The 51,231-nt window shown below is 66.7% G+C and carries 55 protein-coding genes, 1 tRNA gene and 1 pseudogene (1 of these 57 cut by a window edge); 32 read left to right on the top strand and 25 right to left on the bottom strand.

Going from position 1 to position 51,231, the window contains the following annotated elements:
- The 3 genes from ACZ7KI_RS27415 to ACZ7KI_RS27425 form a co-directional block, all read left to right on the top strand.
- Positions 1-588: the 3' portion of a basic amino acid ABC transporter substrate-binding protein gene (locus ACZ7KI_RS27415; RefSeq protein ID WP_470275932.1), read on the top strand. It extends 228 nt beyond the left edge of the window; only the last 588 of its 816 coding nucleotides appear in the window; its start codon lies off the left edge, out of view; its stop codon occupies positions 586-588.
- Between the two features lie 70 nt (positions 589-658).
- Complete coding sequence (locus ACZ7KI_RS27420) at positions 659-1,462, top strand: amino acid ABC transporter permease (protein WP_465500099.1); 804 nt, start codon at positions 659-661, stop codon at positions 1,460-1,462.
- Positions 1,459-2,214: an amino acid ABC transporter ATP-binding protein gene (locus ACZ7KI_RS27425; RefSeq protein ID WP_470275933.1), complete on the top strand. Its 756-nt coding sequence runs from the start codon at positions 1,459-1,461 to the stop codon at positions 2,212-2,214. Before ACZ7KI_RS27420 ends, ACZ7KI_RS27425 begins: the two co-directional genes overlap by 4 nt.
- Here the strand turns inward: ACZ7KI_RS27425 and ACZ7KI_RS27430 are convergent.
- From ACZ7KI_RS27430 to ACZ7KI_RS27445, 4 genes are read right to left on the bottom strand one after another with little or no spacing between them, the layout of a single operon-like run.
- Positions 2,211-2,954, bottom strand: coding sequence for an ESX secretion-associated protein EspG (locus ACZ7KI_RS27430; protein WP_470275934.1), 744 nt, complete (start codon positions 2,952-2,954; stop codon positions 2,211-2,213). The two genes, ACZ7KI_RS27425 and ACZ7KI_RS27430, sit on opposite strands and share 4 nt — an antisense overlap.
- A 2-nt stretch (positions 2,955-2,956) precedes the next feature.
- Positions 2,957-4,165, bottom strand: a complete 1,209-nt coding sequence (locus tag ACZ7KI_RS27435) for a hypothetical protein (protein WP_470275935.1) — start codon at positions 4,163-4,165, stop codon at positions 2,957-2,959.
- Positions 4,162-4,770 (bottom strand): DUF3558 domain-containing protein, encoded by a 609-nt coding sequence (locus tag ACZ7KI_RS27440; RefSeq protein ID WP_470275936.1) that lies wholly within the window; start codon positions 4,768-4,770, stop codon positions 4,162-4,164. The genes ACZ7KI_RS27435 and ACZ7KI_RS27440 overlap by 4 nt, the downstream gene beginning before the upstream one ends.
- Positions 4,770-5,228, bottom strand: coding sequence for a PE domain-containing protein (locus ACZ7KI_RS27445; RefSeq protein ID WP_470275937.1), 459 nt, complete (start codon positions 5,226-5,228; stop codon positions 4,770-4,772). The genes ACZ7KI_RS27440 and ACZ7KI_RS27445 overlap by 1 nt, the downstream gene beginning before the upstream one ends.
- A 766-nt stretch (positions 5,229-5,994) precedes the next feature.
- On the opposite strand from ACZ7KI_RS27445, the gene ACZ7KI_RS27450 reads away from it, so the two are divergent.
- Positions 5,995-8,340 carry an oxidoreductase gene (locus ACZ7KI_RS27450; RefSeq protein ID WP_470275938.1) on the top strand — a complete coding sequence of 782 codons (2,346 nt, stop codon included), beginning with the start codon at positions 5,995-5,997 and terminating at the stop codon, positions 8,338-8,340.
- Between the two features lie 35 nt (positions 8,341-8,375).
- A complete protein-coding gene (locus ACZ7KI_RS27455) occupies positions 8,376-8,846 on the top strand; it encodes an SRPBCC family protein (RefSeq protein ID WP_470275939.1) in 471 nt (156 codons plus the stop codon).
- Between the two features lie 27 nt (positions 8,847-8,873).
- On the opposite strand, the gene ACZ7KI_RS27460 is transcribed toward ACZ7KI_RS27455, so the two are convergent.
- The gene (locus ACZ7KI_RS27460; protein WP_470275940.1) at positions 8,874-9,443 is read right to left on the bottom strand and encodes a hypothetical protein; all 570 of its coding nucleotides are present in this window, start codon (positions 9,441-9,443) and stop codon (positions 8,874-8,876) included.
- A 189-nt stretch (positions 9,444-9,632) separates the two neighbouring features.
- Here ACZ7KI_RS27460 and ACZ7KI_RS27465 point away from each other — a divergent pair, with 189 nt between their 5' ends.
- The 3 genes from ACZ7KI_RS27465 to ACZ7KI_RS27475 are packed head-to-tail and all read left to right on the top strand — an operon-like array spanning position 9,633 to position 13,663.
- Entirely contained in the window at positions 9,633-11,441 is a 1,809-nt protein-coding gene (locus ACZ7KI_RS27465) for an NHL domain-containing thioredoxin family protein (protein WP_470275984.1), read from the top strand.
- 40 nt (positions 11,442-11,481) lie between these two features.
- Positions 11,482-11,775, top strand: coding sequence for a GroES family chaperonin (locus ACZ7KI_RS27470; RefSeq protein ID WP_061981779.1), 294 nt, complete (start codon positions 11,482-11,484; stop codon positions 11,773-11,775).
- A 28-nt stretch (positions 11,776-11,803) separates the two neighbouring features.
- On the top strand, positions 11,804-13,663 hold the full coding sequence (locus ACZ7KI_RS27475; protein ID WP_470275941.1) for a VanW family protein: 1,860 nt from the start codon (positions 11,804-11,806) through the stop codon (positions 13,661-13,663).
- Between the two features lie 4 nt (positions 13,664-13,667).
- On the opposite strand, the gene ACZ7KI_RS27480 is transcribed toward ACZ7KI_RS27475, so the two are convergent.
- From ACZ7KI_RS27480 to mug, 6 genes are all read right to left on the bottom strand, one after another.
- Positions 13,668-14,384: a leucine-rich repeat domain-containing protein gene (locus tag ACZ7KI_RS27480; protein WP_470275942.1), complete on the bottom strand. Its 717-nt coding sequence runs from the start codon at positions 14,382-14,384 to the stop codon at positions 13,668-13,670.
- Positions 14,385-14,419: 35 nt separating this feature from the next.
- Complete coding sequence (locus ACZ7KI_RS27485) at positions 14,420-14,716, bottom strand: GlsB/YeaQ/YmgE family stress response membrane protein (protein WP_181775301.1); 297 nt, start codon at positions 14,714-14,716, stop codon at positions 14,420-14,422.
- Between the two features lie 72 nt (positions 14,717-14,788).
- On the bottom strand, positions 14,789-15,064 hold the full coding sequence (locus ACZ7KI_RS27490) for a GlsB/YeaQ/YmgE family stress response membrane protein (RefSeq protein WP_470275943.1): 276 nt from the start codon (positions 15,062-15,064) through the stop codon (positions 14,789-14,791).
- Positions 15,065-15,201: 137 nt separating this feature from the next.
- On the bottom strand, positions 15,202-17,046 hold the full coding sequence (locus tag ACZ7KI_RS27495; RefSeq protein WP_470275944.1) for an acyl-CoA dehydrogenase: 1,845 nt from the start codon (positions 17,044-17,046) through the stop codon (positions 15,202-15,204).
- A gap of 137 nt (positions 17,047-17,183) precedes the next feature.
- Positions 17,184-17,984 (bottom strand): response regulator transcription factor, encoded by an 801-nt coding sequence (locus tag ACZ7KI_RS27500; protein WP_470275985.1) that lies wholly within the window; start codon positions 17,982-17,984, stop codon positions 17,184-17,186.
- A gap of 281 nt (positions 17,985-18,265) precedes the next feature.
- The gene (gene mug, locus ACZ7KI_RS27505) at positions 18,266-18,817 is read right to left on the bottom strand and encodes a G/U mismatch-specific DNA glycosylase (RefSeq protein WP_470275945.1); all 552 of its coding nucleotides are present in this window, start codon (positions 18,815-18,817) and stop codon (positions 18,266-18,268) included.
- Positions 18,818-18,973: 156 nt separating this feature from the next.
- On the opposite strand from mug, the gene ACZ7KI_RS27510 reads away from it, so the two are divergent.
- Entirely contained in the window at positions 18,974-19,150 is a 177-nt protein-coding gene (locus ACZ7KI_RS27510; protein WP_470275946.1) for a hypothetical protein, read from the top strand.
- Here ACZ7KI_RS27510 and ACZ7KI_RS27515 read toward each other — a convergent pair.
- Positions 19,091-19,738: a VanZ family protein gene (locus tag ACZ7KI_RS27515; RefSeq protein ID WP_470275947.1), complete on the bottom strand. Its 648-nt coding sequence runs from the start codon at positions 19,736-19,738 to the stop codon at positions 19,091-19,093. The two genes, ACZ7KI_RS27510 and ACZ7KI_RS27515, sit on opposite strands and share 60 nt — an antisense overlap.
- Before the next feature lie 150 nt (positions 19,739-19,888).
- On the opposite strand from ACZ7KI_RS27515, the gene ACZ7KI_RS27520 reads away from it, so the two are divergent.
- The 3 genes from ACZ7KI_RS27520 to ACZ7KI_RS27530 all read left to right on the top strand — a co-directional run bounded on the left by ACZ7KI_RS27520 (position 19,889) and on the right by ACZ7KI_RS27530 (position 22,997).
- Positions 19,889-20,377 carry a GNAT family N-acetyltransferase gene (locus ACZ7KI_RS27520; RefSeq protein WP_470275948.1) on the top strand — a complete coding sequence of 163 codons (489 nt, stop codon included), beginning with the start codon at positions 19,889-19,891 and terminating at the stop codon, positions 20,375-20,377.
- Between the two features lie 14 nt (positions 20,378-20,391).
- Entirely contained in the window at positions 20,392-21,180 is a 789-nt protein-coding gene (locus tag ACZ7KI_RS27525; protein WP_470275949.1) for an alpha/beta fold hydrolase, read from the top strand.
- Positions 21,181-21,323: 143 nt separating this feature from the next.
- Entirely contained in the window at positions 21,324-22,997 is a 1,674-nt protein-coding gene (locus ACZ7KI_RS27530) for a bifunctional metallophosphatase/5'-nucleotidase (RefSeq protein ID WP_470275950.1), read from the top strand.
- 17 nt (positions 22,998-23,014) lie between these two features.
- On the opposite strand, the gene ACZ7KI_RS27535 is transcribed toward ACZ7KI_RS27530, so the two are convergent.
- Positions 23,015-23,611: a TetR/AcrR family transcriptional regulator gene (locus tag ACZ7KI_RS27535; protein ID WP_470275951.1), complete on the bottom strand. Its 597-nt coding sequence runs from the start codon at positions 23,609-23,611 to the stop codon at positions 23,015-23,017.
- Positions 23,612-23,719: 108 nt separating this feature from the next.
- Between ACZ7KI_RS27535 and ACZ7KI_RS27540 the strand changes: the two genes are divergently transcribed.
- Positions 23,720-24,637, top strand: coding sequence for a nuclear transport factor 2 family protein (locus ACZ7KI_RS27540; protein ID WP_470275952.1), 918 nt, complete (start codon positions 23,720-23,722; stop codon positions 24,635-24,637).
- A 48-nt stretch (positions 24,638-24,685) separates the two neighbouring features.
- A complete protein-coding gene (locus ACZ7KI_RS27545) occupies positions 24,686-25,024 on the top strand; it encodes an MmcQ/YjbR family DNA-binding protein (RefSeq protein WP_470275953.1) in 339 nt (112 codons plus the stop codon).
- On the opposite strand, the gene ACZ7KI_RS27550 is transcribed toward ACZ7KI_RS27545, so the two are convergent.
- Positions 25,021-25,548, bottom strand: a complete 528-nt coding sequence (locus ACZ7KI_RS27550; RefSeq protein WP_470275954.1) for a GNAT family N-acetyltransferase — start codon at positions 25,546-25,548, stop codon at positions 25,021-25,023. The two genes, ACZ7KI_RS27545 and ACZ7KI_RS27550, sit on opposite strands and share 4 nt — an antisense overlap.
- Positions 25,549-25,700: 152 nt before the next feature.
- On the opposite strand from ACZ7KI_RS27550, the gene ACZ7KI_RS27555 reads away from it, so the two are divergent.
- The 3 genes from ACZ7KI_RS27555 to ACZ7KI_RS27565 all read left to right on the top strand — a co-directional run bounded on the left by ACZ7KI_RS27555 (position 25,701) and on the right by ACZ7KI_RS27565 (position 27,261).
- Positions 25,701-26,102 (top strand): DUF4279 domain-containing protein, encoded by a 402-nt coding sequence (locus ACZ7KI_RS27555; RefSeq protein ID WP_470275955.1) that lies wholly within the window; start codon positions 25,701-25,703, stop codon positions 26,100-26,102.
- Entirely contained in the window at positions 26,099-26,533 is a 435-nt protein-coding gene (locus ACZ7KI_RS27560; RefSeq protein WP_470275956.1) for a GNAT family N-acetyltransferase, read from the top strand. The genes ACZ7KI_RS27555 and ACZ7KI_RS27560 overlap by 4 nt, the downstream gene beginning before the upstream one ends.
- Positions 26,534-26,607: 74 nt before the next feature.
- Positions 26,608-27,261, top strand: a complete 654-nt coding sequence (locus ACZ7KI_RS27565; RefSeq protein ID WP_470275957.1) for a hypothetical protein — start codon at positions 26,608-26,610, stop codon at positions 27,259-27,261.
- A gap of 3 nt (positions 27,262-27,264) precedes the next feature.
- Here the strand turns inward: ACZ7KI_RS27565 and ACZ7KI_RS27570 are convergent, their stop codons facing one another.
- Positions 27,265-27,753: a GNAT family N-acetyltransferase gene (locus ACZ7KI_RS27570; protein WP_470275958.1), complete on the bottom strand. Its 489-nt coding sequence runs from the start codon at positions 27,751-27,753 to the stop codon at positions 27,265-27,267.
- A 14-nt stretch (positions 27,754-27,767) separates the two neighbouring features.
- Positions 27,768-28,292 carry a hypothetical protein gene (locus ACZ7KI_RS27575; RefSeq protein ID WP_470275959.1) on the bottom strand — a complete coding sequence of 175 codons (525 nt, stop codon included), beginning with the start codon at positions 28,290-28,292 and terminating at the stop codon, positions 27,768-27,770.
- A gap of 101 nt (positions 28,293-28,393) precedes the next feature.
- Between ACZ7KI_RS27575 and ACZ7KI_RS27580 the strand changes: the two genes are divergently transcribed.
- Positions 28,394-28,651 (top strand): hypothetical protein, encoded by a 258-nt coding sequence (locus tag ACZ7KI_RS27580; protein WP_470275960.1) that lies wholly within the window; start codon positions 28,394-28,396, stop codon positions 28,649-28,651.
- Between the two features lie 990 nt (positions 28,652-29,641).
- Here ACZ7KI_RS27580 and ACZ7KI_RS27585 read toward each other — a convergent pair.
- The 4 genes and pseudogenes from ACZ7KI_RS27585 to ACZ7KI_RS27600 form a co-directional block, all read right to left on the bottom strand.
- A complete protein-coding gene (locus tag ACZ7KI_RS27585; protein ID WP_470275961.1) occupies positions 29,642-29,917 on the bottom strand; it encodes a DUF1883 domain-containing protein in 276 nt (91 codons plus the stop codon).
- A gap of 118 nt (positions 29,918-30,035) precedes the next feature.
- Positions 30,036-30,383: pseudogene (locus ACZ7KI_RS27590) on the bottom strand (hypothetical protein); the annotation flags it as partial.
- Between the two features lie 361 nt (positions 30,384-30,744).
- Positions 30,745-31,407 (bottom strand): YdcF family protein, encoded by a 663-nt coding sequence (locus tag ACZ7KI_RS27595; protein WP_470275962.1) that lies wholly within the window; start codon positions 31,405-31,407, stop codon positions 30,745-30,747.
- Between the two features lie 180 nt (positions 31,408-31,587).
- Positions 31,588-31,658: transfer RNA gene (locus ACZ7KI_RS27600), tRNA-Gly, on the bottom strand.
- Between the two features lie 111 nt (positions 31,659-31,769).
- Here ACZ7KI_RS27600 and ACZ7KI_RS27605 point away from each other — a divergent pair.
- The gene (locus ACZ7KI_RS27605) at positions 31,770-32,975 is read left to right on the top strand and encodes an oxygenase MpaB family protein (RefSeq protein ID WP_470275963.1); all 1,206 of its coding nucleotides are present in this window, start codon (positions 31,770-31,772) and stop codon (positions 32,973-32,975) included.
- A 13-nt stretch (positions 32,976-32,988) separates the two neighbouring features.
- The gene (dcd, locus tag ACZ7KI_RS27610) at positions 32,989-33,570 is read left to right on the top strand and encodes a dCTP deaminase (RefSeq protein WP_125679521.1); all 582 of its coding nucleotides are present in this window, start codon (positions 32,989-32,991) and stop codon (positions 33,568-33,570) included.
- A 4-nt stretch (positions 33,571-33,574) separates the two neighbouring features.
- On the opposite strand, the gene ACZ7KI_RS27615 is transcribed toward dcd, so the two are convergent.
- Entirely contained in the window at positions 33,575-34,765 is a 1,191-nt protein-coding gene (locus ACZ7KI_RS27615) for an FAD-dependent oxidoreductase (protein WP_470275964.1), read from the bottom strand.
- A 73-nt stretch (positions 34,766-34,838) separates the two neighbouring features.
- Between ACZ7KI_RS27615 and ACZ7KI_RS27620 the strand changes: the two genes are divergently transcribed.
- Both ACZ7KI_RS27620 and ACZ7KI_RS27625 read left to right on the top strand, forming a co-directional pair.
- Positions 34,839-35,321: a MarR family winged helix-turn-helix transcriptional regulator gene (locus ACZ7KI_RS27620; protein ID WP_470275965.1), complete on the top strand. Its 483-nt coding sequence runs from the start codon at positions 34,839-34,841 to the stop codon at positions 35,319-35,321.
- Between the two features lie 121 nt (positions 35,322-35,442).
- Entirely contained in the window at positions 35,443-36,138 is a 696-nt protein-coding gene (locus ACZ7KI_RS27625; protein ID WP_470275986.1) for a CAP domain-containing protein, read from the top strand.
- On the opposite strand, the gene ACZ7KI_RS27630 is transcribed toward ACZ7KI_RS27625, so the two are convergent.
- From ACZ7KI_RS27630 to ACZ7KI_RS27640, 3 genes are all read right to left on the bottom strand, one after another.
- Complete coding sequence (locus ACZ7KI_RS27630) at positions 36,132-37,127, bottom strand: cation diffusion facilitator family transporter (protein ID WP_470275966.1); 996 nt, start codon at positions 37,125-37,127, stop codon at positions 36,132-36,134. The two genes, ACZ7KI_RS27625 and ACZ7KI_RS27630, sit on opposite strands and share 7 nt — an antisense overlap.
- A 30-nt stretch (positions 37,128-37,157) precedes the next feature.
- Positions 37,158-37,658 carry a DUF742 domain-containing protein gene (locus tag ACZ7KI_RS27635; RefSeq protein ID WP_061981795.1) on the bottom strand — a complete coding sequence of 167 codons (501 nt, stop codon included), beginning with the start codon at positions 37,656-37,658 and terminating at the stop codon, positions 37,158-37,160.
- 192 nt (positions 37,659-37,850) lie between these two features.
- Positions 37,851-40,145 (bottom strand): (Fe-S)-binding protein, encoded by a 2,295-nt coding sequence (locus ACZ7KI_RS27640; RefSeq protein WP_470275967.1) that lies wholly within the window; start codon positions 40,143-40,145, stop codon positions 37,851-37,853.
- Between the two features lie 169 nt (positions 40,146-40,314).
- On the opposite strand from ACZ7KI_RS27640, the gene ACZ7KI_RS27645 reads away from it, so the two are divergent.
- From ACZ7KI_RS27645 to ACZ7KI_RS27655, 3 genes are read left to right on the top strand one after another with little or no spacing between them, the layout of a single operon-like run.
- Positions 40,315-40,641, top strand: a complete 327-nt coding sequence (locus tag ACZ7KI_RS27645; RefSeq protein WP_470275968.1) for a DMT family transporter — start codon at positions 40,315-40,317, stop codon at positions 40,639-40,641.
- The gene (locus ACZ7KI_RS27650; RefSeq protein ID WP_181775333.1) at positions 40,642-41,202 is read left to right on the top strand and encodes a TetR/AcrR family transcriptional regulator; all 561 of its coding nucleotides are present in this window, start codon (positions 40,642-40,644) and stop codon (positions 41,200-41,202) included.
- Positions 41,203-41,224: 22 nt separating this feature from the next.
- Positions 41,225-41,659 carry a GNAT family N-acetyltransferase gene (locus tag ACZ7KI_RS27655; RefSeq protein ID WP_470275969.1) on the top strand — a complete coding sequence of 145 codons (435 nt, stop codon included), beginning with the start codon at positions 41,225-41,227 and terminating at the stop codon, positions 41,657-41,659.
- A gap of 620 nt (positions 41,660-42,279) precedes the next feature.
- Here ACZ7KI_RS27655 and ACZ7KI_RS27660 read toward each other — a convergent pair.
- Positions 42,280-42,819: a YbhB/YbcL family Raf kinase inhibitor-like protein gene (locus ACZ7KI_RS27660; protein WP_470275970.1), complete on the bottom strand. Its 540-nt coding sequence runs from the start codon at positions 42,817-42,819 to the stop codon at positions 42,280-42,282.
- A gap of 161 nt (positions 42,820-42,980) precedes the next feature.
- On the opposite strand from ACZ7KI_RS27660, the gene ACZ7KI_RS27665 reads away from it, so the two are divergent.
- The 7 genes from ACZ7KI_RS27665 to ACZ7KI_RS27695 all read left to right on the top strand — a co-directional run bounded on the left by ACZ7KI_RS27665 (position 42,981) and on the right by ACZ7KI_RS27695 (position 50,302).
- Positions 42,981-43,748 carry a DUF4097 family beta strand repeat-containing protein gene (locus ACZ7KI_RS27665; protein ID WP_470275971.1) on the top strand — a complete coding sequence of 256 codons (768 nt, stop codon included), beginning with the start codon at positions 42,981-42,983 and terminating at the stop codon, positions 43,746-43,748.
- Between the two features lie 28 nt (positions 43,749-43,776).
- Positions 43,777-44,448 carry a DUF4097 family beta strand repeat-containing protein gene (locus ACZ7KI_RS27670; RefSeq protein WP_470275972.1) on the top strand — a complete coding sequence of 224 codons (672 nt, stop codon included), beginning with the start codon at positions 43,777-43,779 and terminating at the stop codon, positions 44,446-44,448.
- On the top strand, positions 44,445-45,854 hold the full coding sequence (locus ACZ7KI_RS27675; protein WP_470275973.1) for an alpha/beta hydrolase: 1,410 nt from the start codon (positions 44,445-44,447) through the stop codon (positions 45,852-45,854). The genes ACZ7KI_RS27670 and ACZ7KI_RS27675 overlap by 4 nt, the downstream gene beginning before the upstream one ends.
- Before the next feature lie 166 nt (positions 45,855-46,020).
- Positions 46,021-47,898 (top strand): molecular chaperone DnaK, encoded by a 1,878-nt coding sequence (gene dnaK, locus ACZ7KI_RS27680; protein ID WP_465459832.1) that lies wholly within the window; start codon positions 46,021-46,023, stop codon positions 47,896-47,898.
- The gene (gene grpE / locus ACZ7KI_RS27685; RefSeq protein WP_470275974.1) at positions 47,895-48,662 is read left to right on the top strand and encodes a nucleotide exchange factor GrpE; all 768 of its coding nucleotides are present in this window, start codon (positions 47,895-47,897) and stop codon (positions 48,660-48,662) included. Before dnaK ends, grpE begins: the two co-directional genes overlap by 4 nt.
- Before the next feature lie 33 nt (positions 48,663-48,695).
- The gene (gene dnaJ, locus ACZ7KI_RS27690; RefSeq protein ID WP_470275975.1) at positions 48,696-49,868 is read left to right on the top strand and encodes a molecular chaperone DnaJ; all 1,173 of its coding nucleotides are present in this window, start codon (positions 48,696-48,698) and stop codon (positions 49,866-49,868) included.
- Positions 49,869-49,873: 5 nt separating this feature from the next.
- Positions 49,874-50,302, top strand: a complete 429-nt coding sequence (locus ACZ7KI_RS27695) for a heat shock protein transcriptional repressor HspR (protein ID WP_470275987.1) — start codon at positions 49,874-49,876, stop codon at positions 50,300-50,302.
- Positions 50,303-51,231 lie beyond the last annotated feature (929 nt).

Consider the following 51,231-nt stretch of genomic DNA (forward strand, 5'->3'; position numbering starts at 1 on the left):
GGTGTCGAGCAGAGCATCGTCGACATCGCCTTCGAGAACATCGAGTCCGGCGAAGCGATGAACAGCGGCCAGTGCGACCTCGCCGCAGCCGGCATGACGATCACCGACAAGCGCAAGGAGAAGTTCGACTTCTCCGACCCGTACTTCGAGGCGACCCAGGCGCTGCTGGTCAAGGCCGGTTCGCCGATCAAGGACCTGTCGAACGTCGCAGGCAAGAAGATCGGTGTCCAGTCGGCCACCACCGGCGCGGACTATGCCAAGGAAAAGGCAGCCGGCGCCGAGATCGTCACCTACGACGACCTCGCGCTGCTTGAGCAGGCCGTCAAGAACGGCACGATCGACGCGGGCGTCAACGACAACGGCGTGCTCTACGACTTCGTGAAGACGAACCCGGACACGACGGTCGTCACCGAGTTCAAGACGAACGAGTTCTACGGAATCGGCGTGAAGAAGGGCAACACCGCCCTGCTCGGCAAGGTCAACGAGGTCCTCAAGGCGTCCGTGGCGGACGGTACCTACGCGCAGATCTACCAGAAGTGGTTCGGCAAGGCGCCGACCTGGCAGCCGGGCGGCCCGACCGCCAGTTGATAATCCGTCCCCGGTGGCCGGTGCCCAGCGCACCGGCCACAGGTTTGTCGCCACCTGCTTGAGGAGAGAAATGGCTTTGAGCCGCCGCCAGCGACGTTCGGCGTTCCGAACCGGGCAATACGTCCTGCTGCTGGTGATCGTCATCGTTCTCGCGCTGCTCGCCGACTGGAGCAAGATCGGCAAGGCGTTCTTCGATCTCGACGTCGCCGCGAAGCAGTTCCCCGACGTGATCACGGTCGCGCTGAAGAACACCGTCATCTTCACCGCGCTCGGTTTCGTGCTCGGCCTCGGTCTGGGTCTCCTGCTCGCGCTGATGAGACTGTCCTCGGTCGGCCCGTACCGCTGGTTCGCGCGCGGGTACATCGAGTTCTTCCGCGGCCTGCCCGCGCTGCTGATCTTCCTCGCCGTCGGCATCGGCGTGCCCACGGCGTTCAGCACCCAGCTGCCGCGCAACGTCGCGATCATGCTGGCGCTGGGCATCGTGTCCTCGGCCTACATGGCGGAGACCATCCGCGCCGGTATCCAGGCGGTCCCGCGCGGACAGGTCGAAGCCGCGCGTTCGCTCGGCATGTCGCCTGCCCGCACGATGATCACCGTCGTGATCCCGCAGGCGTTCCGGATCATCCTGCCCCCGCTGGCCAACGAGCTGATCATGCTGACGAAGGACTCGTCGCTGGCCTTCCTGCTCGGCACCACGCCGGCACAGCAGGAACTCGCGCAGTTCAGCCGCCAGGCGCTGCTCGAGGCCAAGGGGCTGACCCCGATCGTCGTCGCCGGGCTCTGCTACCTGGTCATCACCATCCCGCTGTCGATCCTTCAGCAGCGGCTAGAGAAGAAATACGGGGCCGGAGTGCCCGGCGGAGGGACGGTATGAGCACCCAGACGATCGTCGAGGTTTCGGGGCTGCACAAGGCGTTCGGCGACCTCGAAGTGCTCAAGGGCATCGACCTGCACGTCGAACGGGGCCAGGTCGTCTGCATCATCGGCCCGTCCGGTTCCGGCAAGTCCACGTTGCTGCGTTGCGTGAACCTCCTCGAGGAACCGCAACAGGGCAAGATCGTGGTCAACGGCAGCGAGATCACCGATCCGGACGTCGACATCGACGGCGCCCGCACGAAGATCGGCATGGTCTTCCAGGCGTTCAACCTCTTCTCGCACCTGAGCGTGCTCGACAACCTCACGGTCGCGCAGCGCAAGGTGTTGAAGCGCGGCAAGGAGGAGTCGGAGCGCATCGCGCGCGAGAACCTCGCGAAGGTCGGCTTGGCGGAGAAGGAGACTTCACTGCCGACGCAGCTGTCCGGTGGACAGCAGCAACGTGTCGCGATCGCCAGGGCGCTGTCGATGAACCCCGACGTCATGCTGTTCGACGAGCCGACATCGGCGCTCGACCCCGAACTGGTCGGCGACGTCCTCGCGGTCATGCGGCAACTGGCGCAGGAGGGCATGACGATGCTCGTCGTCACGCACGAAATGCAGTTCGCGCGTGAAGTGGCCGACATCGTGCTGTTCATGGACGGCGGCGTGGTCGTCGAACAGGGCTCGCCGGACCAGGTCATCGGCGACCCGCAGGAGGAACGCACGAAGTCGTTCCTCTCGCGGGTGTTGAACCCGAACCACCAGGGCTAACGTCCTCGGAGCTGCGACTCCAGCTGGATCACCTTGGCGGCGACTTCGTGCGGCCCGGCGCCCATAAGGCTCACCCAGCCCTTGGCGTCCGGGCCGAACACGACACGGCCCTGCTCGGTGTCCATCCAGCCCGGTGGCCGCTCCACGCGTTTCCGGTTGCCGCCGCCGTCACGGATGGCGACGTACAGCCTGCCGAAGAAGGTGTGCGGCGACCGGATCCACTGCAGGATCTTCTTGGCGTCGCGGATACTCGGGCCGGTGCCGGTCAGCATCTCGCCCTTCATGAGGACCTGCAGATCGGCTTCCGCGCAGTTCAGCGAAGGCGTTCGCGCAGGGGATGCCTCCGGGAGCAGCCCGGTGAAATCCTGCGCGAGCGTGTCCGGCCGGGTCGGCGTCAGATAGACGACCTTGTCGACCAAAACGACAGTGACCGCTTCCCGGCCGCTGCCGGCGGCGCGAACCGTCCGTTCACGCCCCTCGGACTTCACCCACGAGTAGTACTCGACCGCAGGCCGCTGCAGGAAACGCAGCGTGTCGAGGAACTCGTCGTCGATGCGGCCGCGCCGGAGCAGTCCTTGTCTGTCCAATTCGGACTGTGCGGTGGCGGCGAGCTCACGGCGTTCCTCTGGCAGGTACCACTGCGCGCCACGAACGAGCGTCGGGTGGATGTCGCCGAGATTGTGTTGGTCCAGCAGGTTTTCGTAGGTCTGGAGCGTCAGTTCGACGGGCTTCTGCAGCATGGCTATGCGCCGATCACCGGCGGGACCGGCTTGTCACCGTCGTAGCCGCCGAAGATGGTGTCGCCGTCCTCTTCCTGCAGCGTGATCTTGCGCTGGTGCTCCTCGTCCTCGCCGCCCTTGCCCCCTTTACCGGCACCCATCCCGCCGCCGCCCATGCCCGGCGCACCGGGACGCCCCGCCGCGGGTCCACCCGCCGGTGTGCCTGCCGGGCCGCGCATCGCGCCTTCGCCGGGCATACCGGCCCCGACCGCGCGACCAGGCCCCATCGTTCCCGGCCCACCGGCCGACCCGCCGGGTCCGAACCCGCCACCAGGCCCGAATCCGCCGCTGAAACCACCCGTTCCAGGCCCGAATCCGTTACTTGGGCCGCTGCCGGGTCCACTGCCCGGTCCGAAGTTGGGCGGCCGGAAATCGCCAGGACGCATAGTGGGCGCGGGTTTCACGGACGAGAGGTCAGTCCCGTCGTTCGGCCGCGGCATCCTCGGCGGCTGCGAAATCTGTGGCATCCTCGGCGGCTGCGGAACCTGCGGCGGCCTCGGCGCCTGATAACCCTCGGCCCCGGGCGGCGCGCTGTACGAACTCGGCCCACCGGTGTATCCGCCGCCGGGACCACCCTGCCGCCCCGAGTCGCCAGACCCGCCGCTGAACCCGCTGACCTTGGTCTGACCAGGGTCGATGGGATCCGGCGTGATCGGCCCGGCGGAAACGTTCGGATCGTGCGCGGCCGGGTAAACCGGCGCGAGACTCTGCTGCCGCGGCTGGGTGCTCTGGAAGTACGGCTCGTAGATCTCGACGTTGTGCTTCGTGTCCGCGTCGAACTTCGCGGCCGCGATCTCGTCGTCACTCGCGCCGACGGACAAGATGTCCTCGGGCCCGCTGTCCCCGGCGCGCTCCTTCTCGACCGGACGGACATTGCCGCGCGTGTAGTGGAAAGAGGCGTTCTGGTCGAACATCGACTGCCGGGCGCGGTTCATGTTCTCGCCCGCGATCTTGGAGGTCGCGATGAGCGGGGCGAGACCGGCTGTGCCGCTGTCGGCTGCTTTGCCCTTCCAGAAGGAGCTCAGCGCGGTTTGGCTGTCTCCCATGACCTTGCTGATGTCTTCGTGGATGACCAACAGGTGATGGGAGGCGACCTGTGCCGCGTCGAGCCGCGTCGTGGTCTTGGGGTTGGCATTCAGTTTGGCGAATATTTCCCAGCCGCTGTAAGTCATTGTGCAGCCTTCAAATGCTGGATCGTGAACTCGGCGATCTTCACGCTCAAGCCGCACGGGTCGTTCAGGTGAGGGCTTCCGCGTCGCAGTTGCGTGACCAGGACATACGTCATGTCGTCGCGGAGGCCTACGGCGAGCTGACAAGCGCCTTGACCTTCACCGCCATTCGCGTACTCCACCGCGGGATATCCAGCGATGTCCGGCAGCGGTTTGAATGTCGTGACGCCGCTACCTTGGGCTTTGAGCGCATAGAGGTGGCTGAGACCGTCCGGCTGGCTGACGTTCAATGCACCACTGACGTTCCCTGCGGAGTTAGCGAAGATCCAAGCGCAGCCTCGCCCACCCGCGATGTCTTCGGCCGTTGCGCTTTTCAGCGCTCCTCCCACACTTTCGACCTCGGACTTTGTCGCAGCGCCACAGGGATCTGTGGTCAACAGGTCGGTCTTCAAGGGACTTTGCACGGCCGGAGCACCTGCTCGCGGCAGGCCTGTGGACGACGGCGCCGGTGCTGGGGGTGGGTTTCCCGAGGTTTTATCACCGTTGCAAGCCGTCGCAAGAAGCACGGTCGTGCAGGTGATCGTCGCGGCGATGATGAGCCGTCGCATCAGAGGGCCTTTCCTGCTTGCCGGATCGCGTCGAGCGCGGCCTCGTCTTGTCTCTGGTAAGCGTCGCGTATGTCCTGCAACGTTTGCATGTAGGCCGTTGTGTAGTCGATGGCCCCCTTCAAGAACGCTTGATAGGAGGCTCCTGACTGGTTCGCCAAAGCGACGTATCCATGACTGGCGACCTCGTCACCCATCGCATCGATACCGGTCAGGTGGGATGACTCTTCAAGTGCTCGACGGTATTGGTCATCAAGGCTGTCTTCGAGGGATTTGATGACCTTGTTCATCGCTTCGGGGTCGAACTCCCAGCCGCCGTTCGCCGACGCGGCGGCGAAGTCGGCCTTCGCCTGCCCGCTGCCCAGCTCGCCGTAGTTCGGCGGGGGTGGCGGCGGTGCCTGCGGCGCCGCCGAGTTCACCTGCTCGTAGATCCCCTGAGGGCCGCTTCCCGGTCGTGTCATGACGTGCCTCCCCGCACGGGCCGCGATGGGGCGCGACCTACCCGTAGTTCCCCACTGACTCCAATCGGTGACGATAGCAGCAGGTAAACCGCCGATCAGCCCCTTCGCGGAAGATCACCATCGAAAGATGGTGGATCGCCCTACTTTTGTCCCGATCGACGGGTTTCTCCTGATCAGGACTTCTTGAGGTGCCTGATCGCGGCCGCGGCGATCTTGGTCGCACTGCCGTTGGCGTATATGACCGCAGGGTGTCCGCTGACAGCGGCGACAGGCCTGAACATGGTGAGGCCACCGGACGCGTTCTGTGCGTATAGGGCGCTTAGACCGTCCTTGTTGCCGATGACCAGTCCGGCGCTGACCGCGCGGTCTGACCTGGTGGTTCATTGGCGCAGCCGCTCAGCGTGACACCGCGGCGATGATGATCGGCAGAAGAATCGCCGTCGGCCGTATCGGATTGCCGATCTTCCGGAGCTCTATAGCCAGCTCTGTCATGTCGCGCCCCCCGCACGGGCCACGAAGGACGCAACCTACCCGTAATCCACCCCTGACTCCGGTGAGTAACGGTAGCAACGACCCAGCCGTCCAGCGACGAGTCCGGCCAAGATCACCGACGCGGAGACGAACGGCCTGATCCGGAGCCCGGCTGGCCGTTCTGCCGTCGTAGACCCGTGGCAGGTTCCGGTCTACTGCGCTGGGCCACTTGCGAATCCGGTACGTGATCGGCTTCGCTGGTACCCGGGGAACGACGGGGGAGGGAAGCGAAACGATGCCGGGTTTTCGGCGCAACAACGGGCCGCGTGAGCCGGGGGAAGGCGAGCCGAACGGCGACGCGTCCCTGCCGCCGCTCGACCCGTTCGACCCGAACCCCGACAAGCGGTACGAGGTTCCGGCGTCCGAGTTGATGAAGCCGGGCACGACCGGTCTGCTCCGGTGGCGCCGTCAGGCGACCAACGCGCCGATCGTGCAGGTCGAGGACGCCTACATCACCGGGACGCTCGATCTGCGCGCGGCGGACATCAAGTATCTGTTCCGGTTCGAGCGGTGCCGTTTCGAGCATCCGCCGGACGTCCGCGAGGCGCATCTGCTGGGGCTGGTGTTCCGCAAGTGCTGGCTTCCCGGGCTCAAGGCGCGGAACCTCCGTACCCGCAACGACGTCCGCCTGATCCGCAGTGTCGTGCACGTCGACGGCGAGCACGAGATCGAGGAGACGACGGTCCAGCGCGGCGACGATCGTGAACGCGGGATGCCGAACGCGGCGGTCAACCTCACGGACGCGGTCATCGAGGGGTCGGTCGTGCTGACGCGCACGGTGATCTCCCATCCGCGGGGCAAGGCGATCCAGGCCGACCGGGTCACCATCGTCGGCGCGTTGCTCGCGTATCGGTTGGTGGCCAACGGAGAAGTCCGCATCCCGGGGATGCGGGCGGGCGGTAACGTCAACTTCTCGGGTGCGACGCTCAACAACCGGGATGGCTTCGCCCTCAACGGAAACGGTATCCACATCGGTGGCAGCCTGCTCTGCGAGGTGGACAACTACGGCCCCGCCGCGCAGCGGAAACGCTTCTCCGCCAGCGGAATCATGTTCCTGCCGAGCGCCACTGTGAACAGTGACATCATCATGCGCGAGGCCAGGCTCTCGGTGAACCAGTCCGGGCCGATCGTCGTGGACGCGTGGAAATCGAACGACCCGTACATCGATCCGCGACCGGCGTTGGTCGCGGATCGCATGACGGTCAACGGGAACCTCGAGCTGAGCGACGGGCTGCAGGCGACCGGGACGCTGCGGATGGTCAACGCGCGGATCGGCGGTTCGCTGCGGCTGGCCGGCGCCGAGGTCCAGGTCGTGCGCGGGCAGAGCATCCCGTACTACGACCGGGCGATCCATCTCGACGGGACGACGATCGGCGGCGACATCGAGGCGACGAGCCTGCGGGTGCCGTCGGGGCAGTTGCGCATGGCCGACATCACCGTCGGCGGCAACGTGCTCGCCTGGAATTCGCTGTTCCTGCATCCGCGCCGCGACGTCTTCTCCGCGCGGCGCGCGAAGATCGCGGGGAACTTCCAGCTCACCGACGCGACCGTGCAGGGAACACTGCGGTTGCAGGGTGCCGAGGTCGGCGGCAGCGTGAACCTCTTCGGTACCAGTCTGACCGAGCCGGGCGCGCGGACGAACACCAGTTATTCGCTGGACGTCCGCACCGCGCGGATCGGCCGCGACCTCGTCCTCACTGAGAACAAGGAGCGTCCGTTCGTCGCGCAGGGCGGGGTCAACCTCGACGGCGCCCAGGTCGCGCGGCGCGTCGATTTCCGTGGTGCGCGGCTCGGTTCCCTGCCGCAGCACGGGATCGCGCTCGACGGCAGCGACGTATCGGCCGACGAGTTCCTGCTCACCCCGGGCACTCCGCCGGACGGCCGGATCGTGTTGCGGCGCGCGCATTGCGGCACGCTGGGTGACAACGAGGCCTTCTGGGCGTCGGTGGCGGGGATCGAGCTGGAGGACTTCCGCTACGACGCGCTGCAGGAGGACATCGCCCTCGACGACGACCGGGCGATCGACCACCGGATCGTATTGCTGCGCAAGGCGATGGACGGTTATCGTCCGGGACCCTACGACCAGCTGGCCGCGACGCTGCGCGCGTCCGGTAATGAAGAGCACGCCTCCACGGTGATGCTGAAGAAGCAGCAGTTCCGGTACGAGGCGCTCGCGAAGGGCTTCAAGTTCTTCGGGCCCGGCGTGCACGTGTGGAGCTGGCTGCAGCGGTCGATGGTCGGTTACGGCTTCCGTCCGGTGCGCGCGCTCGGCTGGCTGCTGACGCTGCTCGTGCTCGGGAGCCTGTGGTTCGGGCTCGGTGTCGACGACTGCGTCACGAATCCCAAGCTCACCGTGAGCGGGCCGCGGTGCCTGGTCAACCAGGACGACACCGGACTGCAGTGGAATCCGGTGCTGTACACGGTCGATCTCCTGGTCCCGATCGTCGACTTCGGGAACAAGTCGCGCTGGTACATGCACGGCGTGGACAACTGGGTCGCGGCCGGGTTCACCGCGTCGGGCTGGGTGCTGGCCACGACGGTCGCGGCCGGTATCAGTCGGATGCTCCGCCGGGACAACTGAGGGTATTTCACATACCCTCAGTACGGAGGTATGTGATGACGGAACCCAGCGCCACCGGCAAGATCGCGATCGCCGCTCCGCCCGAGCAGGTGTACGCCCTGGTCAGCGACCCGGGCGCGCTCGCGGGAATGGCCGAAGAGTACGAGGGGCACCGCTGGGTCGGCGGCGCGGAGGGCGTCGCTGTCGGCGCGAAGTTCCGTGGTCGCAACCGTCGTGGGATCCGCCGTTGGAGCACCCTTTCGACGATCACCGACGCCGACGAGGGCAAGCGGTTCGCGTTCGAGGTGACCACCTTCGCCGGACTTCCCGTCGCGCGCTGGCAGTACGACATCGAGGCCACGGAGGACGGGTGCGTGGCCGTCGAGAGCGCCTGGGACCGGCGCCCTGGCTGGCTCCGGGCCCCGACGTCCCTGTTCACCGGGGTGTGGAAGCGGGACGACGCCAACCGGGCGAACATCGCCGCGACCTTGGCCCGGCTGAAGGCAACCGCCGAGTCCCGCGTTTAGTCCTCTGAATGCGGTGGGGAGGCGGGCTCACTCCACGAATCGCGACCAGAACTCGACCTGACGCGGTCCGCCGGGCGGCGGCGGGCCCAGCGGCTGGTCGCCGAAGTCGTGCCGCAGGTATCCCCGCAGGTCATACCCGTAATAGACGATGTCGGTCTGATACACCGACAGCACCGGATAGCCCGAGCTCCCGGCTATCCCCGGCAGATACCGATGCCCGCAGACGGGCACCAGCTGCGGTACCCGCGCGAGGTGTTCGCGGGCCCGCGTCAGCGCGTCGGCGAGGTCGATCGGCCGCATGCCCCACTCGGGCAGCCAGAAGCCGTTGTGCTCGATGTCGTAGAGCACCCCGTCGACCGGCCAATCCAGCCGTTTTCGCAGCTGTTCGGGGTTGCCGCAGCGCCAGTCCGGCCAGCGGTCGCCGATCGGCACCCCGGCGGCGAGGAAGGTCCGGTGATCGGCGGCGAACCGGAAGCCGAAACGGGTTTCGAGGTCGTCGAGCTCGGCCTCGCTCAACCCGGGGCGCACGGGTTCGGCCAAGCTCGCCTGGAGGTCGTGTGCCTCCTCTAGGGTGAAGGCGGGCTCAACTGTGGACATGTGTTCGAGCGTAAGTCGCGCGACGCCGAGACGCCTTCTCTTTTAACGCCGCTCCCATGTCCGCCCTCATCACCCACATGAGCCTCCTCCCTCGGGGTGAGCTCGCCCTCTCAACGCCTGGACCGCGGAACAGAGCGACTCCCGGTGTAGTTCACTCTTGTCGTGACTTCTCCACGAACGCAGTCCCGCGTGCGGGCGCCCGAGCTCGCCGGTGACGTCTGGCTCAACACCGGCGGCGAGCGGCTCACGCTCGCCGGGCTGCGCGGCCGCGTCGTCCTGCTGGACTTCTGGACCAGCGGCTGCGTCAACTGCCTGCATGTGCTGGACGAGCTGCGCCCGCTGGAGGCCGAGTTCGCCGACGTCCTGGTGACCATCGGCGTGCATTCCCCCAAGTTCCTGCACGAGGGTGAGGCGGCCGCGATCGAGGCGGCGGTGCGCCGCTACGAGGTGCACCATCCGGTGCTCAACGATCCGCAGATGACGACCTGGTCGCAGTACGCGGTCAAGGCGTGGCCGACGCTGGTCGTCGTGGACCCCGAGGGCTACGTCGTGCACGTCGCCGCCGGAGAGGGACACGCGGAGGCGCTACGCCGCGTGATCGCCGACCTCGTCGCGACGCACGAGGCCAAGGGCACGCTGCGCCGCGGCGGCAGCCCGTACGTCCCGGCCGAGGAGCAGCGCGCCGAGCTGCGTTTCCCGAGCAAGGCCGTCACCACCGCCGAAGGCCGGATCCTGGTCGCCGACACCGGCAACCACTCCATCGTCGAGTTCGCCTCCGACGGCGAGACGATCATCCGCCGCTTCGGCAGCGGCGCCCGCGGCGCGCAGGACGGGCCGTTCGACCTGGCGAGCTTCACCGAGCCGTCCGGGATCACGCTGTTGCCGTACGAGGTCGCGGAGCGCGCGGGTTACCACGCCGTCGTCGCCGACACGGCCGGTCACCGGCTGCGCGGTATCGACCTGATCACCGGTGAGGTCAGCACGGTCGCCGGCACCGGCCGCCAGTGGCGCGACGGCGTCGACACCGGCAAGGCGCTCGACATCGACCTCACCAGCCCGTGGGACGTCGCCTGGTGGGGCCCCGCGGGCGGCGTCGTGGTCGCCATGGCGGGCAACCACACGCTGAGCGTGTTCGAGCCGGTCTCGGGCACTATCCGCCGCTTCGCCGGTACGACCGTCGAGGGCCTGAAGGACGGCGATGTCCACGAAGCGTTCTTCGCGCAGACGTCCGGTCTCACGCCCGACGGGCAGAAGTTGTGGCTCGCGGACGCGGAGACGTCGGCGCTGCGCTGGATCGAACCCGAGGACGAGACGTTCACCGTGCACACCGCGGTCGGCGTCGACCTGTTCTCTTTCGGCCACGTCGACGGCCACGCTGACCAGGCGCTCCTGCAGCATCCGCTCGGCCTCGCCGTGCTGCCCGGTGACACCATCGCGATCGCCGACACCTACAACGGCGCGATCCGCCGCTACGACCCGCTCACCCGCCAGGTGACGACGCTCGCGACCGGTCTCGCCGAGCCACAAGGCCTGCTGGTGCACGATGGCTCGCTGCTGGTCGTCGAGTCGGCCGGGAGCCGGATCGGACCGGTGCCGCTCGGCGAACAGGCTGTCACCGGGGACGCGCACGCGGTCCGCCGTCCGCCGACCGTGCTGGCGCCGGGTGAGCTGGAGTTCTCCGTCGTCTTCACCCCGCCGCCCGGCGAGAAGCTCGACGACCGCTTCGGCCCGTCGACGCGACTGGAGATCAGCGCGTCGCCGCCGGAGTTGCTGGCCGACGGCGCCGGCGTGGGCACCGACCTGTTCCGCAAGCTCCGCTTCGCCGAAGGGGTCACCGAAGGCGTTTTGCAGATCGTGGCGCAGGCCGCGAGCTGCGACGACGGTGGCGAGCACCCCGCCTGCCGCATCACCCGGCAGGACTGGGGCGTTCCCGTGCGGTTCGAAAACGGCGGAGAAAGCGCGCTGAGCCTGGTCATGGCCGGGGATCCGGGTAAGTAGAGTCGTCTTCGTGTCAGATGGGCCGAAACTCGAGATTCAGATGCTGCAGGACAGGGTGCTCGTGAAGCTGTCGCCCGAGGACGGAGAGCGCCGGAGTTCCGGTGGGATCGTCATCCCCGCCACCGCGCAGGTCGCGCGGCGGCTCGCCTGGGGTGATGTACTGGGCGTGGGCAACAGCGTACGGAACGTCAAGACCGGCGACCGGGTGCTGTTCAACCCGGAGGACCAGCACGAGGTCGAGATCCAGGGCGAGGGGCACCTGGTGATGCGGGAGCGTGACATCCACGCGGTGGCGACCGAGCGGACCGAACACGGGACGGGGTTGTACCTGTAACTCCAGCCGCTGGAGGGGGTGTGAAGGGTTGGTACGCGACGAGCACGACAAGCCGGGCACCGACCTGTTCGGCGACGAACTCCTCCCGGCCGCGGACGGCGCTCCGGAAAACGACGAGGACCTGGTAGACGAGCTCTTCGAGGGCGACAGGGTGGTGCATCCGCCGCCGACGCCCGCGTCGAAGTTCCGCAAGGCCGTCGGCAAGGCCTTCATGGTCGCCGGGGTGCTCATGGGCCTGTCCGTACTCGCGTACGCGGTGGACCTGATCTCCAGCGCCGGCGACGTTCCGCGCGGTGTCACCGTCGCTGGGATCGACGTCGGTGGCCTCACGCACAAGGAGGCCGAGTCGAAGCTTCGCCGTGAGCTGGAGCCGAGGCTCATCGAGCCGGTGCGGATCCGCGCCGGCGACGTCCGCACGGTGCTGTACCCCACGTCGTCCGGTCTCGGTCTCGACTGGCCGCAGACGCTGGGCCGTGCCGGGCATCAGCCGCTGAGTCCGTACACGCGCCTGATGTCGTTCTTCAGCAGCCGCGAGGTCGGCGTCGTGACGTGGACCGACGCGCCGAAGCTGGAGAAGGCCGTCTCCGATCTGGCCGCCGCGAAACTGAACCGCCCGCCGGTCGAAGGGGCCATCACGTTCCAGCCCGTCGCGGGCAGCGACGGTGGCGTCCTCCCGGTCGCCGTCGAACCACGGGCGGGCCAGAGCCTCGCCGACGTCAAGACGGCGGTCACCGCGGTCACCGACGGCTGGCTGAGTGACGCCGGCGTAGAGCTGAAGGTGAACGTCGCGCCGGTGAAGGCGAACTCGCCGGGCGTGCACGCGGCGCTCGACAAGATCGTCGTCCCCGCCGTGGCGAAACCACTGGTGATCCGCGGCGAGGGCAAGGACGCGACGCTGAAACCGGAGACGATCGCGGCGTCCTTCCAGTTCGCCCCGCGCGACGACGGCAATCTCGAAGTCCGCATCGACCAGGGGAAACTGCGGGCGGTGGCACAACCACAGCTGAAGGCGACCGAGACCGACGGGGCGGACGCGCAGATCGTCTTCGTCGGCGACCGACCGGCGGTCCAGCCGTCGAAGGACGCGCGGAAGGTGAACTGGGATCGCACGTTCGCCGCACTGACCTCGGTGCTCACGAAGAGTGAAGAGCGGGAGCTGACGGCGGTCTACGACGCCAGCAGCCCGGCCGTCAGCACCGACGCGGCGAACGTCCTCGGCATCAACGAGGTCATCGGCGAGTTCACCACTTCGGGACTGAGCGGGCCGTCGATGACGAACGTGCAGGCGCTGGCCACCCGCGTCTCCGGCGCCATCGTCAAGCCGGCCGAGACGTTCAGCCTCGGCGCGCGGTCCGGGCCGAGGACGGCGAACGCGGGCTATGTCCCCGCGCCGGTGAACGAAGACGGCACCGGCCCGGTCGCGGTCGGCGGCGGCGTCTCGCAGCTCGCGACGACGCTCTACAACGCCGCGTACCTGGCCGGACTGGCCGACGGCGGGCATCTGGAGCACGACCATTACCTCGACCGCTATCCGGTCGCGCGTGACGTGAAGGCCATCGGCGACGACGGCGCGCCGGTCGAAATGCAGATCGTCAACGACGCCCCGACCGGTATCGCCATCCAGGTCATCCCCGCCAACGGCTCGGTGACCGTGCGGATCTGGGGCACCAAACGGTTTTCGGTACAGAGCACCGGCGGCGAACGGCACTCGTACGTCGCACAGCCGGTGCGGGTCGGCTCCGGCCCCGGCTGTGTGCCGGACCCCGGTGCCGCCGGCTTCAGCACTTCCGACACCCGTGTGCTGATCGACGTCGTCTCCGGCACCGAGGTCCGCCGCGAGACCCGCAACGCGACCTACTCGCCGCGTCCGACGGTCATCTGCGCCTGAGCGCCTATTGCAGCACCATGCAACCGCGGGCTTCGAAGTCCGGGAGCCACGAAGGCTCCCGGAAGTCCTTGTTCCAGCGTAGATCCAGTTTGTCCAATTTGGACAACCGGGCCAACGATGACGGAAGGGAGATGAGCTGGTTCTCGCGCAGATCCAGCTGACGCAACTCGGTCAGCTGCCCGAGGGAAGACGGCAACGACGTCAGCCGGTTCTTCCGCAGATGCAGTTCCCGTAGCGAGGAAAGCGTTCCCATCGATTCCGGAACTTCCGTCAAACCGTTGCCGTACAGGCGAAATTCACGCAAGGACGTCAGCCCGGACAGATCTTCCGGCAAGGTGGAAATGCGGTTGTCCGTGCAGCCCAGGTATTTCAGCCGCCCGAGTGAGCACAGCGCGGCGGGAAACTCGGCGAGCCGGTTGTCGCTCAGATAAAGGTATTCCGTCAACCCCGCGAGGTCGCCGAGCTCGTCCGGCACGGTCGAAAGCTCGTTGTGCCCCAGATCCAGGGTGTGCAGCTGCCGCAGGGCGCCGATCGAAGGCGAAATGGCGGTCAGCCGGTTGGTGGCCAGATTCAGTACCCGCAGCCCGGAAAGCGACCACAGTTCCTCGGGGACCGAGGTCAACTGGTTGTCGTACAGGTCCAGGTATTCGAGCGAGGCCGGGAGGGAAAGGTCGCGCAGGGAGGTCAGCCCCTGTCCACTGAGTTCGAGTCGAGTGGTCACAGGGGCCGACCCTAGCCCTGGTCAAGTCGGCCTGGTCAGGTCACGGCGCGATGCCCGCCACCCTTGACCTTCGCGTAGATGGCGGCCGCGGCGATGACGCCGACGACGGCCGCGCCGACCTGGAAGGCGTGCCGGATCCAGTCGATGCCCGCCGTGTCACGGACACCGAACACGCCGGCCAGCCAGTTGCCGATGAACGCGGCGATGATGCCGACCACGATCGTCAGCCACATCGGGATCTTCTGATCGCCGGACGCCAGCATCCGGCCGATGACACCGAGGATCAGACCGACCACGATCGTGGTGATGATGCCCCAAAGGCCACCCAACATGGTTTCCTCCTTCGCTGGAGATCGATGAGCCCACGGTGGCACCGATCCGGGCTCATCGCGCCTCAAGCCCCCTTACCGGGTGACACCCCGGCGTCCGTAGAGGTTCGCGGCGAGGGTGACCCCGAGGGCCGCGACCACGATCTGGGTGATCAGCTCCAGCCAGTCGAAGCCGTTGGTGTCCGCGTAGCCGAGACCGCGGGCGATCCAGGTACCGATGAAGGCGGCGACGATACCGACGATGATCGTCAGCCAGATGGGGATGGACTGCTTGCCGGGGGCGAAGAACCTGCCGAGCACCCCGAGGATCAAACCGACCACGATCGCCGTGATGATGCCGGTGACTGTCATTGAGACTCCTTTGCCGAGGTCTCCGCCGGGAGGCGGACTCAGCACGGAGATGCCCGCCGAAAACCCCCTCGAAACCAGAAGAACCCCCTCCGCTCGGGAGGGGGTTCTTCCAGTGTCCGAATGGCCTAGAACATGGCCTAGAACGCTGCTTCGGAGAGCTCCATGAGGCTGTTGTCCGCGGCCTCGACGATCGCGCGGCGCGCGGTCAGTTCCGGCAGCACGCTCTTCGCGAAGAACGACGCCACGGCGATCTTGCCCTCGTAGAACGGGGTGTCCTTCGCCGACGCGCCCGCGTCGAGCTTGGCGATGGCGACCTCGGCGTGCTTGATGAGCTGCCAGCCGATGAGCAGGTCGCCGACCGACATCAGCAGGCGGACCGTGTGCTGGCCGACCTTGTTGATGTTCTGCGGGTCCTCCTGCGACGAGGTCAGGTAGCCGATCAGCGAGCCGAGCATGCCCTGGGTGTCCTCGAGCGCCTGCTTGAGCAGACCGCGCTCGTTCTTGAGCCGCCCGTTGCCGACCTCGGACTCGATGGTCTTCGTGATCTCCCCGGCGACGTAGGCCAGCGAAGCGCCCTTGTCGCGGACGATCTTGCGGAAGAAGAAGTCCAGCGACTGGATGGCCGTGGTGCCTTCGTACAGCGAGTCGATCTTCGCGTCACGGATGTACTGCTCGATCGGGTAGTCCTGCAGGAAGCCGGACCCGCCGAGGGTCTGCAGCGACTGCACGAGCTGCTCGGTCGCGCGCTCGGAGCCGACGCCCTTGACGATCGGCAGCAGCAGGTCGTTGACGCCGTGCGCGACCTTCTGCGAAGCCTCGTCGCCCTCGCCGGTCCACACCTGGTCCTGGAACGACGCCGTGTAGAGGTACACCGCGCGCAGACCCTCGGCGTACGCCTTCTGCAGCATCAGCGAGCGGCGGACGTCCGGGTGGTTGGTGATCGTGACGCGCGGCGCGGTCTTGTTCAGCATGTTCGGCAGGTCGGCGCCCTGGACGCGCTCCTTGGCGTACTCGAGCGCGTTGAGGTAACCGGTCGACAGCGTCGCGATGGCCTTGGTGCCGACCATCATGCGGGCGTACTCGATGACCTGGAACATCTGCGCGATGCCGTCGTGCACCTCGCCGAGCAGCCAGCCCTTGGCGGGGGTGCCGTGCTGGCCGAAGGTCAGCTCGCAGGTGGTGGAGGCCTTGATGCCCATCTTGTGCTCGACGTTGGTGACGAAGGCGCCGTTGCGCTCGCCCAGCTCACCGGTCTTGCCGTCGAAGTGGAACTTCGGCACGAGGAACAGCGACAGCCCCTTGGTACCGGGCCGGGTCTCGATGCCGGGGCCCTCGGGACGGGCCAGCACCAGGTGCATGATGTTCTCGACCATGTCGTTCTCGGCCGAGGTGATGAACCGCTTCACGCCGTCGATATGCCAGGAGCCGTCCTCCTGCTTGACGGCCTTGGTGCGGCCGGCGCCGACGTCGGAACCGGCGTCGGGCTCGGTGAGCACCATCGTCGCGCCCCAGCCGCGATCGATCATGATCTGCGCCCACTGCTTCTGCTCTTCGGTGCCGTTCTTGTCGACGATCCCGGCGAAGCTCGGACCCGCCATGTACATGAACAGCGGCGCGTTGGCGCCGAGGATCAGCTCGGCGGCGGCCCACTGCACGGTCGGGGGCAGACCGAAGCCGCCCAGCTCGTTCGGCAGGCCCAGTCGCCACCATTCGCCGTCCATCAGCGCCTTGTAGCTCTTCTTGAACGACTCGGGGATCTTCACCGAGAAGGTCTTCGGGTCGTACACCGGCGGGTTGCGGTCCGCGTCGGCGTACGAGTCGGCGAGGGGACCGGAAGCGAGCTTGTTCAGCTCGGTCAGCACGCCTCGCGCGGTCTCCTCGTCGGATTCCGCGAGGACGCCCTTGCCGAGGCGGTCCTGCACGCCGAGTACCTCGAAGAGGTTGAACTCCAGGTCTCGGACGTTGCTCTTGTAGTGGCCCATTTCGTCACTCCAATGTGTTCGGCTCCCCGGCCGGGCACACGTCCCCTACTCGCCGGTAACTTCAGGATATTACCTGTCGGTAACTGCGGCAAGTGAATGGCCACTGTTGTGATGTGTAAATCAGCAATACGGGGGGCTCAGCGGGGTGACGGCGCGATCGTGGTGGCAGGCGTCGCCTCGGGCGGGGTGTGCGCGTCGTCAGGGGTGGCGATCAGGATGCCGGAGCGGAACGCGATGGTCACCGCGTGTGTCCGGTCGCGGGCCGAAAGCTTGCGCAGGATGCTCTTGACGTGGGTCCGGACCGTTTCCACGGAAAGGAAGAGGATCTTCGCGATCCCGGAGTTCTCCAATCCCTCGGCGACCAGCTGCAGGACCTGGTACTCGCGTCGGGAGAGCGGCATCAGGCCGCGGGCGGTCGCCGGTTTGGGGGCCTCGCCGTCCTTGGGGAGCACGGGCTGACGCTTCGGCCTGGCCGTCAGCGCGGCCAGCGTCGGGTCGATGTAGCGGCGGTCGCTGTGCGCGCGCCGGATCGCCTCGATCAGATGCCGCCCGTCGGTCGCTCGCGGCACGATCGCGTGTACCCCCGCCGCGATCGCCGCGGCGAGGTACTGCTGCGTGCGGTTGGTGTCCCTGACCAGCGTGATGATGACCAGCGCCGGGTCTCCGCCGCTGAGCAACCTGGACAGGTGACAGTTCGGGTCGAGCGCCGAATCCAGCACGATGACGTCCGGTTTGAGCTGCTCGCACAGCTGGAGCGCGGCGTGGTGGCTGCCGGCGTGTCCGAGCCACTGCAACCCCGGCGTGCGGTGCACCAGCGAGCTCAGGCCCTCGCAGAAGATCGGGATCGGATCGACCGCGGCCACGCCGAGGCCCCTGCCGCCTGGTGGCGGTCCGCCAGGCCTCCCGGCCTGCGTTCGGTTCGGCTCGATGCCTCGCATCACGGACCCCTCCGTTTTCCTGCCCGTTATCCCCGGACGAGAGGACATGAAGTCCATTCGGCGCCCACGGCCCCCCGGCGTGGTCGCCTTCGTCAACCGGTCCCCCCTGCGGGACCGGACGGAAATAACACCTCGTAACTATTACGAGTCAGTAGGTCCGGGGACGTGACGCGGTATCCCCCTCATAGATGTATCGCCGCGTCGCAGCAAACTCTGGGTATTGCCTGGTCGTGGATCTCTTGCTCGAATGAGCGCGTCGACGGGAGATCTTGGCGGATCCGCTACTCAGAGTGGACTTCGGCGCGGAGGCGACCGAACTCCTCTCCGAGCGCCGCAGGCGTCCAATGCGCGTTCAGTCCGCTCGGATTCGGCAGTACCCAGACCCGCGCTCCGCCGATCTCGACCTCCTGCGGGCCGACCTTCGCCTTCGGCAGACCGAACGCCGTCCGGAAGGCCGTGATTCCGACCACGGCGAGCCGGCGCGGCCGGTATTCGGCGACCCTCGCCGTCAGCAGTCGTCCGCCTTCGCGGAATTCCTCCGGCGACAGCTCGTCGGCCCGCGCCGTCGTCCGCGCGACGACGTTGGTGATGCCGAGCCCGTAACCGAGCAGTTCCTCCTGCTCGCTGGGGTCGAGCTGCCGTGGTGTGAAGCCGCCGCGGTGCAGCGCGGGCCAGAACCGGTTCCCCGGCCTGGCGAAGTGCAGGCCGAGCGCGCCGGAGTAGAGGCCGGGGTTGATCCCGCAGAACAGTACGTCCAGGTCAGGCGCGATGACGTCGGCGATGGTCTTGCCGTACGCGGCGGCCAGCTGGTCCTTGGTCGGTCGTGTCCTCACCAGGCCAGTTTCCGGCACGCCGGCAGGAGGCGTTCACTTGCCGCCGCCGCCACGCGTGACCCGCGACACGCTCGATCGTCGCAAGGGGTGGCCAAGTCACCACGACATGCGTACTGTTTGTGATCTCGCACACAAGGTCGTCTTCGAGGAGGGGTTTTGCAGCTCTCGCTCATCCTCGGTCTGGTCGGGTTGATCTTCGTGGTGGCCACCGTGCTGGTGGTGCTGGAAGACCGGCGGGCCGCGCGGCGCGCGGCCCAGCGGCGGCAGGCGAGACTAGCGAGCCTGGGCGAGGTCGATCCGCTCGCGGCGCGGCGGCTGCATCTCGATCGCTGAAGGCACGGGCTTCCGCACGAGGCTGAGCAGCAGGGCTCCGGCGATCCAGCCGAGCATCGCGCCACCGGTGTTGTTGAGCAGGTCGTCGACGTCGAAGATCCGGTAGACGTAGGGCGCGGTGCCGAAGTTCGCGGTCAGCTGGGTGGTCTCGATCAGCAGCGAAGCGGTGAAGCCGATCAGCGTGGTGCCGATGAGGCCGCGCTTCCAGAGTGTCCTGGCGAAGAAACCGAGCGGGACGAACAGCAGCACGTTCATGGTGGCCTGCTGGAAGGTCTGGGTGGTGAACCAGTCGGCCGCCGTCAACCCGTGCTTGAGCAGTTCGGTGTGGATGTCGGCGACCCATTGGAACGGGTGCAGCTGGACGGTCTGGCTCAGCCGTCCGGCGCCGGGACCGGGCAGCGGCAGGAAGGTCACCGCCAGGGTCATGGTCGCGTAGAGCAGCACGGCGGCCATGATCACGACGGGACGAAGACGCACCTGGCCGTGCCTGGCGTGCAGGATGATCAGCTGCGGGATCAGCAGCGTCGCCCACAGCGCGAAGAAGCCGATCAAGCCGTACTGCAGGGCGGTGACCTGTGCGTTCGTCATGACATCGACGTTATGGATCTTGGGGGGTCCACCACTTCGGTCGAAGGGCCGCGGCGAACGGGACCGGATCGGCCGAGTGGCCGACCTCGATCTTGGCCGATCGGCGATATTCGCTCCCCGAAACGACGGCGGCCGTGGGATTCTGCCCGGATGCTGCTCGTTCGACGGCTGACCGCCGAAGACCTCGATGTCTTCCGTGAGATACGCCTGCGTGCCCTCCTGGACACCCCCGAGAACTACGGCTCGATCGCCGAGGTCGAACGGGCGCAGTCCGACGAAGAGTGGCTCGCGAGGCTCGCCGCGGACGCCTGGTTCGCCGCCTTCGACGAGGGTCGCCCGGTCGGCCTGGTCGCCGGGAGAGCACGCGACGGAAGCTGGATCCTGTATTCGATGTGGGTCGCGCCCGAAGCGCGAGGCCGAGGTCTTGGCACGCGGCTGATGGGCGAGGTGCGGTCGGCGGCCGAGACCGACGGCGCGCGTGAGGTGTGGCTGCACGTGGCGGAGGACAACGACCGGGCGCGGCGGCTGTATTTGAAACTCGGGTTCATCGCGTCCGGGGATCTGGAACCGATGCCCAACGACGTCACGCGGCGGCGGGAACGTCTTTATTTACCTGTTACCGGCGGTAGCAGTAAATAGCTTAACCTCACGGGATGGACAACGTCGTCTTCGACCGCGCCGGCCAAGGCGAGCCGCTGGTGCTCATCCACGGCGTCGGCCACCGGCGTCAGGCCTGGTCGCCGGTGCTCCCGCTGCTCACGCCGCATCGGGACGTCATCACCGTCGACCTGCCCGGCTTCGGCGAATCGGCACCGCATCCCGGCGGCTACGGAATCGAAGCCGCGGTCGAGATGTTCGGGAAGTTCTTCCAGCGCCTCGGCCTCGGCAAACCGCACGTCGCGGGCAACTCGCTCGGCGGCCTGCTCTCGCTCGCCCTCGGGCAAGCGGGGCTCGTCCGCAGCGTGACGGCGTTGTCCCCGGCCGGGCTGTGGACGCCGCGGCAGCAGCGGTACGCGCTGAGCATGCTGCGCACCCACCGTCTGCTCGCCGAGCGGATCCCCGAACGCACCGCGCGGCGGCTCGCCGCGACACCGGCGGGCCGGTCGATGCTGACCGGGATGATCGTCGGCCGTCCGGGCAGGCTCACCACGCAGGTGGTCATGGAGGACATGCGCGCGCTCGCCCGCTGTCCCGGCTTTCGGCCCACGCTGGAGCAGGCCCGCGGCGGTTTCCGGTTCGCGGGCGTCGTCGAGGACGTCCCGGTGACCATCGCGTGGGCACAGCGCGACCGCATCCTCGCCCGCCCGAAGGCCGCCGAGCTGCGCCGGATCGCGCCCAAGGCCGAGTTGCTGGTCCTTCCCGGCTGCGGGCACGTGCCGATGAGTGACGAGCCGGAGCTGGTGACGAAAGTGATTCTCGACGGCAGTATCGAGCGCGGCTAAGGTGACTGCGGCTGGCGCGACCAAGGTCTTTTGATCTTTTGGGGTTGCGCCGTGGCCGAAGGCCCAGCTATCTCGGCGGCAGGGCGCCCTTCCTACCTTCGTGACGAACGCACCAAAGGAGCGCCCTGTCGATGAGATCGCTGATGCGCAATGTCATTGCAGTCGGTGCCGTGCTGACCGCGCTGGCCACCGTCGCCGCGCCCGCGTCCGCCGCGTCGGCGACCACCGACGTCCGGATCGTCACGTTCAACGACCTGCACGGCAATCTCGAACCGCCGTCCGGTTCGAGCGGCCGCGTCACACTGCCCGGCGGTGCGACGGTCAACGCGGGCGGTGCCGCCTACCTCGCGGCGCACCTGAAGCGGCTTCGCGGCGAGGTGTCCAACTCCGTCGTGCTTTCGGCCGGTGACAGCATCGGCGCGTCGCCGGTGATCTCGGCGCTGTTCCACGACGAGCCGACCGTCGAACTGCTGAACCTGCTCGGTGTCGAGGCTTCCGTGGTCGGCAACCACGAATTCGACGAGGGCCTCAAGGAACTCCGCCGGATCCAGAACGGCGGCTGTCACCCGACCGACGGCTGCCAGTTCCGGAGTTCCTTCAAGGGCGCGAACTTCCCCTTCCTCGGGTCCAATGTGTACTACGAGAACGGCCTCCCCGCGTTGCTGCCGTTCAGTATCGAGTTCTCCGGCGGCGTCCCGATCGGCGTCATCGGCGCGACGCTGAAGGATCTGCCGCAGGTCGTCACCCCCGAGGCGATCAAGGGCCTCAAGTTCGGTGAAGAGGTCCAAGCGATCGACCGCACCGCGAAACTGCTCGACATGTTCGGCGTCAAGGCGCAGGTCGTCCTGCTGCACCAGGGCGACAACTCCGAGACCGCCGGCCCGGACGAATGCAAGGTCAAGCCGGGCGCCGCGACCGAGATCGCGCGACGGGTGACGTCCAAAGTGGACGCGATCTTCACCGGGCACAGCCACCAGCAGTACAACTGCTCGATCGACGACCCCGACGGCAAGCCGCGTCCGGTGATCCAGGGCGCGTCCTTCGGTCGTCTGCTGTCAGTCGTCGACCTGAAGATCGATCGCCGGACGCGTGACGTCGTGCGCGGCGAGACCAAGGCGCACAACGAGATCGTCACCCGCGACGTCACGCCGGATGTCGACGTGCAGAAGCTGATCGACGAGGCCAAGACCAAGGCGGCGCCGATCGCGAACAAGGCCGTCGGCACCATCACCGCGGACCTGGTCGCCAAGGGCGCCGCCTCCGGCGAGTCCACGCTCGGCGACGTCATCGCGGACGCCCAGCTCGAGGCCACGCGGTCGAACGGCGCGCAGATCGCCATGACGAACCCGGGCGGCATCCGCACGGACTTCACCCACGAGTCTTCGCCCGCCGGTGAAGGCGATGGCGTCGTGACCTACGGCGAGGCGTTCGCCGTGCAGCCGTTCGCGAACATCATGCAGACGATCACGCTCACCGGGGCGACCCTGAAGAGCGTCCTCGAACAGCAGTGGCAGGCGAATGGGGTCGTGCGGATCCTGCAGATCTCGAAGTCGCTGAACTACTCGTACTCGGCGACGGCACCCGCCGGTGCGCGTGTCTCGAACCTGGCGCTCGACGGCACGCCGATCGACCCGGCGGCGTCGTACCGCGTCTCGGTGAACAACTTCCTCGCCGCCGGCGGGGACGGCTTCACGGAGTTCACCAAGGGGACCGATATTTCGGGTGGTCCGGTGGATCTGGACGCGCTGATCGCGTACTTCGCGGCGCACCCGAACGTCGCGCCGCCCGCCGCGGACCGGATCACCGTCCTGCCGTAACCCTCCCGCGCGTGCGTTTACCCGCCGGGCTGCACCACGCTCATGGCGTCGTCCACGAGCCGGCGCAGGGACTCGGTCCCGTCACTCTCCAGCCAGACGCCATTGGCGACGTTGAAGCAAGCCAGCGCGGCCGCGGTGAGCGCGGCCGGCCGCGGGTCGTGATCCTTGGGGCGCAGGGCCATGCGCTCGGCGACGAGCGGGCTCAGCAGGTCCTGCCACTGCTTCTGCTGCTCCGCGCGGCCCGCCCGTAGCGCCGGTGACTGATCGGTGATCCGCAGCAGCACGAGACCGTGGCGCGGATCGCGTTCGGCGACGTCCACGATCACGTCGAACGAGCGGCGCAGCGCGGTCCACACGTCCTCCGATACGGGGCGGCCTGCCAGCTCCTCGGCCAACAGGGCGCCGACCTTTTCGAACTTCACCAATACGACGTCCTCTTTGGACGCGAAGTAGCGGAAGAAGCTGCGCTGCGACATCCCGGCCGCGGCGGCGACCTCGTCCACCGTCGTGGCGTCGTATCCCTGCCGGACGAACAAGTCCCACGCGACGTCCATCAACTGGCCGCGGACCGCCTGGCGGGTCCGCTCCCGCAGGTCCTGCTGCTTCGTGCTCACGGTCACCACTGTAGCGTCCGCCAAATTCGACATTTGCTGTCGAACTTGTCATCTACTGACAAGTGTGGCGTATGCTGTCGCTGACACCGGAACATCGGAGGACCAGATATGCGCCCCATCACCGTCCTGTCCAAAAGGGTGGTCGCCGTGCTGGCCGTGACCCTCGGCGCCATGACCGGGCTTGTGTCGCCGTCCGTCGCGGCGACACCGGTGCACTCCTGGCACCCGAGCGCACTCGAAAAGCACAAAGCCATCACCGTGCAGGTGCTCAAGCGTCTCTTCGAGGATGGCGACGTGTCGGTCGTGGACCGCCACATCCGTCCCGACTACATCCAGCACAACCCGTTGGCGCCCGACGGCACCGCGGCACTCAAGGCCCTCGCCGGCCCGTTGACCGCGCAGTTCCCGGACCTCGAGTACGACATCAAGCGGGTGATCGCCGACGGTGACCTGGTCCTGGTGCATTCCAACCTGGTGCTCACCCCCGGCACGCGCGGCTCCGCCGTGGTCGACATCTTCCGCTTCGACCGGAACGACATGATCGCCGAGCATTGGGACACCGTGCAGGAGGTGCCGGCCACGTCCGTCAGCGGCAACGACATGTTCTCCACGGTCAGCTCACCGCGGACGAACGAGCCGGGTCCGCACTGGCTGACGTCGTGCAGCAGGTCGATCGTCACCGCCTACTTCGACCAGCTCCTCGTCCGCAAGGACGTCGACGCCGTCGAACGCCTCGCGCCGGAGTATCACCAGCACAACCCCGCCATCCCCAGCGGCGTGGCGGGTCTGCGGGAGACGTTCGCCGCGTTCTTCCAGCAGTTTCCGCAGCTGACCGTGGAGCGCAAGCGCGTCATCGCCGAGGGAGACCTCGTCGCGGTCCACGCCCACTACCGGACCGGCCCCGACGACCGCGGTCAGTCCGTTGTGGACATCTTCCGCGTGCGTCCGGACGGGAAGATCGCCGAGCACTGGGACGTGGTGCAGGACGTGCCCGCGACGTCCGCCAACGACAACACGATGTTCTGATTCCGCGGCTATCGCCCAACACTTGTGATCCAGGGCACAATGGCCGCCATGACGACCTGGGAAGAAGTCGTGGCACTGGCGGGCAGGCTGCCGGAGGTCGAGGAGTCCACGTCGTATCGCACGCCGTCGCTCAAGGTCGCGGGCAAGAACTTCGCCCGGCTCCGCACCGAGGCCGAGGGCGGGCTGATGCTGCTGTGCGAGCACGCGGAGAAGGAGGCCCTGCTGGCCACCGGTGATCCCGCGTACTTCACCACCCCGCATTACGACGGCTACGGCGCGATCCTCGTCGACCTGGAGAAGGTCGACAAAGCACAGTTGCGCGAGCTCATCGAGGAGGCCTGGCGGATGAAGGCACCCGCCAGGCTCACGAAAGGACTGGACGACTAGCGGAGTTCCCCTTCGAGCAGGCTCATCAGGTACTCGTCGTGCCACTGGCCGGTCGGGCCGCGGAATGCCTGCCGGTGCCTGCCGTCCACCTGGAACCCGAGTTTCTTGTAGACGTGGATCGCGGCCTCGTTGTCGACGACGACCCACAGCGCGATCATGTGCAGCCGCATCACGTCGAAGCCGTAGCGGCAGAGCGTGCGCATGGCGTCGGTGCCGTAGCCACCGCCCCAGTGGTCCTTCTCGCCGATATAGATGTCGAGTTCGGCGCGGCCCTGTTCCGGCGTGGCGTCACGCAGCCTGCAGGTGCCGATCAACGTGCCGACGGCGAGACTCTCGATGGCGAAGTCCATCGATTCGTAGCTGTTGGGCCTCCGTTTGGCGAACCGCTCGCGGATCTGGGCGAGCGATTCCGGATGGTCGGCGACAAGCCAGCGGTTGACTTCCGGATCGTTGTGCCAGCGCCACACCGTGTCGGCGTCTTCAGGTTCTAGCGGCCGCAAGCGGGTCAGTTCACCGGTCAGCATCGTCCCATCCCCAGATCGGTATCGGACTTTCCAGACTATTGGGCGACGCCTTCGAGTAGCCACCGTTTAACGCGTTGTCCCGAGAGGTGTTCGATAAGCGATTGATCACGTTTCACCTCGTCAGCTTGCCCGAAAGCTATGGTCCGGGGCGTATGAAGGTCCACCAGTACTGCTACTTCGCTTTGAAGAGCGAAACCGTGTCCGCCGTGGAGATCACGGCGCGGCTCGGCATGCAGCCGGACGAGGTCCTGGTACTGGGTTCACGGTCGGCCGAACACCGATTGCCGCGGATGCACGCCTGGAAGGTGACGCATCGGGGTTCGGGACCGGTCGACGACCAGATCGAGAGCGTGATCGGCAGGCTCGCCCCGGTCCGGCCGGGAATCCGGACGCTGGTGGACGAAGGCGCGAGCGCCGTACTGCAAGTCGTTCGCTACTTCCACCACCGCGACGGCGGCGAGGAGTTCGGCTGGCACCTCTCGCCGGCCGTGCTCGCGTTCCTCACCGAAGCCGCCGCCGCGCTGGACGTCGACGAATACGATCTCAGCGAATGATCCGACCGGCGACCGAAACCGACCTTCCCGGCCTGCTCGCGTTGTACGCGGAACTGCATCCGGAAGATCCGCCGCTGCCTGCCGAGCGGGGGCTCGCCATGTGGCGGCGAATCGCGGACCAGCCCGGCCGCACGATCCTGGTGGCCGAACACGACGGCATGATCGCCGGCACGGCCGACTGCTCGATCCTCGACAACCTCACCCGCGGCGGGCGCCCGTTCATGCTCGTCGAGAACGTGGTTGTCGCGGCTTCGCGGCGCAGAACCGGTGTCGCGACGCGGTTGTTCGAGGAAGTGAGCGCCCTCGCCGTGCGGGAAGACTGCTACAAGGTGCAGTTGATCTCCCGTTCCGACCGCGTCGACGCGCATGCCTTCTACCGGTCGTGCGGGTTCGAAACCGTGGCCGAGGGCTATCGCCGCTACTTCCGCTGAGCCGGTGCGCGACGGGAAGTCCGCAGATGGTGGGATGGTGCCTCAAAGCCGGACAACCCCGTTGGGAGCCCAGCATGTCGAGCGAGAACTGGCCGATGCGTCAGGATCCGGAGTCGCCGGTCATCATCTCCCGGTCGCTGGTGGAGGATCCGTCGAACCTCGCGTTCGTCGTGCTGGACGACGACGGTGACTGGTTCATCAGCGACGGCAACGAGTTCTCCGAAGACATGGAACTCAACCGGGACGCGTTCGGCTCGCTGCCCCTGCGCGAAGCGGTGGACCTCATCCCCGAAATCGCCGCACTCGCCGACCTCCCCACCGGCATGGCCGCCGACTGGGATCCGGAGCGGCGCGCGTGGCTGCTGAGTTCGGTCGCGGACTCCGATGACGATGACGAAGACCTCCTGGTACGCGCCGCCCGTCTGGCGGCGTGGACGCACCCGGGCTCGCCGCTGGAAGAAGTGCAGGTGAGCGCGGAACTCGCCGAGATCTCCACCGATCCCGCCACCCCGGCCCGCGCCGTGCGTCAGGTCGTCCGCGAGGCCGACGGCACCTGGCTGTTCGTCGGTTTCCAGGTGCCGGAGAACGAGGACTTCGAGGTCGAAGCCCTGGAGATGGAGCACGCCGTCACGTTGTATCCGGACGTCGCGCTGGTGCTGAGCGCCGCACCCGGCCAGGTGTACGACCGCGCCAGCGCAGACGCCCCGTGGGAACTCGTCGAAGGCTGACCCTCAGCCGAAGTCGCAGTACATGACGTGCAGCCCGATGCGTCCCAGCGTCGGGTGCTCGAACGCGCCCGGCACCGTCCCGACGATCTTGAACCCGAGCCGTTCGTAGACTCGGATCCCGGCGGCGTTGGATTCGACGACAGCGTTGAACTGCATCCCCGCGAAACCCTGTTCCCGGGCCCAATCGAGGACATGCGCGCACAACGCGCTGCCGACGCCCTTACCGCGAACGTCCTTGTCCACCATGAAACTGGCCGTCGACACATGCGACCCGGGCCCATCACGGTTCGGGCCCATCTTCGCCGTACCGAGCACCCGGCCGCCCTCGACCGCGACCACCGTCCGGCTCGGTGACGTCCCGATCCACGTGCCGCGCGCGGCTTCTTCGGTGAGAGTCGGGTCGTAGGTATAGGTGTCCGCCGCACGTACGACCTCGCGCACGATCGGCCACACCTGCCGCCAGTCGTCGTCCGTGAATTCGCGGATCTCCATGTCCCGCACCGTAGTCAATAAGTCGTCCGGCGGTTCTGGAGCCACCGCCAGGCGAAGCCGGAACCCAAGAGCAGCCCGGCGCCCGCCAAACCCGCGCCGATCCAGATCTCCGTCGCGCCGGATTCCCGCTCGACCCGCGTCCCCGGCGGCAATCCGGCCGCGATCTCGTCGATCCTGTTCTGGACCGCGCGGTGATCGAAGACGCTGAGCTCACCGTCCCTCGCCAACGTGGCCAGCCAGTTGCGAACGTTGTCGTTCTGATCACGGGAGAAACCGGGGAATTCGAGCGAAGCCGTCCGGAGCAATCCAGGACCCAAGCACTGCAGCGGCTTGCCGGTGGACGCGTCGAGATACTGCCCTTTCGCCCCGCATTCGTCACCCGGCTTGGCGAAAACGACCGTGTACGGCCCCGGGTCGCTGCCCGTGTTCAGGCCGATAGCGAGAAAGATCCCGCCGAACAGCAAGAGCGGAAGTACCAGCGCGCCCGCCAGCACGGTCAGTAAGGCAGCCGCTGTGCTGTCACCCGGAATTCTTGGCACGGTGCGGAACGTAACAGGGAGTGGTACAGATCCGGTCCATCGTCGATCACCGTCGATCTAACAGGTCGGTCTGCGGCGCTGGCCGCGACTAGAATGAGGGTATGACGGCTGGCGAAAATCCAGACCTGGGCGCTCCTCACGAAGAGGCTCTTCGCCTGCTCGATGCCGTCCGCGATGAGCGGGTGTCTGTCGCGGCGGCAGCGCTCGGGCAACTGACCGAGGTGCAGCCGGGCACTGAGCCGCCGCGTCGTCGTTTTCGCACTGTCGGTGTGTTCGATGGTGACCGCCAGCTCGGTCAGCGCGCCAAGGAGCTAGCCCGTCACGAACTCGGCGGAGGATCGAGCAAGTCGGCGCGATGATTACGAACGCCGCACGGAAATCCCGATTTGTTCGTGACGTGGTTGGTGGGCTTATGGACTGTCGAGTTCATGATGCTCGCCTGACATCGCACGGGCAGCAGACCTCGTGGAGAAGTACCCGATCTCCCGGTGGGTACTGCCGACGAAGCTCAGGCCGTCAGTTGCCTGCGAGAAACATCAGCAAAAGCGAAAGCCACAGGTCCTAAGTGGACATCTGCTGACCTGGGGCTTTCGCGTGAGAGCGGATGGCGGGAACTGAACCGGTGTTTTCAGCTTTGGAACCGGGGTGGTCATGCTGGAAAGTGGCCCTGACCTGCGGATGGGCCTGTCTCGTCGTGCCCGCCGTTGACCTTGGTTGACCGGCCTTATGGCACGCTAACGGCACGAACTACGGCGAACACTCGATGCCAAAGGTAACTGCGCGAGTAACGCTTCGGCGCACGCTGACGACTAGGGGGTGCCGTCGAAACCGGGCGCGCTCTACGCCGGCGGCCAATAGTGAGGTGGGTTGATCAGTGGCATATGTTCTTGCGTTGCTGGTAGGAGCAATTGCAGCGGTTTGGATCGCGATTAGGAACATTGTGGTCGATGGTGACCCTCGCGTGTTGTACAAAGTGCTTACAGTGGGCCTTGTGATTGCCTTCGTCGTCAATTGGCGGAGGTACCGTCGTTCTAAGCGCCCTTGACTGGGGCAGTTCTCATATCCCCTTCAGCGTGGCCAGTGCCCACCCAGATCTTCCCGTCGCCCCAATACGAAGCCCAGCACGCGGCCGTTGCCACCATCCAGTTTCGGGTTCGGCGGGCCGCCCACGACCGGCGGCCGGAGCGGAGCGGCAGGCCGTCCGTGTCGCATGGGGCGGGGCGCCGTGCGTGGTGACGTGCGCGCCGCCGGTGGCGGCGACTCGATCCCTATAGAGCCAAGTTCGGCAAGAAGTGCCGTCTTTGGCTGCCGGACTGTCAGACGCCGAATTACGGTTCGCGTGCAATTAATTAGATAATGCTAATAGCGACTTGGCTGTTCCCGGCGTTGCCGCCAAAGTCAACTACTCCGTACCAGTGTCCCGAGGTAGGGATCTTCAGAATGACCGGAGATCGGGTGGCCTGGCCGCCGTATGATTCGAACTGGCGGCCAGATTTATAGGCAGAGAAGTTTGTTGCCGTCATCAATCGTACATTTATTGCATTTCCTGTGATGGCGAATTTGATCCTGTCGCCTGTCGTGCGCATGCCAAGGTCTTTGTATAAGAACTCCATGAGAACCCTCATTTCTGGTAGGAGGTACTTGTTGTGCGGTCGTTCTATTGTGTGCTGTTATCAGTCTTCGGCTACGAAATTAGCAAGTAGTTCTTCATGCTCCGCGGCCATTGTGTTGTCTAGGCTTAGCTCAAGTCTTATTTCGAAGTTGACTCGACCCCCTCTCTCCAGGGTGCCGATTACTTGATCCGCTTGAACAATTGAATTGTTGACAAGCATTCGAATCTGTTCGATCGGGGTTTGCGCTCATCTTCGCCTGGAGTTTGACGGCCTTACGGAGATTCTCGTTCCCGTCGATTCCAATAGATCGTGCGCCTAGATATGAGATCATTCCATGTAGGCCCGGAATCCCTGTGTTGTCGAGGCGAATCGGCAGAATATAGGGAGATGATTCTTGAAGGGCTCTTTCTTGCACTGCCTGCCGTTCGTGATTTGGCCACTTCTTTGCTACGTAATGCTGTGATACAAATAGTATTGCGAAGCGGGCTCGCTTTTATAGACTGCCTGCAAGAAATCGACGAGGTTCTCGCCTCGCATCTCGGATGCGCTGTCTTCCTCGTAAAAGACCTTTATGTCAGACTTCTTTAATTCATCGACTACGCTCCGAACATAGTCACGGTCTTCACCTGAAAAAGATACTGCGACGTCGTACTCGTAATTTTCGGGTTCAGTCATCGCGCCTCCGCTGCCATGGGTCTTTGGTGGTCGCTTGCTAAAGTGATGGCGCTACGCGGGTTGTCAGAAAGTTATCCAACTGATGGTAGCGGCGATGTGTCGACGTTGTGAGGGCCGGACGCCGATATGTCGCGCTTTGAGGCTTGGACTTCACCGGTTGCGGGTCAGAGTAGCCGATTTGTATAGCCTGCCCGGACCAGATTTTCGTAGGCGGCTTGAACGCGTGCCGGGACTTCTTGCTCAATCGCGAAGCCCTGCTGGGCGTAGACGGTGATGCGTTGGGTGTCGCCGACCAGCATGTTGATGACGCGGTCCACGTCGCCGATGCTCTTGATGTACTCATCCAGCGGGAGTGGCCGCGAAGCGCAGATGACGTCGACCTCGGGCCAGAGCTTCTTGCAGGTCGCGTAGGCCCGTCGCTGTTGGTACGGCCGCGAGATGAGAACGACCGACCCGACCTCAAGGCCGCGAGACTCCAGCAGCTCCCGGGTAAGCGTGACGTTGTCACCGGTGTTCCGCGCCTCAGGCTCGACCAAGATGGCGTCATCGGGCACGCCCAGCTCAAGCGCGTGTTGGCGGTAGTGAACTGCCTCGCCGCGCGGAAACCGTTCGACGGTCGTCGGTGCGTTGGCGCCGGTGAAGACGATGAGCGGGAACATTCCGGCGTGGAACAGTTCCGCGGTGAAGGTCGCGACCCCGAGATCGTGACTGCCGAGCCCGATCCCGACCTCGGCGGGCCGGAGTTCGTGGTGCATGTCGTGGTAGTCCCAGAGCGTCTGGACGTCGGCGCGAAGATCGTCCGGCAGGTTGGTCGAGTGCTCGGGCATGTGGGTCTCCGGGTCGGTCAGGATCCTGGCTTGAGAGTCGGCCGTGCGAGCTTGTCGGCTGTCATCGAGAGGGCGCAACTTCACGCGGCGGCGTACATCAGCTGCTCGCGAGAAGTGTCAGCAAAAGCGAAAGCCCCAGGTCCACAGTGGACATCCACTGACCTGGGGCTTTCGCGTGAGAGCGGATGACGGGAATCGAACCCGCGTATTCAGCTTGGGAAGCTGATGTTCTACCATTGAACTACATCCGCAGTGCCCGGTCAGCATACATGGTCCGGATCTCCCCTTGCCAAGCCCCACCCCATCTTGACGTCGCCGCCGTCAAGTGACAACACTTGTTGTCTACGTCGGAGGTGAGCCGGATGGACGAGAGGCTGCCCGACCCCGAGCTGTTCCGCCAAGGCGGGTTCCGGGTCGCGTCGAGGTTGTTCATCGAAGGTGACATCAGGGGTGACGAGCGCCAGGTGGCCCGGCTTCGGAGGTTCGCGCAGCGGGAGGATCCGGCGGCCGACGTGCTGGTGCCATTGCTGCGAAAAGGCGCGCAAAGGCAGTTCGAACAGGCGCTGCGACAAGGTATCGACAGCGTCGAGGGTCCGCCGAAGGAGCTCGAAGCCTTCTTCCGCAACGTCGAGGCGACGCCGTACTGGGTCGACCCGGACAGGCTGGACCGCGGAGCGCGGGCGGTCACGCGTGCCGGGTTGCTCGGTCTCTTTCCGCTGGGCGACGTCTCGTTGATGGGCGGCTACCTCGCCTCGCGGGCCACGAAGTCGCTCGTCGGCACCGGTGAGATCGAGTACAAGGCGGCGCGGCGGCTCGTCGAGACGGCGACGTGGTGGATCGACGTGACCACGCCGGGCGCGCTCGTGCCCGGCGGGCGCGGGTACGAGTCCGCGTTGCGGGTGCGGATCGTGCACGCGCACGTCCGCGCGGCCATGAATCGCCGCGAGGACTGGGATTACGCCGCTTGGGACAAGCCGGTCAATCAGGTCCAGACCGCGGGCACACTCCTGCTCTTCTCCCTCGTCTACGTCTTCGGCACGCAACTGCTCGGGCTCCGCTACAGCGCCCGCGAGCGCGCCGACATCCTGCATCTTTGGCGTTACGTCGGCTGGCTGATGGGCGTCGACGAGGAGCTCCTGCCCGCGGGCGAGGACGACGCCTGGCGTCTGCTGTGGCTGCTCGCCACCACCGAGTTCATCCCCGACGACGACTCGAAGCGGCTCGCCAGGGCGCTCATGAAGTCCCATGCCGCGATCGGCGAGGGCCGGGGCGCGGTCGGCAAGGTCCTGTCGCACGTGTCGGTCGCGGCGCACGGGTCGATCAGCAGGCTGCTGCTGGGCAAGACCAACGCCGACTTCCTGGAGCTGCCCGACGATCCGATCGCGCAGGCGGCCGTGGTCGCGGTGGCGGGTGTCAACTTCGCCGCGGAGACCGTCCGGCGGCTGGTGCCGGGGGCGACGGCGCTTCAGGAGCGTCTCGGTGCCGCCGGCCGACGTCATTATCTCCGCCAGGTCACCAAGGTCTTCCGGCTCGACCCGACCTACGGCAGGCACATGAAGGCAGCTTGACTACGCTGATCGCGTGCTCCTCAGCGACCGTGACCTCCGTAAAGAGCTCGACGCCGGCCGTCTCGGCGTCGACCCGTTCGACCCGACGATGGTCCAGCCGTCGAGCATCGACGTGCGCCTCGACCGCTACTTCCGCGTGTTCGACAACAGCAAGTACACGCACATCGACCCGCAGCTCCAGCAGGACGAGCTGACGTCGCTGGTCGAGAAGGAGGGCGAAGACCCCTTCGTCCTCCACCCCGGCGAGTTCGTCCTCGGCTCCACCTATGAGACCGTCACGCTCGCCGACGACCTCGCCGGGCGTCTGGAGGGCAAGTCCTCCCTCGGCCGCCTCGGCCTGCTCACCCACTCCACGGCGGGTTTCATCGACCCGGGTTTCTCGGGCCACATCACCCTCGAACTGTCGAACGTGGCGAACCTGCCGATCACGCTCTGGCCGGGAATGAAGATCGGCCAGCTCTGCATCTTCCGCCTGTCCAGCGCGGCGGAGTTCCCGTACGGCTCGAACGAGGCGGGCTCGCGTTACCAGGGCCAGCGGGGGCCGACCCCGAGCCGCGCGTACAAGAACTTCCACCGCGTGGACACCTGGAGGTAGCGCTCTAACCCGCGGGCGCTTCCCATTCGATCCGGTGCTGCCACATGAAGGCGTTCGGATCCTCCTTCGGCGGGTTCTTGAACGCTCGCGTGATGAAGAAGTCCCGGATCACCCGTCCGACGGGCCCGACCGCTTTCGCGTCGCCGTTGCGCTTGCCGCGCTCGACGACGGCCTCCACGCGCTCGCGTCGTAGTCCTTCGTAGGCGGCGAGCGCCTTCGGGATCGAGGGCACGTCACGCAGGCATCGCGCCAGCGTGACGGCGTCCTCGATGGCCATCGCGGCACCCTGACCCGCCGCCGGTGAGGTCGCGTGGGCGGCGTCGCCGATGATCACCATCCGTTCCGTTCGCCAGGTCGGCACGCTCGGGAAGTCGTACGTCGCCCATGGCCGGTAGATCTCCCGCGTCGCGCGCACGATCTCGGCGGCGGGGGTGCGGTCCACCGCGAGTCGCCGGATCAGGTCCTCACGCCAGGCGTCGCCGGTCATTCCGGCGAGGTCGGACTGGGACGGCTCTTGCTTCCGGGGCACGTTCGCGAACCACCAGACGCCGCCATCCGGATGGACGACGTGCGCGAAGAACAGCCGCTTGCCGAAGGTCATGTGCATGACGCCGGGTTCGTCGTCGAGCCGCAGGCCCTCGGCCACTCCACCGGTGTTCAGCAGCGGAACGTAGCGCGGCGACGGGGCTTGCGGGTCGATGATCCGACGCGTCCGTGAGCGGAGCCCGTCCGCGCCGACCAGCAGGTCGCCCTCGGACGACGTGCCGTCCTCGAACGTCACACGTACGCCGTCGCCGGTCTCTCGCGCGTCAGCCAAACGTTTGCCGTAGTGGACCTCGATGCCGCGTCTGACGGCTTCGTCGCGTAGGCCGATGTACAGGTCGGAGCGCAGCACGGTTTGGCTCACGGTGCCGTCCTCCAGCGGTCCGCCCAGGGGGAGGTCCGCGATTTCGCGTCCGTTCCCCAAGTGCATCTTGATCCGCGGCGTGGCGAAGCCGAGGTCTTTGACCAGGTCTTTCAGGCCCAACGGTGCCAGTGCGTCGAGTCCGTTGACCGCGAGGGTCAGAAACGCGCCGACTCCTTCAGCGGTCCTCTCGTACGCCTCATGGATCACCGCTTCGTGGCCCGTTTCGTGCAGTGCGATCGCCGTGATCGTGCCCGCGATACCGCCGCCGGCGATCAGTACCTTCGCCATGTAGTTCACCCCATCGAATCTCTTAGAAACTAATTCGTTCTATCGAACTAAAGACTCCGCTAGGCTGAACGGCGTGTCAAGTGAGCGGGCGGAACTGGTCGAGCGGATCCTCAACGGCTCGCGGGCGCTGTCGACGGAGACGGTCATGTTCCATACGGCGATCGCCGAGCAGCGCGGGCTTTCGGCCGTCGAAAGCAAGGTGACCGACTATCTCGCCCGCCTCGGCCCGCAGACGCCGAAAGCGCTTGCGCGGCTCTCGGGGCTCGCGCCGGCGTCGATCACCGCGCTCATCGACAGGCTCGAGAGCAAGGGTGTCGTCGTGCGGAAGCCGCATCCCGACGATCGGCGCAAGGTGCTCATCGAGATCGACAGCGCGCGGATCGCCGACGTCGCCCCGTTGTGGGATCACCTGGTGAAGTCGGTCCGCGAGGCCTGCGAGAAGTACGCGGACGGTGAGCTCGAGGCGGTGCTCCGGTTCTTGGCCGACGCCGCGGCCATCACGAACGAGTCGACCAAAATGATCACTAAACAACAGAGCACTAAGCGCGACCGCTGACCGGTATTACTACTTTCGGGGGTATTGCCGTAACCAGTTCGTGATAGTTTTCGGCCCCGTGTCCCCCAATAGAACACGAAGCCGGTTACTTTTGGTCACGCTCAGCGTCTTGTTGGGCGGGGTGATCGCCAGCGCGAGTTACCTGATGGTGACCGATCGGTTCCAGGGCACTGCGCTGAGTAACCTGTCTTTGAGCGTGCCCGACACCAAGGGCAGACCCGGCGACGCCCTCGCGAAGCCTCCCGCCTACTTCGGTCAGACGTCCGCTCCGGCGCCGGCTGGAACCGCACCCGGTACGTCCGCTCCGACGTCCTCTTCGGAAGCCCCCACGTCTTCCTCCGCCGCCCCGCCCAGCTCTTCCTCGGCTCCGGCCGAGCCGCCCGCTCAGACTTCCGAGGCGCCGAAGCCGACCCCCAGCAAGGCGCCGGAGCCGCCTCGCTCGCAGGACAGCTCGCTCGCCGCCCAGGTCGTCGATCTCGTCAACGCAGAGCGTGCCGACGCGGGCTGTTCGCCGGTGAGCAACGAGTCGCATCTCGCCGCCGCGGCGCAGGGCCACAGCGACGACATGTCCGCCCGGAACTACTTCTCGCACAACACGCCGGAAGGCGTCACCTTCGACCAGCGCATCCGGGCCGCCGGCTACGACAAGCCCGGCGCCGAGAACATCGCCAAGGGCCAGTCGACGGCCGCGAAGGTGATGGACGCGTGGATGAACTCCGACGGCCACCGCGCGAACATCCTCAACTGCAAGCTGAAGAAGATCGGCGTCGGCGTGAACACCAAGGGCATGTACTGGACGCAGGACTTCGGCTACTGACCCTTGTCCCATCGTTCGGCGATCTCGCCGTAGCGGGCCAGTACCGCCGCGCGCAGCTCGGGATCCGTGCGCGGGACCGGTTCGATGAACACCTCGGTGACGTCGCCGAACTCCGTCGTCAGCTCGGCCGCCAGGCGGACACAGGCGCGTTCGAGATCGGCGGCGCCCAGTGCGTCGTCGAAGTCGACGCGGGCGCACACGAGGACCTGGTCGGTGCCCATGAGCATGGTCTGCAGGTCGACGACGGCCTCGATCTCGGGCGCGGCCACCAGGTGGTCCCGCAGGTTGCGCACCAGCCTCGGATCCGCCTGCCTGCCGATCAGCAGCCCGCGGTTGGTGCGCCCGAGCACGTAGGCGACGAGCGCCAGCAGGACACCGATCGCGATCGACGCCGCCCCGTCCCAGACGTGGGAGCCGGTGAGCTGGTGCAGGCCGATCCCGGCGAACGCGAGCAGCAGGCCGATCAGCGCGGCCGAGTCCTCGAACAGGACGGTCTTCGGCGCCGGGTCGTCGATCATCCGCAGGTAGACCGAGACCTTCTGGCTCGCTTCGGCGGCGTCGCGCCGCACCTGTCGCACGGCTTGGACCCACGAGATCGATTCGAGCACGAAGGCGATCGCGAGCACGATGTAGCCGACGATCGGGTCGGTCTGCTCGGTCTCCTCGCCGAACACCGTCGAGAAGCCTTCGTAGAGCGCGAACATCGCGCCGGAGGCGAAGATCGACACCGCCGCGAGCAACGACCAGAAGTACCGCTCCTTGCCGTAGCCGAACGGATGGACGCGGTCGGCGGGCCGGTCCGAGCGTTTCAGCGCGGTCAGCAGGAGGACTTCGGTGATCGTGTCGGCCACCGAGTGCGCGGCTTCCGAGAGCATCGCGCCGGAGCCGGTGATGATCCCGGCGATCAGTTTCAGCACCGCGATGGCGAGGTTGACCCCGCCAGCCAGCACTACGGTCAGGGTGCTTTCGCCACCGGGTTCTTCACTCACCTTGCGTAGCGTAGTGCGACCGAGCCGATCTCACAGACGACGCAGACCCTGGAGGACACGTTCCATCAAGGCGAGTGCCGGATGACCGTCGAATTCAGCCTGTGTTTCATGAACGGTGACCAAACCGAGTTCGGCCATATCACCCAGAAGGACCTTTGCGACGCCGAGTGGAACTCTTAGTGACGCGGCCACTTCGGCGACCGAAGTCGGCCGGTGGCAGAGCGATCGGACCGAATGGAATTCGATGCTGAACCCCGGCGCGTTCCATGGCGCGTCGTTACGGACGGAAATCATCGCTTCGATGGCGAAGTTCCGCTTGGACTGTGTGCGTCCGCCCGTGCGGACGTACGGGCGGACGCGCGTGCGTTGCCGCTGCTGCCGTGGGGGACGCCGGGCGGCCGGGATGCTCGGAATGGTGGCCTCTTGGTCCATCCGGGCGAGTGCGGCGCGAGACGGCTGACGAGGTGTCGACGAGCCCGGCATCGCGAGCCGATGTTCCTTGCCCGGACGGAGTTCGTGCCGGTTGCCCATTGATTTCCTCGCCCCATTTCTGTGCCGCCGAAAGGAACCTCGCGGACGACAACGGCAACGAGGAAACGCCAGCTTATCGTCGCCGTGTACCGCCGAACGGGTAAGGGAACGGAATGGTCTGGTCCAGATAAAACAGGAGAGGACATTCTCTCGCATTATGTGCGAGAGAATGCCCCCTCCGGTATGGACGTGCTACTTGTCTTCCTCGGGAAGTGGCGTACCGGTGGCCTTTTCGTCGGTGGGCACGTCGGCCTCACCGTCGAGTTCGGCATCCGAGACGCCGTCGAGCGACGGGGCCCCGGCCGGGACCAACTGCGGTTCCGGCTTCCGCTTGACCGCGGTCAGCAGCAGCTGGGCGACGTCGACGACCTCGACCTTCTCGCTCGCCAGACCGTCGCTCTGGCGCGCGGTGACGCCGTCGGTGAGCATCACGCGGCAGAACGGGCAGCCGGTCGCGATCTTCGACGGTGCGGTGCCGAGCGCCTCGTCCACGCGTTCGACGTTGATCCGCTTGCCGATCTTCTCTTCCATCCACATCCGCGCACCGCCGGCGCCACAGCACATCGAGCGGTCGCCGTGACGCGGCATCTCCCGCAACTGCGCGCCCGAAGCGCCGACGAGCTCACGCGGAGCGTCGTAGACCTTGTTGTGGCGGCCCAGGTAGCAGGGGTCGTGGTAGGTGACGTCCTCGGCGACCGGGGCCACCGGGGTCAGGTGCTTCTCCCGCACGAGACGGTTGAGCAGCTGCGTGTGGTGCACGACGTCGAACTGGCCGCCCAGTTCCGGGTACTCGTTCGCGAGCGTGTTGAAGCAGTGGGCGCAGGTGACGACCACCTTGCGCTCCTTGCGTTCGCGGCCCTCGAACACCGAGTTCAGGATCTCGACGTTCTGCTGCGCGAGCATCTGGAACAGGAACTCGTTACCCGCGCGGCGGGCCGGGTCACCCGTGCAGGACTCCTCGGAGCCGAGCACGGTGTACTTCACGTCCGCGATGTGCAGCAGTTCCGCGACGGCGCGCGTGGTCTTCTTCGCGCGGTCCTCGAACGCGCCGGCACAGCCGACCCAGAAGAGGTATTCGGTGTCGCCGAGGTCGCCGTCGAACACCGGCACCTCGAAGTCCAGGTCCTCGGTCCAGGCGAGCCGGTCCTTGGCGTTCTGGCCCCACGGGTTGCCCTTGTTCTCCAGGTTCTTGAACATCCCGTTGAGCTCGCTGGGGAACGAGGACTCGATCATCACCTGGTAGCGGCGCATGTCCACGATGTGGTCGACGTGCTCGATGTCCACCGGGCACTGCTCGACACAGGCGCCGCAGGAGGTGCAGGACCACAGCACCTCGGGGTCGATGACGCCGCCGTCGTCGCCGATGAGGGCCTTCTGGGACTCCGCGATGGCGAGGACGTCGATGCCCGCGTACATGTCGTCGCCCGACAAGCCGATCTCGTCACCGGCCATGTCGCGCTTGCCGCCCGCGAGCAGGTACGGCGCCTTCGCGTAGGCGTGGTCGCGAAGCTGGGTGATGAGCAGCTTCGGCGAAAGCGGCTTGCCGGTGTTCCACGCCGGGCACTGCGACTGGCAGCGGCCGCATTCGGTACAGGTCGAGAAGTCGAGCCAGCCCTTCCAGCTGAAGTCCTCGATCTTGCCGACGCCGAAGGTGTCCTCGTCCGGGTCCGCCTCTTCGAGGTCGAGCACCTTGCCGTTGCTCATCATCGGCTTGAGCGCGCCCAGCGCGACGCCGCCGTCGGCCTCGCGCTTGAAGTAGATGTTGAAGAAGGCGCTGAAGCGGTGCCAGGCGATGCCCATCGTCATCGTGCGCGCGATGACGAACAGCCAGATGGTGGCGCTCATCAGCTTGACGAACGCGAACACCGACACCAGGTTCGGGCTGGCTGGCAGCAGCTCGCCGATCGGGTGCGAGACGAACGCGGCCCAGACCGGGGTCTCGTGGACGTTCAGCGCGGACTTCGCGGCGCGGACGCCGATGATGCCGATGCCCTCGATGAGCACGACGGCTTCGATGAAGTACGCCCACTTGAAGTTGGAGCCCTGGAAACGGGACTGCCGGTCGGCGCGACGCGGGTGGTTCTTCTGGCGGATCCAGATCAGCACCAGGATGCCGACGATGGTGCCGACCCCGAGCAGCTCCATGAGCAGCTGGAAGACCGACCAGTCGTCGAGGATGGGCCAGCCCCACGTGGGGACGAACACTTCGCCGTACGCCTCGAACAGGGCGAGCGACCCGATCAGGAAGCCCCACATGACCAGCCAGTGCGCCGGTCCGACGCTTTTGACCTTGTTCATGCGGGTGTGCGCGGCGAATTCCTTGATCAGGGTCTTCATCCGCGGCATGAACGGGCCGTTGCGGGTCGAGTCCGGCTGACCGAGGCGGATCACCCGCACGAAGCGGGCGATGGTCGCGAAGAACATTCCCCAGGCGACGACGCCGAGCAGGACCGCGATCCCGCCGAGCGTCAGCTGTACAGCGCCCATCGTCGGGTGCCTTTCGTCCGAGTGAAGCCAGGTGGTGGGTGGACAGAGTGTGGTTCGGGCAGACTAATGCTTCTTACTGATGGGTAACCCACTGACCGCGCCCAAGTCCCACCGATGTGGTGTACACCTCTCTTTGTTTTAAGACGATCGTCCAGGTAGTTTTTGTGACATGGGTGCGTACTTCCTCCTCGCTTTGGCCATCGCCGCAGAGGTATCCGCGACGGTGTCGTTGAAACTCTCCGAAGGGTTCAGCAAGGTGGGCCCGTCGATCGTCGTGGTCGTCGGATACGCCATCGCGTTCGTGGCGCTCGCGTACGTTCTGAAGGCGGGCGTGCCGGTGAGCGTCGCCTACGCGATCTGGGCAGCGGCCGGTGTCGCGCTGGTGGCGGCCGTCGGCATGGTCTTCTTCAAGGAGCCGGTCAACCTCGCGGTGATCAGCGGGCTGGCACTGGTGATCGGCGGCGTCGTGTTGATCGAGGCAGGGAGCGCGCACTAAGTGAAGATCCAGGTCGACGGCCGGAAGGCGCGGGGCGAGAAGCGGCGCGAGGAGATCATCGCGGCCGCACTGCGGGTGATCGAGCGGGACGGCGTCGCCGGGGTCACGCATCGGACGGTCGCCACCGAGGCGGGCGTGCCGACCGCTTCGACGACGTATCACTTCTCCAGCCTCGACGACCTGCTGATCGCGACCCTCATCTCGTGCGCGAGGGATATGGCGACCGAGGTCTACTGGATGATCGACAGGGCCCGTTCGCGCGGCAGCCGCGGTGCGGAAGAGGTCGCCGGACTGCTCGCGCAGGCGTTGGGCCCACGTCGAGGGCGGACGATGGCGGAGTACGAGCTGTACCTGCTCGCGGCGCGGAAACCCGAGCTGCGGCCCGCCGCACGGCGCTGGCTGGACGTGCTGACCTCGATGGTCCGCCACGACGACGAGGTCGCGTTCCGGGTCTTCCTCGCCGGTATCGACGGGCTGCTGATCCAGGGCCTCATCGACGACGAGCCGCCGTCCGCGGAGGAGCTCCGGCCGGTGGTGGATTACCTGCTGAAACCCCGTTGACCAGCCCGGTAATTTTCGGATCATGCGGACTGTCGGTGCTTACGAACTGGACGACGACCCGGCGCGGGTGGACCTCGAAGTGGTGTGGAAGTTCCTTTCCACCAGCGCTTACTGGGGCAAGTGGCGCGACCGGGAGATGATCGAGAAGGTCGTCAGGAACGCGTGGCGCGTCGTGGGCGCGTACGAGACTTCGACCGGCCGCATGGTCGGCTTCGCGAGGGCGTTCTCGGACACCGTCGGGAGCGCGTACCTCGCGGACGTCTTCGTCGTCGAGGACGCGCGCGGCGCCGGGCTCGGCAAGGAGCTGGTGCGGGAGATGATCGACAACGGCCCGGGCGCGGAGTTCCGGTGGATGCTGCACACCGCGGACGCGCACGAGCTGTACCGCCCGTTCGGCTTCGGGGATCCGGCGGACGGCCAGTACATGGAGCGGGCACGGCCCGGCGGACGGGTCTAGCGCTCGATGTTGGTGAAGGCCTGGCCGCGTGTCGTGTCGTCCATCCAGTCACGCGTGCCATCCGTCGGATCACGCGTGTCATCCGGTCGATCACGTGAAATCGGCGGTACAGGTGGTCGTGAGTGGCGATTCGGTCTAGAACGAACCCTCTCTCAGGTACCTACTCGTGGCCTGCGGGCTTGCTCGGAAGGTGTGAGGGTCGAGTTTCCTCGGCTGAGCCGAGGGAAGGGGTCCTTCGCGCGCCGCTGTTGTGACTGGTGGTGCCGCTGGGGTTTGTGATGGGGTTTCGGGTCCGTGAAGGACTCCTTGAGGGACTCTGGGTCCCTCAAGGAGTCCCTCACGGACCCAGCGCTACCCAGCTCACCCGCCGTAGGTAACCAAAACACCGTTGGCCAGAACCCTCATTAACACTCACGACCCCCTCGTGTATCCGCGCAAAAGCAGCCAAAACGGGCGTTACGGTCGCGCGAAGTGTCCCTTATGGACAGTCAGGAGCGGGAGGATCCTGACCGGGGAAGATTCCGGACGTTGCACGTCCGGAATCTTCCCCGCCGGGGCCTGCCAGAGGCCAGAGGCCAGCGTCGCCCTATCCCGACTTTGCCGGGACACGGGCAGCCGACTCAGCCCTTGTTCTCGTGAAGGGCCGTCAGGGTCGCCCGAGCGATCGCGTGGCTGAAGAGGTTGAAGCCCAGGAAAGCGGGCGTAGCGTCTTCGCCGACTTCCAGCTTCTCGACGTCGACAGCGTGCACCGCGAAGATGTACCGGTGCGGACCGTGCCCGGGCGGCGGGGCGGCCCCGAGGAACTGCTTCACGCCGCCGTCCCCCTTCAGGGTGACAGCGCCCTTCGGCAGGCCGGACCCGGCCTCGTCGCCCGCGTTCGCCGCCAGCGCGGTCACCGACGCGGGAATGTTGAACACCGCCCAGTGCCAGAACCCGCTCGCCGTCGGGGCGTCCGGGTCGTAGCAGGTCACGGCGAAGCTCTTGGTCTCCGCGGGGAAGCCCTCCCAGGACAGCTGCGGGGAGCGGTCTTCACCGCCCGCCCCGAAGATCCCGGACAGCTGCGGCGTCGGCAGGAAGCCGCCTTCCTCGATGTCGGTGCTGCTCAAGGTGAAGGCAGGCAGATCGGGCAGGAAGTCGTACGGATCGGGTGCCTGCGGCATGCGTCCTCCTGGTCGTGGAACAGATGACCAAGCCAGGTTATGACCCCGAGAACCCCGGTGCGGGATCAGGGACGAATCCGGGGGTTACCCCTATGTCCATCCCGCCGCGTGGCCCTTAGCGTCGAGGCACACGAAAACCTGCTCTGGAGGGACTCAAGACCATGGCGCGCCCACTCCTCGCAATCGGAGGCATCGCCTTGATCGGCGTCGGTGTCCTCACCGGCCTCGGCTGGTGGTGGCCGTCCGACGCGGAGGCGACCGCCGAGCTGACCCAGCCGATCAAGAGCGTCCGGGTCGACAACGACGAAGGCGCCGTCAAGATCCGCACGGGCAACGGGCCGGCGAAGGTGCACCAGGAGTTCTCGTACCGCTGGAACAAGCCGGGCGACGCCTTCCGTATGGAGGGCGACACTCTCGTCCTCGCCGGCTGCGGCACCAGCTGCGAGGTCCGCTACGACGTCATCGTCCCCGCGGGGATCCCGGTCACCGGACGGGTGGACTCCGGCGCGGTGGAGATCGCCGGGGTGTCCACCGTGGACATAACGGTCGATTCCGGCCACGTCGAGGTGAGCGACGTCGCGGGCCCGGTGAAGGTCAAGGCCGACTCCGGACGAGTCGAGCTGAAGAACCTCGGGCAGGACGTCGACGTCCACGCGAGTTCGGGTTCCATCAAGGGCGAGCGGCTCGGCGGGACCGTGAAGGCGCAAGCCGACAGCGGGCGCATCGAACTCGAACTGGTCAAAGCCGCGGACGTCACGGCGCGGAGTGACAGCGGTTCGATCGAGGTCACCGTGCCCTCCGGCGACTACAACGTCAGCGGCACCACCGACAGCGGCAGCCGCGACATCGGCGTGAACCAGTCCGGTTCGGCCACGCACAAGCTCGATCTCACTACCGACAGCGGAAGCGTCAAGGTCAACGCGGCCTGACGGACTTTATCGGGGGAAACACTTTCTCATGGGGAACACGGAGAAGCGCGTCCTCGGCGCGCTCGCACTCGGCGCGCTGACGGCCTTCGGGATCGTCGGCTGCACAAGCGAAAACCGCGAGACGCTGAGCGACGGCACACCCGTCACCGAGCAGATCACGGCGATCCGGGTCGACGTCCCGGTCGGCGGCGTCACGCTCCGGGTCGAGGACGGCGCACCGGTCTCGCTGCGCCGCGAAGTGACCTACACCGGACGTCATCCCGGCAAGACGCACAGTGTCGAAAACGGCACGCTGGTACTCGGTGGCTGCAGCCAGTGCGGCGTGGACTACGACGTCGTGGTCCCGCGTGAGCTGGCGATCTCCGGTGGTATCGGCACCGGCAAGATCACGCTCACCCGCGCCGCCTCGGTCGACCTCCACGGTGACGTCGGGGATCTCAAGGTCCAGAGCTCTTCCGGTCCGGTGAAACTGCGCACCGGCACCGGCGACATCGAGGTCGGTCTCGCCAAACCGGGCGCGGTCACCGCGAACGCCGAGGTCGGCAAGATCACCGTCACCGTCCCGGACGGCGCGTACCAGGTCCGCGCCGAGTCGGAGGTCGGCGGCGTCGAGACCGGCGGCGTGCGGCAGGACCAGGCTTCGCCGAACGTCCTGGACCTCAGGTCGGGTACCGGCAAGGTCACGGTGAAGCCCGTATGAAGACGCTTGCCGCGCTCACGGCGCTGACCCTGCTGCCGCTTTCCGCACTGCCCGCGTCCGCCGCACCCGGGATCGACTGGAAACCTTGCGCGACCGAGTACTCGCCGACGCTGGAATGCGCGAGCCTTCCGGTGAGCGGTGGCGCGTTCTCGATCGCGTTGGCGAAACTGCCCGCGACCGAGCCCGCGCGCCGGGTCGGTTCACTGCTGACGAACCCCGGCGGACCTGGCGGTTCCGGGGTCACCGTGCTCAAGTACGGCGGCCTTGGTTTCGCGCTGGACAAACCGGAAATGGCCGAGGCACGGCGGCGGTTCGACATCATCGGCTTCGATCCACGCGGTGTCGGGGCGAGCAAGCCCGCGATCACCTGCGGCCCGACGCTGCACGACCCCGCGATCAGCCGGTTCCCGAAGAGCCGTGCCGACTACGAAAAGCTCATCGCGCACAACCGCGTTTCCGGTGCCGAGTGTCTCAAGAGGACCGGCCCGGCACTATCCCAAGTGGACACCTGGCGCGCCGCCGACGACATCGAGTCGATCCGGATCGCCCTCGGTGAGCCGAAGGTGAACTGGCTCGGTGTCTCCTATGGTTCCGAACTCGGCGCCGCCTACGCGGAGAAGTACCCGAAGCGGATCCGGGCGATGGTGCTCGACGGGGCCGTCGACCACTCCCGGCCGACGCGGCAGGCGGTCCTCGACGAGGCAATCGCGACCGAGGGCGCGCTCAACGACTTCGCGAAGTGGTGCACGACATCGGACGAGTGCGCGCTCCGCGGCAAGGACGTCATCGCGACCTACGACGCCCTCATGCGCACACCCGGCGGTGTCCCGTCGAAGCAACTCGGCCGGAACGTGACCGCCGAAGAGCTGGCGGCCGCCGTCTACGGGGCGATCATCCTGCCGATGTTCTGGCCCGACTTGGCGAAGGCGGTCGAAGCCGCGAGGGCGGGGAACGCGGACGGGCTGCTGCCCTACGCGCAGCTGGACCCGTCGTACGGCGCGTACCGCGCGATCGGCTGTCACGACTTCGGCTCGCCCTTCACCTCCTACGCCGACATGAAGGCGATGCAGGGGCTGGTGAAGGCCCTCGCGCCGCACAGCTGGCGCTACTCCGAGTTCTGGGACATGGCGAGCGGCTGCGCGGGCTGGCCGGTGGCTTCCGCGTACCTGCCGCGGCCACAGCACGTGCGGGGCGCGGCGCCGATCCTCGTGGTCGGCGGCGAACACGATCCGGCGACGCCGCTGGCGTGGGCGAGGGGGCTCGCGCGGAACATCGAGAACTCGACGTTGCTGGTCGACGCCGGATACGGGCACACGGGGCTGCTCAACTCGGCCTGCGTGCGTGCCGAAGAGGTGAAATACCTGGTGAGCGGGGTCACACCAGCTCCGGGCACGGTCTGCCGGTAAGCCGGGAACAAGACACCCTGGTCGCTCGTTGAGCCGGGTACAAAGGTTGAGTGCAGTCGGCTCAAGTCCGGCTTGACGGAAACCGCACCATCCCGATAGAACTTGCGTAGCGCCCACTCAAGGTGGGGGTGAACGTGCAGGTCACGAATAGCAGGAGGAACACACCATGGCGCGAGCGGTCGGCATCGACCTCGGCACGACCAACTCGGTCGTCGCTGTCCTTGAGGGCGGCGAGCCGACGGTCATCGCCAACTCCGAAGGTTCACGCACCACCCCGTCCATCGTCGCCTTCGCCAAGAACGGCGAAGTGCTGACCGGCCAGCCGGCGAAGAACCAGGCCGTGACGAACGTCGACCGGACCATCCGGTCGGTCAAGCGGCACATCGGTACCGACTGGAAGACCGAGATCGACGGCAAGGCCTACACCTCGCAGGAGATCAGCGCCCGCGTGCTGATGAAGCTCAAGCGTGACGCCGAGGCGTATCTGGGCGAGACCATCACCGACGCGGTCATCACCGTCCCCGCCTACTTCGAGGACGCGCAGCGGCAGGCCACCAAGGAGGCCGGGCAGATCGCCGGCCTGAACGTGCTTCGCATCGTCAACGAGCCCACCGCGGCGGCGCTGGCGTACGGCCTGGACAAGGGCGAGAAGGAACAGACCATCCTGGTCTTCGACCTCGGTGGCGGTACGTTCGACGTCTCGCTGCTGGAGATCGGCGAGGGTGTCGTCGAGGTCCGCGCCACCTCCGGTGACAACCACCTCGGTGGTGACGACTGGGACGAGCGCATCGTCACCTGGCTGGTCGACAAGTTCAAGTCGTCCAACGGCATCGACCTGACCAAGGACAAGATGGCGCTGCAGCGCATCCGCGAGGCGGCGGAGAAGGCGAAGATCGAGCTGTCCAGCTCGAACTCCGCCAGCATCAACCTGCCGTACATCACCGTGGACGCGGACAAGAACCCGCTGTTCCTCGACGAGCAGCTCTCCCGCGCCGAGTTCCAGAAGATCACCTCGGACCTGCTCGAGCGCACCCGCAAGCCGTTCAACAACGTCATCCGTGACGCGGGTGTCGCGGTCGGCGACATCGACCACGTCGTGCTCGTCGGTGGTTCCACCCGCATGCCCGCCGTGTCGGACCTGGTCAAGGAGCTGACCGGTGGCCGCGAGCCGAACAAGGGCGTCAACCCGGACGAGGTCGTCGCCGTCGGCGCCGCGCTGCAGGCCGGTGTGCTCAAGGGTGAGGTCAAGGACGTCCTGCTGCTCGACGTGACCCCGCTTTCGCTGGGTATCGAGACCAAGGGCGGCGTGTTCACCAAGCTCATCGAGCGCAACACCACGATCCCGACCAAGCGTTCGGAGATCTTCTCCACCGCGGACGACAACCAGCCGTCGGTGCAGATCCAGGTGTTCCAGGGTGAGCGCGAGATCGCGGCGCACAACAAGAAGCTCGGCATGTTCGAGCTGACCGGCCTGCCGCCCGCCCCCCGTGGCGTGCCGCAGATCGAGGTCACCTTCGACATCGACGCCAACGGCATCGTGCACGTCCTCGCGAAGGACCTCGGCACGAACAAGGAGCAGTCGATGACGATCACCGGTGGCTCCGCGCTGCCGAAGGACGACATCGAGCGCATGGTCAAGGACGCCGAGGCGCACGCCGAGGAGGACAAGCAGCGCCGCGAGGAGGCGGAGACCCGCAACCAGGCGGAGACCCTCGTCTACCAGACGGAGAAGTTCGTCAAGGACAACGAGGACAAGCTGCCCGACGACCTCAAGAGCAAGGTGAAGACCGCGATCGACGAGGCCAACGAGGCGCTCAAGGGCACCGACTCGGCGAAGATCCGTGAGTCCATCGAGAAGCTGAACACCGCTTCGCAGGAGCTGGGCACCGCGCTGTACGCCAACGCGGCCGGCAACGCCGCCGACGGTGCGGCCGCGGGCGAAGGCGCCACCGGGGCCGCCGGTGCCGGTGCGGGTTCGCAGGCCAAGGCCGACGACGTCGTCGACGCCGAGATCGTCGAAGAGGACGAGAAGGACAAGAAGTGACGGAACGCTACGACGAAACCGAGGGCCGGGGCCCGGACGAACCGGTGGTCGTGCGAGACCGTCGCCGGGTCGATCCGCTGACCGGTGAGATCCGCCAGGCCGCCCCGGCCGCCGACCCGCAGGATGGCCCGAAGCACGCGGCCCCCACCGAGGAGCCCGTGGAACCTCCGCCGTCGCCCGCGACCCACGCGGGCCCCGGCCTCGGGGACTCCATTGTGGACGATTCGGTGTCGGTGGCCACCGGTCTGGAGAAGGAGCTGGCGGAACGCACCGCGGACCTCCAGCGTCTCCAGGCGGAGTACGCCAACTACCGCAAGCGGGTCGACCGTGACCGCGAGCAGGTCGTGGCGGGCGCGAAGGCGTCGGTCGTCGGTGACCTGCTCCCGCTGCTCGACGACCTCGAGCGCGCGGAGCAGCACGGCGATCTGACGGGTGCCTTCAAGGCGGTCGGCGAGAAGCTGGTCGCCAGCCTGCAGCGCTCAGGGCTCGAGCCGTTCGGCGCCGAGGGCGAAGCCTTCGACCCGAGCGTGCACGAGGCCGTCCAGCACAGCACGTCCCCGGACGTCGCGGGCCCGACGGTCACCACGGTCATGCGCCGCGGTTACCGCTTCGGCGAGCGCGTGCTGCGCGCGGCGCTGGTCGGGGTCACCGATCACGAACCCGGTGCGGCCCCCGCACCGGAGGCGCAGGCCACCCCGGTGGATCCGCCCGTCGGCGGCGAGCTGCCGCTCGACGGCGAGCTCTTCGATGAAAACAACCGCTGATCGGCGAAACGGCGTGAAAGGAGGAGACGTTCGGTGAGTGCACGGGAATGGATCGGTAAGGACTTCTACCGTGAGCTGGGCGTCTCCTCCGACGCCACCCCGGACGAGATCAAGAAGGCCTATCGCAAGCTGGCCAAGGAGAACCACCCCGACGCCAACGCGGGCAACGCGGAGGCGGAGAAGAAGTTCAAGGCGGTCTCCGAGGCCTACGGCGTGCTTTCCGATACGTCCAAGCGCAAGGAGTACGACGAGGCCCGGCGTCTCTTCGGCTCCGGCGGTCCCGGCGGCTTCGGTTTCCCTGGCGGCGGCGGTGGCGCAGGCGGTTTCGACGTCGGCGACATCTTCGGCCAGGCGGGCCAGCAGCAGGGCGGCTTCGGCGGGCTCGGCGACATCCTCGGCGGTCTCTTCGGCCGCCGCGGTGCCGCCGGTGCCACGGCGAACCGGCCGCAGCGCGGTTCGGACGTGGAGACCGATGTCCGGATCGACTTCACCGAGGCGGTCAAGGGCGCGACCCTGCCGCTCCGGTTGTCGAGCCCGGCGACCTGTTCCACCTGCGGCGGGAACGGCGCGAAACCGGGGACCTCCCCGAGGACGTGTTCGACCTGCCAGGGCAGCGGGCTGGTCAGCCGGAGCCAGGGCGCGTTCGCGTTCTCCGAGCCGTGCCGTGACTGCCGTGGCCGCGGCACGATCATCGACGACCCCTGTCCGGAATGCGCGGGCGAGGGCGTCAGCACCCGCACCCGCACGCTGACCGTGCGGATCCCGCCCGGCGTCGCCGATGACCAGCGGATCCGGCTCGCCGGTCAGGGAGAACCGGGCAAGGGCGGCGCGCAGCCGGGCGACCTGTACGTCCGCGTGCACGTCGCACCGCATCCGGTGTTCGGGCGACAGAACCTCGACCTGACGATCACCGTGCCGGTGTCCTTCGCGGAACTGGCCCTCGGCGGCACGATCACCGTGCCGACCCTCGAGGGCAAGGTCTCGCTGAAGGTGCCGCAGGGTACGGCGAGTGGCCGCGTGCTTCGCGTGCGCGGCAAGGGAATCGCGAAACGGGACGGTGCGCAGGGCGATCTGCTGGTCACCCTGCAGGCGGCCATTCCGTCCAAATTGGACGACAAGGCCCGTGAGGCACTGGAGGCCTACGCGGAAGCCATGGCCGACCACGATCCGCGACCGGAGATCACCGAACTTCTCGAAGGCAGGTGAGCATGATGTTCGGCGGGCTGCCGCACGGTGCGGACGAAGACACGCCGGTGTTCGTCATCTCGGTGGCGGCGCAGCTTTCCGGTATGCACGCGCAGACCCTCCGGTCCTACGACCGGCAGGGTCTCGTGTCCCCGGGCCGGACCTCCGGCGGCGGACGCCGTTATTCCATGCGGGACATCGCGTTGCTGCGCGAAGTGCAGCGACTGTCCCAAGAGGACGGTGTCAATCTCGCCGGCATCAAGCGGATCATCGAGCTGGAGAACCAGGTCGACGCGTTGCGGAGCCGGATCGCCGAACTGACCGAGGAACTCACGGCCGCGTACGTCGCCGCCGAGCAGACGGCCGCGGCCGTGCACGCCTCCTACCGCAAGGACCTCGTGCCCATGCGGCAGCAGACCGCCTTGGTGATCTGGAAGCCCAAAAAACGCGTTTAGTCCTCTAAATGCCCATGACCGCGGTCACGCGGCGGAAGGCGTTCTGGCATTTAGAGGACTAAATGCGGAGGTTACCCAAAGGTGGCGTGTCCGTGAAGGCTTCCTTCCCTGCCTTGAGAGTCAGGGCCCCGGCAAAGTCGCATAACTGCTGGTCGGCTCCATCGCTATAGCGGGAGAAGGCGAACGTGTCGTGGGGCCCCGCGCCGCGGTGTGATGCCCCCAATGTGGCATTGGGGACATGTCCGGCTCTCGAAGTCTTCGCCGAGGTGCCGCGAAAGCCACTTTCGAGACATGTGGTGTCCCGAAAGTGGCTTTCGCGACATGATCGGCAGCAGCGGCTTCGGGAGAACGCGCAGTTGGGGCTGTCGGTCACGACAACTTTGCCTACCTCTCAATAGCCCTGATTATCACTCGCGACCCCCTGCGAAACCGAACATAGCGGCATCAATCGGGCACTCAATCGCCCGGCGATGTCCCTTGTGGACACTGAAGCCCGCCGGTGTTCAGATCAGGCCCGCCCTGCCTCGACTTTGCCGGGACCCTGACCTTGAAAGGCATTCCGGCATTTAGTGAGGGGTAAGGCAAACATGGCGTGATCGCCTCGCTGACGTCAAGGTCCCCTTCCCTACCCTGAAGGCCAGGGTCCCGGCGAAGTCGCATAAGTGCTGGTCGGCTGCACCTCTATAGCGGGACAAGACGAACGCGTCGTGGTGGACACGGCGGGAGCGGGTTCACGCAAGGGGCCTCCCCCGGGTCCGGACTGTCCATAAGGGACACTTTTCGAGACAAATGTGCCCGATTTGGGCGAGTTGCGGGGTTTGGTGAGGGGGTCGGGGGGGGGGGGGTTTTTTTTTTTTCCCCCCCCCCCCCCCCCCACCCAAGCAAAAGAGGGGGTTTCTTGTTAGTGGATGGGGAAGGGGTTGGTACAA

This window comes from Amycolatopsis sp. NPDC039088 (assembly GCF_055598845.1).

What these genes read in the sequence shown, in the direction of transcription:
- ACZ7KI_RS27420 (WP_465500099.1), top strand. Translation starts at nt 659, where the DNA reads ATGGCTTTGAGCCGCCGCCAGCGACGTTCGGCGTTCCGAACCGGGCAA.
- ACZ7KI_RS27425 (WP_470275933.1), top strand. Translation starts at nt 1,459, where the DNA reads ATGAGCACCCAGACGATCGTCGAGGTTTCGGGGCTGCACAAGGCGTTC.
- ACZ7KI_RS27430 (WP_470275934.1), bottom strand. Translation starts at nt 2,954, where the DNA reads ATGCTGCAGAAGCCCGTCGAACTGACGCTCCAGACCTACGAAAACCTG.
- ACZ7KI_RS27435 (WP_470275935.1), bottom strand. Translation starts at nt 4,165, where the DNA reads ATGACTTACAGCGGCTGGGAAATATTCGCCAAACTGAATGCCAACCCC.
- ACZ7KI_RS27440 (WP_470275936.1), bottom strand. Translation starts at nt 4,770, where the DNA reads ATGCGACGGCTCATCATCGCCGCGACGATCACCTGCACGACCGTGCTT.
- ACZ7KI_RS27445 (WP_470275937.1), bottom strand. Translation starts at nt 5,228, where the DNA reads ATGACACGACCGGGAAGCGGCCCTCAGGGGATCTACGAGCAGGTGAAC.
- ACZ7KI_RS27450 (WP_470275938.1), top strand. Translation starts at nt 5,995, where the DNA reads ATGCCGGGTTTTCGGCGCAACAACGGGCCGCGTGAGCCGGGGGAAGGC.
- ACZ7KI_RS27455 (WP_470275939.1), top strand. Translation starts at nt 8,376, where the DNA reads ATGACGGAACCCAGCGCCACCGGCAAGATCGCGATCGCCGCTCCGCCC.
- ACZ7KI_RS27460 (WP_470275940.1), bottom strand. Translation starts at nt 9,443, where the DNA reads ATGTCCACAGTTGAGCCCGCCTTCACCCTAGAGGAGGCACACGACCTC.
- ACZ7KI_RS27470 (WP_061981779.1), top strand. Translation starts at nt 11,482, where the DNA reads ATGCTGCAGGACAGGGTGCTCGTGAAGCTGTCGCCCGAGGACGGAGAG.
- ACZ7KI_RS27485 (WP_181775301.1), bottom strand. Translation starts at nt 14,716, where the DNA reads ATGTTGGGTGGCCTTTGGGGCATCATCACCACGATCGTGGTCGGTCTG.
- ACZ7KI_RS27490 (WP_470275943.1), bottom strand. Translation starts at nt 15,064, where the DNA reads ATGACAGTCACCGGCATCATCACGGCGATCGTGGTCGGTTTGATCCTC.
- ACZ7KI_RS27495 (WP_470275944.1), bottom strand. Translation starts at nt 17,046, where the DNA reads ATGGGCCACTACAAGAGCAACGTCCGAGACCTGGAGTTCAACCTCTTC.
- ACZ7KI_RS27500 (WP_470275985.1), bottom strand. Translation starts at nt 17,984, where the DNA reads ATGCGAGGCATCGAGCCGAACCGAACGCAGGCCGGGAGGCCTGGCGGA.
- ACZ7KI_RS27515 (WP_470275947.1), bottom strand. Translation starts at nt 19,738, where the DNA reads ATGACGAACGCACAGGTCACCGCCCTGCAGTACGGCTTGATCGGCTTC.
- ACZ7KI_RS27520 (WP_470275948.1), top strand. Translation starts at nt 19,889, where the DNA reads ATGCTGCTCGTTCGACGGCTGACCGCCGAAGACCTCGATGTCTTCCGT.
- ACZ7KI_RS27525 (WP_470275949.1), top strand. Translation starts at nt 20,392, where the DNA reads ATGGACAACGTCGTCTTCGACCGCGCCGGCCAAGGCGAGCCGCTGGTG.
- ACZ7KI_RS27530 (WP_470275950.1), top strand. Translation starts at nt 21,324, where the DNA reads ATGCGCAATGTCATTGCAGTCGGTGCCGTGCTGACCGCGCTGGCCACC.
- ACZ7KI_RS27540 (WP_470275952.1), top strand. Translation starts at nt 23,720, where the DNA reads ATGCGCCCCATCACCGTCCTGTCCAAAAGGGTGGTCGCCGTGCTGGCC.
- ACZ7KI_RS27545 (WP_470275953.1), top strand. Translation starts at nt 24,686, where the DNA reads ATGACGACCTGGGAAGAAGTCGTGGCACTGGCGGGCAGGCTGCCGGAG.
- ACZ7KI_RS27550 (WP_470275954.1), bottom strand. Translation starts at nt 25,548, where the DNA reads ATGCTGACCGGTGAACTGACCCGCTTGCGGCCGCTAGAACCTGAAGAC.
- ACZ7KI_RS27555 (WP_470275955.1), top strand. Translation starts at nt 25,701, where the DNA reads ATGAAGGTCCACCAGTACTGCTACTTCGCTTTGAAGAGCGAAACCGTG.
- ACZ7KI_RS27560 (WP_470275956.1), top strand. Translation starts at nt 26,099, where the DNA reads ATGATCCGACCGGCGACCGAAACCGACCTTCCCGGCCTGCTCGCGTTG.
- ACZ7KI_RS27565 (WP_470275957.1), top strand. Translation starts at nt 26,608, where the DNA reads ATGTCGAGCGAGAACTGGCCGATGCGTCAGGATCCGGAGTCGCCGGTC.
- ACZ7KI_RS27570 (WP_470275958.1), bottom strand. Translation starts at nt 27,753, where the DNA reads ATGGAGATCCGCGAATTCACGGACGACGACTGGCGGCAGGTGTGGCCG.
- ACZ7KI_RS27580 (WP_470275960.1), top strand. Translation starts at nt 28,394, where the DNA reads ATGACGGCTGGCGAAAATCCAGACCTGGGCGCTCCTCACGAAGAGGCT.
- ACZ7KI_RS27585 (WP_470275961.1), bottom strand. Translation starts at nt 29,917, where the DNA reads ATGAGGGTTCTCATGGAGTTCTTATACAAAGACCTTGGCATGCGCACG.
- ACZ7KI_RS27595 (WP_470275962.1), bottom strand. Translation starts at nt 31,407, where the DNA reads ATGCCCGAGCACTCGACCAACCTGCCGGACGATCTTCGCGCCGACGTC.
- ACZ7KI_RS27605 (WP_470275963.1), top strand. Translation starts at nt 31,770, where the DNA reads ATGGACGAGAGGCTGCCCGACCCCGAGCTGTTCCGCCAAGGCGGGTTC.
- ACZ7KI_RS27615 (WP_470275964.1), bottom strand. Translation starts at nt 34,765, where the DNA reads ATGGCGAAGGTACTGATCGCCGGCGGCGGTATCGCGGGCACGATCACG.
- ACZ7KI_RS27635 (WP_061981795.1), bottom strand. Translation starts at nt 37,658, where the DNA reads ATGGGCAACCGGCACGAACTCCGTCCGGGCAAGGAACATCGGCTCGCG.
- ACZ7KI_RS27640 (WP_470275967.1), bottom strand. Translation starts at nt 40,145, where the DNA reads ATGGGCGCTGTACAGCTGACGCTCGGCGGGATCGCGGTCCTGCTCGGC.
- ACZ7KI_RS27645 (WP_470275968.1), top strand. Translation starts at nt 40,315, where the DNA reads ATGGGTGCGTACTTCCTCCTCGCTTTGGCCATCGCCGCAGAGGTATCC.
- ACZ7KI_RS27655 (WP_470275969.1), top strand. Translation starts at nt 41,225, where the DNA reads ATGCGGACTGTCGGTGCTTACGAACTGGACGACGACCCGGCGCGGGTG.
- ACZ7KI_RS27660 (WP_470275970.1), bottom strand. Translation starts at nt 42,819, where the DNA reads ATGCCGCAGGCACCCGATCCGTACGACTTCCTGCCCGATCTGCCTGCC.
- ACZ7KI_RS27665 (WP_470275971.1), top strand. Translation starts at nt 42,981, where the DNA reads ATGGCGCGCCCACTCCTCGCAATCGGAGGCATCGCCTTGATCGGCGTC.
- ACZ7KI_RS27670 (WP_470275972.1), top strand. Translation starts at nt 43,777, where the DNA reads ATGGGGAACACGGAGAAGCGCGTCCTCGGCGCGCTCGCACTCGGCGCG.
- ACZ7KI_RS27675 (WP_470275973.1), top strand. Translation starts at nt 44,445, where the DNA reads ATGAAGACGCTTGCCGCGCTCACGGCGCTGACCCTGCTGCCGCTTTCC.
- dnaK (WP_465459832.1), top strand. Translation starts at nt 46,021, where the DNA reads ATGGCGCGAGCGGTCGGCATCGACCTCGGCACGACCAACTCGGTCGTC.
- ACZ7KI_RS27695 (WP_470275987.1), top strand. Translation starts at nt 49,874, where the DNA reads ATGTTCGGCGGGCTGCCGCACGGTGCGGACGAAGACACGCCGGTGTTC.